The sequence below is a fragment of the Parabacteroides sp. genome (assembly GCF_977054455.1).
In genome coordinates this window covers 1-57,671 of sequence record NZ_CDRTCT010000020.1, presented here as the reverse complement: position 1 = coordinate 57,671, position 57,671 = coordinate 1, and the positions used below count along the sequence as shown (strand labels likewise).

Below are 57,671 nucleotides of genomic sequence, written 5' to 3'. Positions count from 1 at the left end.
TACAGCCTGATGCCGGTAGAAAGGATCGCTTGTACTGTGACTTCGTTCAATAGATGCGTGTCGATTCGTTGCATCTTGTCCTTTATATTAATATTTTCTCCAAACCATCTTGTTCACAACTCCCGTGTAGCTCTGGATCAGCTTGACGACCTTCACCGAGACATTCTCGTCCACGTAGTTGGGAACGGGGAGTCCCAGAGCACCGTCCCGATTCATCTCGACCGCCACATCCACCGCCTGCAACACCTGTTCGGTCGTAATACCGGCCAGGATGAAGTTGCCTTTGTCCAATGCCTCCGGACGTTCCGTACTGGTGCGGATACATACGGCAGGAATAGGATTGCCGACGGAAAGGAAGAAACTGCTTTCCTCCGGAAGCGTGCCCGAATCGGAAACAACGGCAAAAGCATTCATCTGAAGATGGTTGTAATCATGGAAACCCAGCGGTTGATGTTGTATTACACGCGGATCGAATTTGAAACCACGCTGTTCGATGAACTTCTTAGAACGGGGATGACAAGAATAAAGAATCGGCATGTCGTACTTCTCTGCCATAGCATTTACCGCATTCATCAGGTTGAAGAAATTGGTTTCCGTATCGATATTCTCTTCACGATGGGCGGAAAGCAGAATATACTTGCCTTTCTCCAATCCCAAACGTTCGAGGATGTCGCTTGCCTCGATCTGCTTCAGGTTTTCGTGCAACACCTCCGCCATCGGCGAACCGACCACATAGGTACGTTCTCTCGGCGTTCCGGCGGCATTCAGATACCGGCGTGCATGTTCGGAATAACACATGTTGACATCGGCCGTCACATCCACGATACGGCGGTTCGTCTCCTCCGGCAGACATTCGTCGAAGCAACGGTTACCGGCTTCCATATGGAAAATAGGGATATGCAGGCGCTTCGCTCCGATCACCGAAAGGCAGGAGTTCGTATCACCCAACACCAGGACGGCATCGGGCTTCACCTCGACCATCAATCGGTACGACTTGGCGATGATATTGCCGATCGTTTCCCCTAAGTCCTTGCCTACCGCATCCAGATAATAGTTCGGAGCACGAAGGCCCAGATCGTCAAAAAACACCTGGTTCAATGTATAATCGTAGTTCTGCCCGGTATGCACCAGGATCTGATCGAAATATCGATCGCAACGCTTTATCACGGCAGCCAACCGGATGATTTCCGGACGCGTACCGATGATGGTCATTAATTTTAGTTTGCTCATGATTTCCTGTTTTTACACTTCTTCAAAATAAGTATCCGGACGGTTCGGATCGAACGGTTCGTTGGCCCACATGAAGGTCACCAGGTCTTCGGTGTCCGAAAGGTTGATGATGTTGTGGGTGTACCCGGGGATCATTTCCACCACTTCGATCTTGCCTCCACTGACCTCGAAGTCGATCACCTCGTCCGTCCCGATCTTACGCAACCGGATCAGGCCGTGACCGCTCACCACCACAAACTTTTCATTCTTGGTGTGATGCCAATGCTGTCCCTTGGTGACGCCCGGCTTGGAGATGTTCACCGAGAACTGGCCCCTGTCCGGCGTACGGATGATCTCCGTGAAGCTACCCCGGTCGTCCGTCTTCATCTGTACCGGATAGATGAACTTCTCTTTCGGTAAATAAGACAGATAGGTCGAATAGAGCTTCTTCGTGAAAGGATCGCCCAAATCGGGAACCGTCAGGTTACCCGGCATCTCCTTGAAAGAATAAAGCAGATCGACAATCCCGCCCAGCGTTATCGTATGGACCACCGGAACGGCACAATGGTTCCCCTCGCGGTGTTCTTCACCCGACAAGGCGGCGATCAGCTCGTCCACCACGTCGTCCACATAGACCAGGTTCATCACCACCTTAGGATCATTCACTTGGATAGGCAGACCGTTCGCGATATTGTTGCAGAATGTCGCCACCGCACTGTTATAGTTCGGGCGGCACCATTTCCCGAACACATTCGGAAAACGATAGACCAGGACTTTCGCCCCCGTCTCTTCGGCATACTCGAACAGAAGGTTCTCTCCCGCCCGCTTCGACTCGCCATACGGATTATCCAGCGCAGCCTGCGTAGACGACGAGATCATCACCGGACAAGTATTGCCGTGTTTCTTCAACGTATCCAACAAGAGGGAAGCGAAACCGAAATTCCCCTTCATGAACTCCGACTGGTCTTTCGGGCGGTTCACCCCGGCCAGGTTAAAGACAAAATCGGCATTCTTACAATAGACATCCAATTCTGCCGGGTCACTGTCCACATCATATTCGAAGACCTTCAATCCAGTCCCAGAAACAGGATAATTGCGTGCCTTTCCCGACTGGATATTATGAAGTTGGGATACAAGATTTCGACCGATGAAGCCTTTTGCACCGGTTACTAATATGTTCATTTCTTTTAAATTTGAAGTTTGAAGTTTTGAGGTTTGGTACGAAGTCGATTTTTATTCGCTTCTGATTTCTCTCGGTTTTGCCCGTTCGATCAATCCGAGATCTTCCTTAATAAAACGTAGGCGGAGTAATAGTTTTTTCATTCCTTCGACATCCAGACGAGTCGTGTTATGACTATGATAGTCCTCGATCTTGGACAGGCATTCGCTTCCTTCGGTAAAGTACTTGTCGTAGTTCAGGTCGCGCGTATCGCAAGGGATGCGGTAATAGTCGCCCATATCGATCGCTTTCGCCATCTCCTCACGTGTCACAAGGGTTTCAAACAATTTCTCTCCATGACGCGTTCCGATCACCTTCACCTCCGTATCCAGATACTTCAGATCGATCTGCGCGTATGTCTCTTTCAACGCCTGTGCCAAGACGGACAGAGTGGCTGCCGGCGCTTTCTGCACGAACAGGTCACCGTTATGTCCATGCGTGAACGCATAGACCACCAGGTCGACCGCATCATCCAGCGTCATCATGAAACGCGTCATCTCCGGGTCGGTAATCGTGATCGGTTTACCCTGTTCCATCTGTTCCACCCAGAGAGGGATCACGGAACCCCGGCTCGCCATCACATTGCCGTAGCGCGTGCAGCAGATCGTCGTCTGCGCCCCTTCGCCCAGCTCACGTCCTTTAGCGATCGCCACCTTTTCCATCAACGCCTTGGAGATCCCCATCGCATTGATCGGATAAGCGGCTTTATCCGTAGAAAGGACCACCACCTTCTTCACGCCATGCTCGATCGCGGAAAGCAGCACGTTCTCCGTCCCTTCCACATTCGTACGGGTCGCTTCCATCGGAAAGAACTCGCAACTGGGAACCTGTTTCAAGGCCGCAGCCGAGAACACATAGTCCACACCCCGCATCGCCACATCCACCGATGTCTTATTACGCACATTCCCTATATAGAACTTCACTTTGGGATTCTGCAACTGATGACGCATATCATCCTGTTTTTTCTCATCACGGCTAAAGATCCGGATCTCCTTAATATCGGAATCCAAAAAACGCCGAAGCACAGCGTTACCGAAGGAACCGGTGCCTCCGGTGATCAGGAGGGTTTTGTCTTTGAATACTGACATAATGTATATGTATTATATATAGTTAATAATCTACCGAAAATATGTTTCAGACAGGTAGTCCCATTTATTACTTAAAGTTTTTAACAGATGAATTTATCTCATCTTGAAGAATATCTAAGAAAAATATTATTTCGAGAATAATCGACTTTATCAGTGAATATCCAAGTTGACTTACACGTCTACAATGAAATGATTCCTCAACACGAATTCGGCAACCTGTCAAAGAATCTATTAAGTTATCACTTCTTGACACTAGTCTCGCTCACATTCTCGTTATTAGCATTGGTCACCACCTTAAAAATAGTCATGAAGAATATCTTAAGATCAAGACTAAAATTCATATGCTGAGCATACCACACATTTAATTCGATGCGCTCTGGCCAAGGTACCTCCTTTCGTCCATTCACTTGTGCCCATCCGGTCACACCTGGAAGCACATCAAACATATGCTTTTGATGTTCATCATACTGATCATATGACCAAGGATGATAAGTTAATGCAGGACGAGGCCCTATCAATGCCATATCCCCCCTAAGAATATTAATTAATTGAGGAAGCTCATCAATCGAAGTAGCACGAATAATTTTCCCCACACGGGTTACACGATTATCTCCTTTATAAGAATAAACTCCTGTTCCTCGCTTTTCTGCCCCAACACACATCGAACGGAATTTCCAAATTTTAAACGGGATACCATCTTTACCCAAACGTTCCTGCTTGAAAATTACTGGTCCTTTAGAGTCTAACTTAATAATGATAGCAACAATAATCAGTGGTATGAATAAAATAATCAATGCTACCAATGCAATCATAAAATCAAAGAATCTCTTAAAATACTTGTACATTATTTTTCAGTTTTGTAATTTTCTACTTTTGCTTTAACATAAATTCTTTTAAATGATCATACATCACTTGAAACATACGAATATTATTTTTATTACTTACAAAAGAATTATGAGGAGAAATAGCCACATTATCAAACTCCCACAATGAAGATTTTTCAGACAAAGGTTCTTCTTCAAATACATCCAAAGCAACAAACAAATCTTTTCGCTGAGCTAATACATCACACATTGCCTGCTCATCAATTAATCCACCACGAGCAATGTTAATCAAAATTGCCCCCTCTTTCATCGATATCAAAACATCTCGAGAAATCAACCCTTTCGTAGAAGGTAGTAATGGAGCCGTGACAACAATAACATCAAAACTATTCACATGCTGTACAAATGTACTGATCAATTTCATTTGATTAAAATAAGGAGTAGCATTCGTATGAATATCAAATCCTACTGTATAAGCGTCCATCGCACTGAAACGTTTAGCTACTTCTTGCCCCACATTACCAGCACCAATAACTGCCACTCTAATTCCTGAAATTTCACGCAATCCCCTATGTTTAGTCCACCTATGTGCAGCCTGTTCTTGTTTAAAAAACCACCCCTGCTTATATTGTTCTAAAACTCTAAACAATGCCCATTCCGCCATAGGCGTGCTATACACCCTTCGAGCATTATAAAGTTCAATACTGCGATTCTTTATTTTATCTAGAGGAACGCGATCAAAACCTGCACTTGTCAGCTGAATAAACTTCACCCGAGTAAACAAGTCTATATCATGACTCAAAAAGAGTCCATTACAAACTATAGCATCAATTTCAGATGCAGGTAAAAGCAATTTTTCTTTTTCCTGCTGCATGAAATAAATAGAGAATCCTAAGGATCGTAATGTTTCCATCTGATCCTTAGTGTATTTAAAACATCCTGTAAGCAATAAGTTCATAATAATGTTAGAAAGGAAGTTTCATATTCAGAGTGAAGATGATATTCAAAAGTCGCGCCCTTGTTACCGTCTCCTTCATATTTACCACACGTATACTCATATCACAAAGTTCCTTATTCAAATACTTCTTCATATCCAAATGATGTTCATCACTAATATTCAGCCTCCCCCAACATCTCCACGCCCCACCTATTACAGAGTAAATCAGCAGGTAAATAATCTTTGCTTACCAACCAAGCCCCTCTAAAATGCATAGTTTGCAAGTCTTTACAACTATCCAAGTTCTCTTTCAACACCACTCCATCTAAATATTATATTACTTTAACAAATTCTTCTATAATTTTATTCGTTACAATACGATTATTGTCAAAATAGTCATCAGATTGATGCTGGCATTCTATTTCCAACATTCTAATATCTTGGATACCCTTTCTGAAAATAGTACGAATTTCACCTAAATCACCAATCTTATCAACATTACAGAAACTCCTGCTTACGATTACCATCTGGCTACCTAATCGATAATGTTCCTTTAATATCATTCGTCCAGGAATTACTCCCCCATCCAATGATGCTACTCCCCCGAAACCAAACATAATCCCTTTTGACTTAATCACTCTTGCCCATTTGTCTACAGAGCCATCGTACAACAACTGAAACATAAACTTCATCCTCATAGCCAAATGCATATCATTGAGTCCTATATGAATCATATCAATTCCTGATATCTCGACAATCTTTTCCAATAAATAGGCAGCCTCAGGTGTTTCAACTAATAAACAAGTTTTAGCCCTATTATCCACATATTTAATAAAAACTTCAACTTCTTCTATTGTCTTAAAATAGGGCAACATAATAATATCAGCGCCTACTTTTATTACCGCATCTATTTCCTCTTTACTTGAAAGATAATTAGAATAAACTTCATGAATAGGATTTACACGTACAAGAACCTTTGCATTACGAACTGCTGCTTTAACAATTGCCACATCTTCTACGGTATGGTGGTTCTGTACAGTATCCAAACCTCCTTGCCGACAGTCTTTTCCTATAAATTCCATATCCACAAATATCCAATCTACACCCGCCTCTTCTGCAATCTGTGCAATCTCTGGGTATTTCGTAATGTACATCAATTTCAGCATAATAAACAACTATTTCAAATTCAATAGATCCACACGATTTTCCATATATTTCTGAATGAATATTTTCTGATCAAAACGTTTTTCTACCCACTGCCGTCCCTGCAGTCCTATTTTTTTTGCTTCCATTGGATTGCTCAAAAGTTTCAAGATATATTCTGTCAACAAATCAACATCTTTAACAGGAACCGAATAACCACTAACACCCTCTTCCATTGCACTTGAAGGCCCCGGATACCTAGTTACAATTACAGGTACCCCCATCGCAGAAGCTTCTACAACTCCCATTCCAAAACCTTCCCGATAGCTTGGAAGTACATAAACATCCATTGCAGAAGCATATTTCTCTACATGACTCACTCTGTCCGTCTTAATGATATCATCACAAGATTCAAAATACTCCAGCATCTCAGCATCCATTGTTTCTTTCTTCTCTATAGGACCAACAAATAAAAGTTTAGCTTTGGGGAATTCCTTCTTTACATTCTGAAAAGCCTTGAACAACTCATGGCAACCTTTTTCTCTACCTAAACGTCCAACAAACCCCACCACAGGGACCCCTTCAGGTATGCCATACTGCTGTTTGATTTCACGTGCATAAACATCTTTCTTCGAAATATCATATGCCTCCAAATTAAGTCCCTTAGCACTTCCATTCCATATAACACAGCTCTTATCCTTATCATACAGCCCATTATCACGGCAAAAATTCAAATTTCCTTTACTGTCCGGTTGCACATGAGTAGATAATCGACATACCATACGCTCAATATTTTCAAACACCAAACGTTTTATTCCATCCATGGTGACATAAACCATCCCCCACTGGCAATATAAACGTACAGAAACTCTTGCCATCCAAGAAGCCACAGCTCCATACATACTGGCATTAGGAGTAGAATATTGAACAAGATCAAACTTCTCTTTTTTGAAAAACTTGTATAAAGTCCAAATACTCTTTAATGAACCTATGGCATTAATGCCACGAGGAAAACCAATACAATAGGTGCGTACAAAAGGAAAATGCTCTTTTAATCCTTGTTCAAATTCATTATCCATATTACAGACAATGGTTACATCTATTCCTCGTTTATTATACTCGTTCAAAAAAGGAAGGATCCAATTATTAATAGAGGACCACAATGTAGTACAAATACATACTTTTTTATCCATAAATTTTTAATTAATGGTTCTTTTCATAGCTTCTTCAAAAGGGACCACCACATAATTCATTTCCTCTATATTAGAAAGCCTTGTATCATACTCTACTCCTCCATACGCTTTCTGTATAAGAGGGAAGAAACGACCTAAATAAACAACAAAAGCTAACAATCGACTTATCCTCAGTTTCTTTCCAAGTCCTTTAGCTATTGCATTCATAATATCTAATGCAGAAACAGCTTTCTCATCCTGTGGCATAAATATGCCATGACATTTTTGCTCAATAGCTAATCGAATAAACTCACACAAATTATCAATATACAACATACTCTGTTTCACCTGTGTATAAGCAGCAGGAATTACTGGTAATTTTTTTACCACTTTTACAAAACCAAAAATGTACCCTCCCTTACAACCTTTACCATATACATTGGGAGGACGAACAACAATCACATCAAAATAGTCATCTTGTAATTTCAACAAACCGACTTCAGCCGCCTGTTTACTTTTTCCATAAAGCCCTATTGGATCTACAAGTGTATCTGCTGTAATCACATTTTTAGACAAACGCTTAGAGATACCAAATACAGCCATCGTACTGAGAAAAACGAATGTCTTACGTTTAGAATGACTTCTTTTAAATAGTTTTGCTATCTCTATAGGCATATCTGTATTCACCCGTTTATACAATGCCACATCATTACAATCTGGACGATGTACAATACCAGCAACCTGTATAACAACATCATATTCAGAATAGTCAAAAGAGTACCAATCTTCTGTTAAGACATCTAATTGAAAGACCTCATGTCCTCTTGCACTTAACCATTTATCTATATGATTTCCGATATAGCTGTTTTTACCTATGATACATATATTCATATCACAATTTTTTAATCTTCTCTATACTCTCAAAATCTTGAATCAAATCCCTTGTAATATTTTTCTGAAAGTGATATTTACGTCCCACTTCGAAAGCTTTATGTTGATAATCAATCAATAACAGTGGATTATCTAATATATTTCTTAATACATGAGCAACTTCTGATAAATCATTTATGCATATAGCACACCCATTTCTCCGAAGATAAGCACCTCCAGCCTGTTTCTCATCACAGATAGCCATGACTGCACAGCCACTGTCCATACAGTCAATAATCTTTGTTGAGAAAGACATTCGAACGATATGACGATTAGTAACATCAAAAGCTTCTACATGCAATGCAACATCACTATGATGATAGATTTCCATCAATTCAACCATTGAAACAGCCTTATGAACCCTGGAGCTGACACCATCATTAATGGCTTGTTGCATCTTATCATTTAATAGGTTATTCGTATAGATATCTAATACCATCTTAACTCCATCGACGTTAATAGCACGTATTGCATCGGCCAATACTTTTAATGTTTTCCAACGATCCAAGTAAATACCACCAGCATACACCAAACGAATGGGAGAATTCACCGTTTTTTTTAAATATTGAGACTCAAACTGTCCATTTTTTCTAAGTATCTTCATATTAGCCCCAAAATCTCTCTCACATTGCTCTTTCTGCTCATTGGTCATTGTATAAACAAGCGAATAATGCTTAAAAGTAGTGCGAGTTCTTCTTCTCAAGAAAAAATGATTCATCCAAAAAACAGGTGAAAATTTAAACTGTTTATTCGTATAAAAATCATCGGAAATATAGGATATAACAGGAGCCTTCAACTTTTCATGAACCAGTATTGTTAATTTCTGCATGTAATGATTTCCATAACAAGGAGCAAAAATAACATCCGGATTAAACTCCTTTGCATAAAATATTATCTCACTTTCATCCCACTTACCTAATTGCCAAACAAGTTCACGAACTATCCGTTTCAAATCACCTCCTATCCAACTAGCCATTTTACGATAACTCTCATTTATAGCCACCGTAGCAATTGGAACATGATTATAAATTACCTTTCGTCCCACTTTCGTACGATGCAGAATATTGTTTACCATCATCCTATCACTCATCTGATAATAATTTCTGCAAATAGCATTGTTGGGTTCCTGTTCATTGCAATATATCTGAGCAAACTCTGAACCAGAAAAATGAGAAAACATATTAGTAAGAACATTACCTCCATTTTGCTCGTCTCGCCAAGCTTCTTTTGAAATAATAAGTATTTTCATTTTTTCCAATTATATTGATACAGATAATATAACCTCAATACTTTCGTAGTCAGCGCAAATCCTAAAAACTTAATCCGTGAAACAAGTTTTACATACGGATACCAATTATAGACTAACAGCCACCAAAAAGACTTGACCTTATGCGCCATCATTTGTTGCTCTTTTTTAGGTAAGCGCATATAATTTGCCATTAATAACACATACTGGTTAGCCAAAAAATGAAACAAAGGAACCGAAGAACGCTGAATAGCATATCGACCAATGATCTCAACGATACTTTGTATATTATTTATTCCTACATTTGCTGTTATGGATGTTGGAACCTGCTGGCGATACACATAGAACGCTTCTTCCAAAACTTCTATACATAACTTTTTCTTTAGCAATTTACAGCACCATTCAATATCTTCACTATATTGCCCCTTTACAAAACGTTGATGATCTTGCTCAATAATAGTTCTACGGAGTACCTTATCGCATGCACAAGCTACAAAAATATTACTTTGCATATATTCCTGTAAAACTTGTACATGTGATAATGTTAATTGTATTTTATCACATTTTTTAGGAATGCGCTCATCACTAAAACATTTTTTTTGCATAAAAAACTTTTTCATGCCTATAATAATCAAATCAGCATCAGTATCCTTGATTTTCAAATTAATTTTCTCAAGAGCCAATACATCATCCCACCAATCATCAGAATCCAAAAACAAAACATATTCTCCTTGAGCTATATCCAATCCCGCATTACGGGCATCACTAAGACCTCCATTCAATTTATGGATTACCTTCACCCTTATATCCCTGCTCGCATATTCATCACAAATAACAGGACAGTTATCTGGACTACCATCATCAACAAGAATTAATTCAAAATCTTTATAGGACTGATTCAAGACACTATTAATACATTGTCGAAGGTATAACTCAACTTTATAAATTGGGATAATGATACTAAATTTCATCTGTAAGTTTCGTAAAGTATAAAAAATGATAGACCTTTCAATAAATCAATTATTGTTTCCAGAAAGTCATATTCTTAAACAATTTCATATATTTCTGAATCTGAATATCAAAATTAAACTCAGTGGTAGCACGATTAACGCATTTTTGAAAATATGCTTGCTTTCCCACGGCCTGTATCTTTTCGATAGCAGCAACAATCTGATTTACATCATTGTTTTCAAATGACATTCCACACTCTTTACCTGCGATCTCAGGATTGGCTGTCGCATTATTTGCTAATATTGGAATACCACAGGAGAGAGCTTCTGCCGACACCTTACCGAAGGTTTCCTGAACAGAACATACTAGCAATACATCTGCCATAGAGTAATACTGAGCCAACTCTGTTACATTTGAAGTTACACCCACGGAAATCACATTATCAGGTACGCTCCCCGTATAAGCCATAGATCCTACTAAAACAAAGAATACATCAGGGAGACGTTTGGCTACCTCAAAAATTTTAAATAGTCCTTTTCCTTTGCACCACCCTTGAGCTACACTTACTACAATAAAGTGATCTTTCAAATTAAATTTTTTGCGAATAGCAGAAGCATCATGTGGAAAAAAACTCTTCAAATCTATCCAATTATATATATAATCAATATACTTCGCATTGACAAACATAGGACTCTGCCTTGCTTCATCTGCGACCCATTTTGACACACCGATTACCGACAAACGTGGAATAGCTCGAAACAGTTCCATCTTCTTCTTAAAATTAGATGATGAATTATCCCAAAACCAACTCTTATTATAGCTGTTAAGAGCTGGACAATGATGACAGAAAGTCTTCCATTTATCACAATTGTCTGCAGTATAATAACAACAATGTCCCGTGAAAGTCCATACGTCATGAAGTACGACGATAGTAGCAATATCCTTATCTGCAATATATTTCAAAAGAGAAGGATAGTGGAGATAATTAGCATGAAGATTACGCAAGATAATTATGTCTGGCTTGATTTCATCCAATCTGATTAGGAGTTTCTTCGTAGATTTCTTGGAATATAATCCTTGACCGTCTGTAAAATGAGATAGAAGTGAATGTATCTTATAGTCTCTATTATTTCCTATCTTATTGACATTATTCTCTGGTATACTCTTGTTTGTACAAAATACATGAGATTCTATACCCTGGGAACATAAATACTCATGCATCTCCATGGTCGTACGCCCTGTACTGCTATACTCATATACTGCATTTATTTGAACGACTTTCATATCTATATAAGTTTGAATACTTTACTTATAAAAACGAGGATTAATTGTTTCTCAGAGTCAGTCATTGCCAAAGTATAGTTAATAAGTCCATAACACACGCAAAACATTCCCCCCTTAATAATAAATCCTATCCATCCTGCAACCGATAAAAAATTTTCAATAGCCAAACCTACAATAAGACAGATAAATAAAGGAATTGCTTGTTTTACAAAAGATTCCTTAAAAAATACGAAAACATTAATATTTAAATATCGATACAGTATTACATCCATTCCTATTGTACGTAAAATATACGCCAAAAACACAGAAATCCCAATACCTATTGCACCAAATGGTTTTGCCAACATCAAGCTAAACACTAAAGAGATGATTGCCATACAGACAAACACCCTTGCAAGAGGTTTTACTTTGTTCTTTACATGAATAGCTTGAAGTCCTATTTCTTGTGGCAATTGAAATAATGAAGGTACAATAATTAATATAGCACATATATAACTCCCTGTAAAACTATCCCCAACCCACAAATCTATAAAACTACGTCCAAAACAAACAACTCCTAAAACAACCAAACCTATAACATATATCTGAAGACGAGCAACTCGTACCATCAAAGGCAACACATCACCGTCTCCTTGATACATAATTTTAGATATTTTAGGAAGAAAAACACCATTCATTGCATTAGCAACTGTGTAAGTATAACCTTCTAATGTAATTGCAATTCCAAGAATTGCAATCGAAGTAGATCCAGATAACGCACCCAATATAGAGGGAGCAATACTAAATACACATCTTTGCGCTAATGAGATAATCGTCACCCACCCTGAATAACCAACTATTTCTTTAAACTCTACTTGATTGAAATACTTCCAATCTACGCTCTGATTAGTATATTTTTTGACACAAAAAAGCTTTAAGACTATAGTTACGATACCAGAAACAGCATTTACTGCAACCAAGGCATAAAGTCCTAATCCGATAATAAGACATACAGACATCGCTCCCACAATAATTAACTTGTGAAACACATCACATAGCTTCAATTGAATAACTTTTTCATACGCCATCAATATACCATTGAGAGGAATAAATGGAAAAGAAAATATGCTATATAACGACGTTATACAATATACAACCTTAAACTTCTCAATTTCGTCAGGTGTTAGTTCTTGGTAAATTTGAGGTATAAAGAAAAATATAGCCAAAAGGATAGCCAGTAAAAGGATATCCAAAACAATATATAAACGATATACCAAACCATAACATTGATTTGCTTTCTCCAATCGCCCCTCTGCTACATACTTTGCAATAAATCTAGTTACAGCCGCACTGAGACCGAAGTCGAAAACGAAAAGTGATATAACAGACAGAGATAAAGTATACAAACCGAAATTTTCTCTACCGATTGAATGAATCATCCATGGAGTATATAACAATCCCGTTAATATATTAATACCTATAGCTACATAGGATATCAATATACCCCATTTAAGTTGTTTTGAACTAGACATTATCTAATTTCGAAATCTTAAAATTTTTGCTGGAGTTCCTGCAACTATAGCATAAGGAGGGACTTCCTTATTAACTACAGAATTTGCAGCTATTACAGCATGTGAACCTATTTTTACTCCCTTCAGAACAGTACATTGAGCTCCAATCCATACATCTTCCCCTATTTCTATAGATTCAGACTGTAAAGGCTGCTTCTGCATCAACTCGCCATAAGCAGTTCCATGATTAGTGTCAATGATATAACATTGAGCTGCAATCTGCGTATTGGAACCAATAATAACACCTTTTGAAGAATGTATTATTGTACCATATCCAATCTGTACATTATTTCCAATTACAATATTTTCTCCCGAGAAATATACATCAGGCCAAAGGGATACACTTTCTCCAACAGATATATTTTTACTATATAAATGTATCTTACCACGTAAATTCACCCCCCCATATTACTAAATACCTGTTTATCAGCAATATAAAACCTATACATTCTTCTATCAATGGCTAATGCATAGTGATATAACTTTGCTATAAATTTTTGGATTATTTTCTTAAGCATAAAATTATTTCTTTTAATTGTTTCTCAAATGAACTATCAAGTTCAACAATTCTCCGAATAGCTAGCTTTCTATCTAATATTGGACAATTAAGTATTGCATCAGCAATAGCTCGTGGTGTATCATCCGAATAAAAAGATAAAAGATCAGAAACCTTAGAAACTTCTAATACTATAATCTTTGTGGATACCACAGTAAGTCCATATGAAAGATAATTTATTACTTTAGAAGGAAAACTCGTATCTGAGTATTTAAGCTCTCCTGAAACCTGTGTAGAAAGACCAATAGAACAATTAGCAAGAAGATCATCATAGTCAATTCCACTCAAGCACCCTTCATAGATAATCTCACATTTACTGATAGTCTTTATCTTCTCTATTAAATAAGTTATGTAATTGATATCTTCTGGTTTACCAAAACCTGCAATATGCACACAATAATTTTCGGGAAGATACTGGCAAGAGTTAACGGCCATCTCTGCACCCCGTTTTATACGATCAAAGATTCCGGCATATACCACATGTACCTTATTATCAAAGTATTTTCGGCTAACATAATCATTGACCAAATAGGAACCATATGACACACATGAGGGCTTATCTGAGTTCAGATGAAGTACGGAAGAGATTACATCATTTACAAGAATATAAGCGTCTGCCCGTTTGATTGACTTTATCTCTGTGTCAATCATGCTTTGAGGATGATTTCCTGCTAATGTGTACAGTTCCTCTACTTGCAATATTATCTTCGGTGTTGACCGAAATAATCTCAAAAATCGAATGGCATGACGAAAATATCTCTCATGATAAAAGACTACGATGTCATTCTTGGGAACTTTAATTAGATAAAGAGCCATTTGCAGAATATTAAACCAACGCTCTATCATTCGCAGATATTTACTTGATGAGCCAAATGTAAAACAGTACTCGATATCTATATTATCATTCATTTTTTGAATGCACCTATAATAGAAACCGTTCCATTCCCGACCTCCACTTGCAAATGATACAATTTTCGTATTATCTATACGTGAAAGTACATCTACAATATACTTCGCTTTTTTTAGGCCAGCAGGAGAATAGGCCAACTTTCTGCCGAGCTTATTCTCACCCCATATTGACATATAATGTATCATATTAAAGCCTTAAGAAGATTTTCTTTCATTTGTGGATACAGTTCAAACATCTGATTAACAGTATCATCATTTCCAGTTTTAAGACAATTTATCTGCGCTAAATGAGTCATTTGAGAATTACTTACTGTAGTATATGTTTTTGCCATAATATCTGTCGGTGCGACACGAATTCCGAAAGCTTTAGCTGTAAAAGTTATCCACAAATCATCTGCTGTAAATGCAAACTTTTTGATTTTCTCCTCATCAAATGTTTGTATAGGCATTATTCCATAAGGATACAAGCACCCACTTCCTGTCATTATCGAATACCTAAAAATATCAGGCATTTTATGTCCGTTTGATGCTCTTTGCCATACATTATACGAAGCTAAAGAATCACCACTTTCATTCAATTTAAGTATCTTTACTTCGTTGCAGACTATACAATCTGGATACAAATTGTGTGTTTCCAATGCACGCTTAATCGTATCAGGATGATAGATTATGTCATCATCAAACGTAATTACCAACTCGTAAGGTCTTTGCTCTAGAAGTATGTAGAAATATTTTTTGTGTGATCTCAAGTCATCACAAAAACGAAACTCTACTCCAATTTTCTCCAACAACTGATATGCATTAGGTAACTTCTTATCAGGAAATTGAGACGAAGCCAACCATAAAACCACCCTATTAGGTTTAACAGATTGCAACAAAATAGACTTGATGGCATAGAAACATTCATTGATACGACCAGGATATGAGGTAAGTGAACAAACTACATTAATTCCCTCACATTGTTCTAACCTACAATCTGAAACATCAACATATTTAATAAGCAAATTCTCAAGCAAACAAATAACAACATATCGATAATGATCAAATCCTCTAATTAATTTGAAACGTGACCTTTTTGTATGCTTTATAGATTCAAGTAAACTTAACAATTTCTTATACATGCTAGCGGAATATTTTTTTTATGATTTTGGTAAAATCACCATGAGTTAACCTCCATAAAAGAATCTTGGTTTTCACATACAAATGATTAATATATGTATCTCTTCCTAAAAGACGCATTCTTTGGCGTTGGTACTCTGCATCCTCAAAAACATAATGTGGATGTTTTATTGGAAACTTCAAATCATAAGATTGTTGATATGTAATTTGTCTCAATGATGGAAGAATTTTCTCCAAATTTGTATTACTATGCGTACTATTTTGTACACCAATTCCAATATTCTGAACAAGATTTTTAGTAGGAATAATCACCAATTGATTATTCAATACAGAAGCAAAAGACCAAATAGTTTCCCAATGAGGTTTACCACTTTCACGATGTGATTGACACACCTTGACATAAACGTCATCTTTTGATTTTTCTAGTGCCACAAACTTACGTATGGAGTATTCATCATCAAGAAAAGTGTATTGCTCATCCCATAAATCAGCAACCCTCTTCCATGTAGCAAATCCTGGTCCAGAACCTGCTTTTGAAAAAAGGTAGTCATAAGGAGAAGCATAGTCAGCAATATTACACATACCACATATACGATTCACACGAATATCATTTTTATAACGTTCGAGGAGTTCTTGGCAGAAAGGATAAAAACTCTGTGATGGAACGCAATCATCTTCCAAAATAATACACTCATCAACAATAGAAAATGCCCATTTATGACTATAAAATGTAGAAGGATCACATCCCCAGTTTTGTGTTTGGTAATTCTTATAAACTTCACAATCCCAATCGATATTCTCTACAATCTTACGGCAACGCTCTATACATTCTATATCGTCAAGACGACCTTCACGCGCACCATCTTGCCATAATAGGAGTCGTCGAGGTCGAGCCAAACGAACAGATTCAAAAGTTTTTTCTAAAACATCGTCCCTAACAAAAAATATGATTAAAACATTTACATCATTTTTCCACGGTTTAATCTCACCATTCATACTACTTATAACTTTTAATTAGATTAAATAACAGTGGTACTATCAAAAATATTATCCAACAAGCTTCAGATGTCTCAGATGGATTGAAAAAAGAAAAACTAAAAAAATATAATACAAGAGCTACATACTGTTTTCCATTGCTTGCGTAGTCTTTAAATATGGGTTTCAAAATTGCCCAATATGTTCTATAATATGAAATAAGTCCAATAAGACCTGTAGCACACGCAACACCTAACATTGTAGAATGAGAAGCTCCGTATATTGTTGCATTGGCAATATTTTCAGTAACATCAGATCCCCAAATTGGACTTCTTAAAAATAATTTAAAAGCGTCTATTTGAAATTTACTGCGCTGACCTGAAGCTTCAGTTACATCTCCACCACCAAACATAGATTTATTAAAGCGTATTAGTTTGTAGCCTATAGTTGTCCCCTCATATAGATCTGCTACAAATTGAAGTAACATGGGAGTCAAAAACAACAGAACAATACCTAAAATTATCAACTGCTGTTTATTTTGTTGTCCATACTCAGAATAATATAAAGAAAGAATCGAACAAAACGCAGTTAACAACAACAATGTAGTAAACTGAGCATTTAAGACAAAATATAAGAAGAATCCAAGTAATAGATAGGTTATTAGCCTCAGGCTCTTTCTTTGAAGTTTATTAACAATAAGTGTGATCAATAACACAACAACGGCTCCAGATCCATAAGCAATACCAAAACCTCCAATATTTGCAAGAGCATAACTAATCCTAAGTTCATCGTCCATTATACTAACAGCAGTCAAGCTACGCATAATATTCGATGAATATGCAAAAGCACCTATTGTGTTATACATGATATATAACAGCATTAACATAGTAATAATAGCAATAACAGCTATTTCTTTTTTATTACCTCGACTAATTATATCCTTACATAAAATTCCAGGAAACAACATACACCATGTTATTAATAATGGATGTAAAAAGCCCAACTTAAAGTTTCCCGATTTAGCAACAAAAAAAGAAATCAACATATAAGGTAATAAATTTAATACTATCGTCTTTATTGGAATGAAACTTTCCAACTTAAATATAAAGACTGTATAGAATATAAGTAATATGACAGCCAACGTTGTATAGTCGAAACCTATTCTAACAGCAGGTAATATATAAATGGCCGACAAAACAGAAACAGAAAATATATAAAAAAATGAATTTAAGCTTGATTGTTGCATGTTTATATGATAATTTATTAGGCTTTACGATAGGTTAAATCCGTTTTCTTAACCAATTGATGTTATTTTTTACTATATTCGTAGACTCCTGCAATACAATTACATGGGGCAGATTTTGTCACAACTGAATTATTTGCAATAACACTATTTGATTCTATGGTAACTCTTTTATTTATTGTCACTCCACGAGTAATCCAAGCATGATCACCTATCAACACTTTCTTTGTTGGATTTATGCGTTCGCTTGAATCCAGCTTAATAAAGAGTCTGTAATCACAACATGGATACCTTGCGAGAACATACAATCCTCTCCAATAAAAATTTTACTACCACTTTTTGCAACGGCAAGGAATGCTTCCCCAATAGTAGATCCCACACCAATATAAATTCCGCAATCATGATCTTCAAACCATATTTGTCCTTTGTTAAATACAACACCCTTATCAATAATCAGTCGATGATTATTACCTTGAATCATAACATAGACTTCTTTTGACCTCTTTCCTCTTGACAATTAGATTATCTGTACAATATCATAATTAAAAAAGCCTATATAAAAAAATTGATTCTCTTAATATTATTATCACCACACTTATTTTATAATATAAACGTTTTACACGAGTAGTAATAACTTTTATAATTCTATTCATACCAATAATTTGATTATTTACAAAGTATTAATCTCTCTGAAAAATATCTCTTGTATATACTTTTTCTTTTACATCGTCCAAACAATTATCATAACGGTTAGCAATGATAGCCGTACATAACAATTTAAATTTATCCAAATCATTAACAACTTTACTGCCAAAAAAAGTAGTATAATTATCAAGGGCCGGTTCATATATAATCACTTTGGCTCCTTTAGCCTTAATTCGTTTCATTATCCCTTGAATAGAAGACTGACGAAAATTATCACTATTTGATTTCATCGTCAACCGATAAACTCCTATTACCACTTCTTTTTCAAACTCTTGATGGTAACCATTTACTGAACTATAATTATAATAGCCTGCTTTACGCAACACTTGGTCGGCAATAAAATCCTTTCGTGTCCGATTGCTCTCGACAATCGCGCTCATCATGTTTTGAGGAATGTCTTGGTAGTTGGCTAACAACTGCTTCGTATCTTTCGGCAGACAATAGCCACCATATCCAAAACTCGGATTGTTGTAGTGCGTACCGATACGGGGATCTAAGCCTACACCTTGAATGATGGCTTGTGAATCCAAACCTTTCACCTCTGCATATGTATCCAATTCATTGAAATAGCTAACGCGCAGGGCGAGGTAAGTATTGGCAAAAAGCTTTACCGCTTCTGCCTCTTTCATTCCCATAAAAAGTATGGGGATATCTTCTTTGATAGCTCCTTCTTCTAAAAGAGAGGCGAATGTATGGGCGGCCTTTTCCAGTGCAGGGATATCGGCAATAGCTTTGATCGCTTCGTTTTCTTCTCCAAATTGATCGTTGCTAATTATTTTGGGATAGCCCACAATTATACGACTTGGATAAAGATTGTCATAGAGTGCTTTGCTTTCACGAAGAAATTCCGGTGAAAACAGCAGGTTGAATTTCTTAACTCCTTTACGTGCATACTTGACATACAGGCTACGGCAATAACCTACCGGAATGGTGGATTTAATCACCATGACTGCATTGGGATTGACACTTAACACTAGGTCGATCACATCTTCGATATGATGCGTATCAAAATAGTTCTTGACCGGATCGTAATTGGTAGGGGCAGCTATCACCACGAATTCGGCATCTTGATAGGCTTTTGCACCATCAAGTGTAGCAATTAAATTCAACGGCTTTTCTGCCAAATATTTCTCAATATATTCATCTTGGATTGGTGACTGTTTACGATTCAGCATATCCACTTTCTCAGGAATAACATCGACTGCTGTCACTTGATGATGTTGTGCCAAAAGAGTCGCTATACTAAGACCGACATAACCTGTTCCTGCTACTGCAATTTTCATTATAAAATAGATTTAATTTATTATTCCTTTCCAAACCACCATATTATGGTCGCTATAAGATGTTTCCGGAGAATAGCATGCACGACCTTTCAACGATTCCGAATAGAAAACGTAATCAATCCGCCAGAGTTTGTATAACTGACGGAAGGTATATTGGTAGCCACTTCCACAATCACGGAAACCATCTGTCAGGCCTTTCCGTAACCGATGACTGGAATTCTTATAATACAGAGCTTTTACCGAATGGATCGGATAACGGCTGTAGATCGTAGTCGGTAAATGGTCCGTACGCCGGCTGATATATTTATACAATACATAATCGAATGCTTGCCAGATACTGTCCCAATGGTAATACCCGTCGCCGGGGGCTTCTTGGAAGCAAATGATATCGGGTTGTAGCTGCTTGATATAAGCGGCGGCTTCGTTCATTGTGTACTTTCTGTTCCAATAGAAATGGCTGGCGTTGTAGGTGACTACGGTCAGAGGGGTTCCTCCTTGCTCAGTTACAGCCGGCTTATGTCAATACAGATTCCATCGGCGTAATAGCCTCCGGCCAAACAGATGATAGACAATACCGCAAAAAATAGAAGCAGGGTATTATTCAACGTTACCAAATCGTATATTCAAAATATTTTCCTTCATTAAGGATAGCGTTTCTAACAAAAGAGGTAAATCTCCTTTCATTGTTGAAAAAACAATATCGACATCAATTTTAAAGTAATGATGTGCTATCACATCCCTCAATTTCATAATCTCTCTCCAGGGAATAGAAGGATATAAAGGAAATAATTTCCCTTCGGAAAGTTTATCTATCATTTTTACACTTTCACCGATAAAAATCAATTTCATACAAACCCCATCCAAGACAAACATATCATCCGGATTCAATAAAAAATCATTGCCATTCTTTATATGAAGAGTATGAACCTGTATAACATGGATTGAATCGATCATCATATCTATCAACTCTAAAATCCGTTCAGGATTCTTTCCGTTATACATAAATCAAATCCTTTTTTATAGACTTTTCCATACGGGTTCCTGCAATGGATTCGCGTTTACGAAACAAATCTACAGAACAGCCTAAGAGTTTTTCAAGCTCAGACTTTAAACGACATAATGTAAACAAGCTCATATTAGAACTCTCATAATAAATATCAATATCGCTATCTGCCTTTTGTTCATGACGCGCTACAGATCCGAACAAACCCAGATTGCTAATCTGATATTTACGAAACAAATATTCTTTTTTGTCTCTCAGTATACTTAAATATTCCTCCGTAGTTCTCATATTCCCTATTGTTTTCCACAAAGATAGAAATTTTATTCTTTGTCCAATACTTCATATACCGAAATCATGATTCATAGCCATACAAATTCAATCTCGGTTGAATATGCCGCTCTCTGCATTGGGTAACACCTGGTTGTTTCCTCCGGCTATATTGATGATGGTCTTGACACTTTGTCCCGGCTTGATCTTTTTTATGGCAGGATGGTAACGTTCCGGCAACAGGTCGCGAAGCAATTCACGTATGGCATGGATGTTCAGATTCGCACTTCCGTTGACAAAATCCTGCGCTTTAGCAATCTGGTCTGTGTATATGGCATCCAGATTCTCCGAGACTTGTTCGACGATGTTTTGCGCATTGGACTCCGTCTGCTCTTTGATGACCGCCAGAAGATCTTCCAGGGTCATCTCATTCAGCAACTCGCTTAATTTTTTCTTTTGCATGGATTGCAAGTCCAAACGAGACGCTGATGACTCAACACAATCCTTTTCTTCTTCAATTTCATTATTTTTGCGAGAAAGCAAAAATGCTGCAATAGTAGTGGCTATTAGCGGTTCTGCAAACAAAAAAGGGAACATGATTACCTATCTATTATTTTATTTCACCTAATACATATTTACGAATGGCAATGCGGAGATTCTCCACTCCACATTCGAATGCCAACAGAGGTTTGATAGCCGTGATGAACTCCTTGCCTTTGACCAGATCCCGGCTTTTGATGCAGTCGCCCAACACATCGTTATACAGATCGGCAAGTACTGTTTTGCACAACGTGACGGAATCACTGCACGATTTGATCCGCAGCACATAATTGCGCCTTTCGACCTTGTCATGGATATATGGAGCGAGGACCTTGTCTTCTTCACAATCGGTCTGCTCGTAGATGTTTTGTATGGCCGTGGTTGCATTAGGCAACACTTGCACGTTTCCACCGCTTATATTAAAAGTACAATCTGAATGTTCCATATTCTTTTGTTTTTTATCGGATGTTTACCACTGATTCATCACCGGTTTATCACTGTTGCCCACTTAACGGGACGGCAATACTTTTGCCTGCATAAGGTTTTATAACGGATACTTGTATCCCAAACCTGATTATTCACACTTAAAAATTTTCAAGCCATGTACGAAACAACATTCCGAATCCGCCCTTACTCCAAACGCGAGTTGGCAAGTCTCTATTTCCCTGAAACGCCAACCGTCGATTCTGCCGTCTCTAACCTCCGCTTGTGGATGAAGCGAAACGGAGAAGTGTTGGAGAGACTTCGCGAGACGGGCTACCGCACGCATAGTAAAATATTCACGCCACGACAGGTACGCATATTGGTGGAGATTTTTGGCGAACCGTAAACGAAAAAGACGCAACAGAAGCGAATAACCCGACTTCCGGCTGCCTCCCGACGGTCTACCTTCGCTTCCGTAAGTCAGATGCTTTTGTAAGATGTAGCATCTTATGGCAATAGGATGATACATCTTGCATGGATAAGATGACACATCTTCCGCGTAAAGATCATACATCTTCATTTGACTCGATCGCAGAGGTAACATTTTATTAACAACTTATTTTTTAAGCGTATGATTAACTACAGTATTGTAATGAGGATGAATCCTCAAAAAAAAGATGACCCTAAAAAGGCGTATGCCTGCGCGCAAAGCAGCAGGACAATGAACATCAACCAGTTCGCAGAACATATCGCCACTCACGGATGTGTCTACAGCCGTGCGGATATTGCGGCGATCCTGACTATGGCGGTAGACTGCATGCGGGAGAATCTCTTGAACGGGGTACTCATCAAACTGGGAGACCTCGGAGATTTTTCGGCTGCTATCCGAAGTACCGGCGCTGAGAGTGCGGCTGAGTTCAAGACGGACACGCACATCGTGGCTGTAACGGTGAATTGGACTCCCGGCGAACGCTTCAGTAACTTGTTGGCCGACGCTACGTTCAATGCGGTTCCATCGCGCAAGGTCGCCCGCCTGGTATTGAAAGCAATCAAGTCCGGTGATGCTTCGGTAGACTTGACCACACCGGATGGCGGGGAGGAAGAAAGACCCGGCGAACTCTGATGAGACTTTATTTTTAATGACTAATTTCAAAATCCGAACTAAAATGAATCCTTCAAAAAAAATGACTTTTCCTATCCTGGTCGGCGGTGAAGAGGTATGTGACGAACGTACCTTGCTGACCAAAGTGGAAAGCGGATTGATGATGAGCGGGGCAGACGCGGTCCGCTTCATCGTCATCCACTGCTCCGCCACCCGTTGTGACCGTGACTATCCGGTGGAACAAATGCTGCGCGACCATAAGGCACGCGGATTCCGTACCATCGGTTACCACTTCTACATCCGCCGGAGCGGCAGCCTGACCCGACACCGGAAGTTGCTGGAGGTGGGTGCCCATATACGTGGACTGAACCGTTGCAGTATCGGCATCTGTTACGAAGGAGGACTGGATGAGAACGGCATTCCTGCCGACACCCGTACTCCGGAGCAGAAAGCCCGGCTGGAAGAACTCTTGTGGAAACTCCACAAAGTTTTTCCCAAAGCGCTGATCACAGGCCATAGCGAACTGCCCGGCATCGGGAATGCGTGCCCGTGCTGCCCGTGTGATGAATATCGCAACTTGTTCCATTAAACTAAAAATGATTCCGGGGAATGTGCCTGCCGCCAGGATGCCTTGCATCCTATCCGGCAGGTTCTTCGGGATTTTATGAGAAAGCCCTAATTTAAATGCTTACCGATTTTACTGCCAAATTTTCTTTATATCTTTCCCTATTTTTTCCATTTCAGGATAATTATAAAGCAGTTGAGATCGAAGAATTGGTTCAAAATCCGAATGCCTCTCATAAATTGCTTTATGATGTTTCTTTTCGCATTTCTTCTTTTCTTCACGTATGTGATAATTCACAATTTCTTTCCCCAACGAGACAATGATATTATATAAATTATGTCCGCGTGCATAAAGATAAGCTGTGTCTTTATGTAATCCTGCTTCTTTATACAAAGAGGCTTCTGCCTCCTGGGTAAAATCGGGAAATAAGGCTTTCAATTCAGACAACTTCTTATTTAATGTCTGATGAAGGCTATCCAATAAAGTTTTACCATTGTCTTCCACGCTTTGTTTCACTTTCGTCTGAGTTCCTAATAGTTGATGAAATTCATCTTTGAGAAAAACATGCTTTTTCGTACGCATATCGTACAAAAGATAAAGGAATAAAGGATAAACGATTTCGCCATATTGCCTTAGAAATTCCGAAACAGAGAATAAATCATCCACCTTATCATCGTTACAAGCCAAACGTAAAGCCTTTTGAAGATTCTTCGCGTAACAGTAATGATTTTCAAACGAGTAGGTATAAGTCTGCAATACAAAATGAGCAACATCCACATCGGCTTCCTTCAGCAAATACCGATAATCACTGTCTATTGCAATCAGAAATTGTTTATCCAAATGTTTTTTGTATTTCAAACATTGTTGGCATCCGCTTCCTGTTTCCCGTGAACCAAACCTGAAATAGAATGAACTATCAGCTTTATAATGTTTTAAAACAGCAGCCCAAAAACATTCATCACCTTTATCTTCCAAATAAACGACCGCCAAATGTCCATTTACCGATAACGATGCCTTATAGCGTTTCGCTTCTAACTTATAAAACTCTGATTCTTCCTGACTCATTTTTCTCGCATTATATTTCCCATAAATACTAACTTATCTCCCCAGCCATCTGCAAAGATATTTGGAGAATGTGTTGTCAGGAAAATTTGGCAATTAGGATTAATAGCAAGCAAATTTTCAATCAGTTTATCCTGCCATGCCATGTGCAAAGATATCTCCGGCTCATCCAATAACAGAACAGAAGATCTTTGCTTCATCAGAAAAACAGTAAACAGAAGGATCAACATCTGCTTTTCTCCGGAGGAGAGTTGTTCGAGGGTCAATACCGTTGTCTTTTTGTCAAAGACTATTTCATTCCGCTCATTGATCCGAATTGTTTTCCCTGTCGTTGAAAACAATTCATTGATTATACTAAATAAATCATCTATACGGGATTGACTGACATTATCCAAATCCGGATTTGTCATCGACAAGCGATAATCCGTAAAAGAGTAAACTTCTTTCTGTCTTTGATATAATAATGTATCCAACTGTTGTGTCAACTGGGATTGCGCACTTTTCTTTGATGATGGTATATCGAACGTATTCACATAATGTACCTCGAATGATGTACCTATAATCTGAGGTTTGGCTTTTTCTTCAAAGACCACATTGCCAGAGGTAGTTTGTAAAGTTACTTTTTCTATTCCTTTAATCGCTTTCGCATCACCGGACAATAGGAGTTGGAGTATTTTTAACAGCGTACTTTTACCTGATCCGTTATTACCGACCAAAATATTCACCTTAGGATCAACTGATTTCCAACAGATATCCGCAACTCCATTCCAAAGTCCCTTTATGTCGATTTGCTGTATTACCATCTAAGTTATTTTCTTACAAAGATAGGGATTTTATTCTTTATCAAGCGCTTCATATATCGAATTCTTGCTCTTGAACTCTGGTACGATTCTTTTCATCATCCGGACGGTACCCATTTTGTCTACTCTGACTGCGAGGTCGATCAAGGGGTTCATGACCGTACAGATGTCTTCGTAATCGTATTCCCGGACTTGGGCGCGGTAGATCTTTTCGTTTTCCGTAGGTAATGTATTTTCTTTCGTTGCCAAAAGTTCTTCGTACAGTTTTTCGCCCGGACGAAGGCCGGTATATTTGATCTCGATATCCTCGTCGGGGATAAAACCTGCCAGTTCAATCATGCGCCGTGCCAGATCGGTAATCTTCACAGGGGTCCCCATATCGAACACGAAGATTTCATTACCTTTCCCCATAAAGGCGGCTTCTAAAACCAAGCGGCAAGCTTCGGGGATCGTCATGAAGTAGCGGATGATGTCGGGATGAGTGACAGTCAGAGGGCCACCCTTAGACAACTGCTCGCGGAAACGGGGTATGACGGAGCCGTTGCTTCCTAACACATTGCCGAACCGGGTGGTGATAAAGCGTGTCTTGCCGGGATGCTTGCTTTTGCTGATGGCGATGCTCAGGCTTTGTACATACATTTCAGCCAAACGCTTGGAGGCTCCCATGACATTGGTCGGATTGACGGCTTTATCGGTCGAGACCATGATGAATTTTTCTACTGCATATTTAACTGCCATATCGGCCATGTTACGCGTACCGTAAACATTCGTATGGACAGCTTCGCACGGGTTCTCTTCCATCAAGGGCACATGTTTATAAGCGGCTGCATGAAACACGATATGAGGGCAGAAACGCCGGTAGATGCTTTCGACGCGGTGGATCATACGGATGTCTCCCATGACAGGAGTAAATTCGACATCGGGGAATTTTTCTTCCAGTTCCAGCCGGATGTTGTGCATCGGGGTTTCGGCACTATCGAACAAGATCAATTGCTTCAGGTCGAAATGGCAGAGCTGGCGACAAAGTTCGCTGCCGATGGAACCGGCGGCACCGGTGACCAAAACGGTTTTGCCTTTCAGGGAATTGGCGATCTCCGTCATGTTAATACGGATTTCTTCACGTCCCAACAAGTCTTCGATACGGACTTCAGGAAGGGTGCGCAACTGTATTTTACCTCCACGAAGTTCATCTATGGAGGGTAACAGCAACATGCGGACCTTCTTTTTCTCGCAGAAACGGACAAGGTGTTCGCTTTCCTCTTTTACAGCCTTATAATCGGTAAAAAGAATGGCCTTGATGTTATAGCGGTTCACCAAACGGTTGAATTCTGCCTGGTCAGATACAAAATAGACTTTATAGATTCCTATGCGCATGGAGATTTTCGGCCCGAAACAGAGAAAACCTTCAACTTGATAGGATGAGTTTTCACATAAAAACGAATCGTTCAAGAATGCCGGAGAAGATTTTTCATGCCCGAAAATCAAAAGTTTATCCTTGCTGTGGGAAGTCATGCTGCTCACCATAAAAGTATAGGTTGTGATCAAGAAGACACGGAAAATTGTCAGGATAAAGAAGGTGAGAAAGAAATCGATCACACTCCCCAACAGGAAACTACGGAAGGAAAAGGCATCGGTCACCAGGAAAAGGACAGGCAGAATGATCGTTACTTTCAGGGAAGAGGCCATAGCAATACGTCCTGTCTCGGTGAAAGCGGAGTGACGGATGATTCCTTTATAGGTCTGACAAATAAAGAAGCTGATAATGCTACAAAACGACGAGACTAAAAAAACTTGGAATATAACCAAGTTGGAATAATCATGATCTAAAATGTAACTGATTAAAGCCAGAGAAGTGATGGTCGAAAACACGGAAAGAAACAGATCAATCAAGAGAATAACCCAACGATTGATATATTTTCCTCGCGTCAGACTTAATACTAAACAACTGATTTTCATATGATTAAAAAATTAATTACCCCATACAAAAGTTCGTCAGTCCCAATGGGCAACGTACATCGAATAATCTTGGTTACAAAATCTCAAAATAAAATATCACCGATTACTGTGATATCATATGCTTGAAGCATATGATAAAAGGTATTAATACCTTTTTGCGATGAATAATATTTTACTATCATCTTGTCCTTAACTATACTATTTCTAAATAATGCAAACACTGCTTACTTTTTTTAGCCGTATAACAATGAAAGATACTCGATCTTGATTTTTCCTTTGTTAACGACTAATCACAAAGCATTGATTTGCAGATATTTATCATATAACCTATTCCATACGGAAACTCGTCAGTCCCAGAAGCAGGAAAAACGTAACAATCTGATTATATGAATATTAAGCATCATCAAAATGACTAAAAAAACGTACGTTTTTTTTAGTCATTTTATTTATGAAATATTGTTAATACTTGATTATCAGGGAGTATCAGATCTATTCATTGATACATCTGATTGACAGGAAAATAAAAAACAAATAAGAATATTTGAAATTCAAAGATTTTAAGTATATTTGCTCCCTCAAAATGACTAAAAAAAACGTACGTTTTTTTTAGTCATTTTATATTTACGGAGCTTAGTAGAGATTGATAGTTTTAATCTCTTTTTCAGAAAAATGGAGGAAGGAAGAGCTAAATAAAAAAAGGGCATATCAAATTAATGACATACCCTTCTTCAGATTCAAAACAAAGACGGTCTATTCTATTGTGCTAATCGTAGAAATCATACCAAACTTTTCGTTGTCGTTCAGGCTCCAGATAACTTCGCCTTTATCGTTGATTTCGAATACCTGAGGACTATTGGCCTCTACGGCATTCTTGTCATGTCCCTGCCAGTTGCAGACGTACAGGCCGCCATCCTTTGCAGGAAGTAGGCCGGCGACGAAGAACAGCCGGGCACCTTTGATATCGTTCTCACCGTAACGACGGGCTACTTCGCCATTGTCGAGGTTCACTTCCATCAGGGAGTGGCCGTCGCCACAGGCTACCCAGTGGTTCCCGTTAGCCAACGCCAATGTTGTGAAGGGCGTTCCTTCGAGACGGGTGATCTTCACGACTTCGCCCGCCGGAGAGATCTCGCGTACGTCGGAAGTGGCAAAAAGGGGCATTAGGTAGTTACCGCGTCCGTTCTTGTTCAACTGGCGGAACTGAGCGTGCGGATGTTCGATGCCTGTCTCATATTCGGTACGCGACAGGATATCTCCCTTCGGGCTCACTTCCATGATGACAGCCGGATGACCCACCCAGCCTAACAGATAGTTACCGTCGGGCAATACGCGGGCTGTCTGCATCTCACAAGTATCGGGAGCGGCAATATTCCAAATCTCCTGATGGTTGCGATCGATCAACTTCGCACCTCTGGCATAGGCAAAGAGGATGTTCCCGTCGGGAGTGGCAACGGCAGAGTTGCATTCCCAGCCCTTTTCGAGGGGATGCTCCCACTCTACTTGTTTGGTGTTCTTATCGATGATCACGATCTTGTTCCAACCGGAACCGCCCAACAGCAATTTTTCTGTTTTCTTCTCGCAGGAAGTAGCGGTCACTAACAGCAATGCGGAACAGAGATAGGTAAATAATTTACGCATGACTTCTTATTTTGACAAATCCTTGAACATTTCAAAGCCTTGTTCCGGTGTCAGACCTTCGTGTACGACAGCGTGTACAGCCTGGATCATAGCAGCCGGATTTTCGCTCTGGAACACGTTACGTCCCATATCGACACCGGCAGCTCCATCGTTAACGGCGTTGTAGCAGAGTTCGAGCGCTTCCTTCTCAGGCAGTTTCTTACCTCCGGCGATCACTACGGGAACCGGACAAGCGGCAGCAACCTTTTCGAAACCGTCGCAGTAGTAAGTCTTCACGATAGAAGCACCGTTTTCGGCGCATACGCGTGAAGCCAATGCGAAATAGCGGGAGTCGCGTGCCATCTGTTTGCCGACAGCCGTCACACCCATGACGGGGATGCCGTAGCGGTTACCCATATCGACAGCTTCCACCAAGTTAGCAGCCGTGATGGCTTCCTGTTCGCCGTCGCCGGCCGAAAACATGACTGCCATAGCAGAAGCATTGCAACGGATCGCATCTTCCACATCGATCAGGACGTTACGGTTCAGCTCCGTCAGGATCGTAGAACCGGCATCCGAACGGAGGCAGACGGGTTTGTTGATGTTGGCAGGAATGGAAGTCTGCAAGATACCGCGCGTACACATGATACAGTCGGCATACTGCACGAGGGGAACGATGTTCAGGTCGATACGTTCCAAACCTGAAGTCGGCCCCATGATGAACCCGTGGTCGAATGCCAACATGACGGCACGGCCTGTTTTCGGGTTGAAGATACGGGAAAGACGGTCTTTCATACCCCAGGGGTAGTTAGACGCACCTTTTACATGAAAATTGTCAAATTGAGAAGTCTGTCCGAAACCGAAATTGTTCGCTTCTCTGAACCCATCCATATCTGGCATAGCTTTTTTCCTTTCTTGATGCTTAATTTTTAATTCTTAATTTTTAATTTTTAATTTCTCAAAGCGCTTGTGCAAACGATTCGAACATGCAACTCCAGGAGGTGGCTCCGCTATCGGCATAACCGATGGAGCGTTCTCCATAGTTACGGGCACGGCCGAAATTGGCTTTCATTTCCACGGTCGAAGCGGCACCGGCAAGTGCGGCTTTTGCTCCGGCTTCAAGGATTTCCTTGATGTCGTCCGAAGGACATGCCTGGATGGCCTCTACGGCCGGGATCAGGGCGTCCATCATGGTCTTGTCGCCTTTCTGGGCTTTCGTCTGTTTCTGCACATTGGCAAGACCGCCGGCAAACATGGCTTTCACTCCGGCCGCATCCAATTCCGTTCCGGAAGCATGGTCGCTCATTCCTAAGAAGAAAGCACCCAACAGCGTACTGGTGGAACCGCTTACCTGCAACATGACGTCAAAGCCCATATCGTTCAGCATGGCTTTGAACTCCGTTCCTTTCTGAGCCGTAGTGACGATGGCGGACATGGCTGTCACGATTGCCTGACCGTGATCGCCGTCACCGATAACCGCATCCAGCTTAGAAAATTCGTCTTCGCGTTCTTTGATATTCTTCAAAGCGTTGTCGAGCATCGCCTTGAAGTTCTCGATCGTCAGTTGTTTCATATCCCGTTTATTTACCGATTGTTGTCCAGTAAGGTGCATCCGCACGTTTGTTCTTCAGATAGTCGATGTGATCTTCGTCGAGGATAGCCATGATCATCTGGAAACCGGCCTGTTCCTGTACGGTCAGGATTTCCTGGATACGGCTTACGACAACCTGGAGGCCACGGGCTTCCAGCTCTTTGTAGGCTTTACGGAAGATGATATTCAGCTCCATGTGGGTAGTCGCTCCTACGCCGTTGATGATAAGCATCATCTTGTCGCCTGCTTTCGGTTTGAGCTGCTGGCAAAGCAGGTCTACCATCTCGGCAGCGGTATCGTCGGCAGATACAAGCGGTTTCTGTCCGCCACCGCCTTCACCATGCTGGCCCATACCGATCTCCATGATGCCCTGGGGCAGGTCGGTGATCGTACCGCCGTTCTGCGGATGCGTACAAGAACGCATGGCAACGGCCAAGGTAGCGACGTTCCGGTTATAGCGTTCGGCGATCTCAACCAGTTCATCCAGTGTCTTGCCTTCTTCAGCTGCGGCACCCAAAATCTTATACAAAGGCACGCAACCGGCCAGACCGCGGCGATCTTCGGTATTAGCGCCGATACCGGCACTGATATCATCGTGAGTCAGTACTTGTTTTACCTTGATGCCTACGCGTTCTGCCAACTGGCAAGCCATGTTCGCACTCATCACGTCGCCGGAGTGGTTCAGGACAACTAACAGGATACCGGCTTCACGTTTCATCAACTGCAAAGCCTGGAACAGGCGCTGTGCACCGGGAGCGGCAAAGATGTCGCCCACAACAGAACAGTCGAGCATACCTTCGCCTACGAATCCGCTTAATGCAGGTTCATGGCCGGAACCGCCCAATGTGACGATAGCGACTTTGTCTTCACTCTTCGGATTAGCACGTACAACGATGTTTTCGCCACCTAATTTCACCTGGTCCGGGTATGCCAATACATAACCTTCCAACAATTCGGGTGTTATCTGTTCAGGATCATTTATAAATTTTGTCTTGATGTCTGACATGGTATTTTCCTCCTTCATTTGAGTTATTAATGTTGTTATTTGATTTCCATGATTTCGATGGCGATACCTTCTTCTTCGATAAAAGCGATCGTCAGGTGTTCGTCGCATACGGCCGGGCCGAAGATTACTTTCTTGCCTTTCAGTTCTTCTTCCAAAGAAGGAACAGTGTAAGCGATGTGTCCCTGTTTCTGTACCAGTTCGGGCAGACAACTGCCTTCTTCGAATTTCAGGAATTCGATGCGGTTCGGGCTTTTGCTATAGTCTGTCAACCATACACTCAGGCCTTCATTAAACATAGCCCCTTCTACTTGTTCTGTCGTTACGATACCGACGTGATTAAATGTTCTCATGACTAATTAAATTTTTAAGTGTTCGTACTATTTTTATTCGTTATCAGTTCTCTCCAATTCAAAACATATATGTTTTACACCTCCGTCTTCCATCTCCTGTACGAAAGGACAGCCAGGACAACGACTCCCCCTAAGGCGATATAAAGATAGGTGAATATTCCATGCACATTATCATTTTGACCGTATGAATGCATTCCGCTCAGGAAATAATTGACGCCGAAGAAAGTCATCAGCACGGAGGCGAATGCGATCACGGATGCCAGGTTGAACAGCCAGAGGTTATTCCAACGTTTCACTAAATGGAGATGAGTCACTACGGCATAGACAACCATCGTGATCAGCGCCCAAGTCTCCTTCGGGTCCCAGCCCCAATAACGGCCCCAAGACTCATTCGCCCAGACAGCACCGAGGAAAGTGCCGACGGTCATCAGGGCAAGCCCCACCCACAGCGCCATCTCACCCACAATGCTCAATTCGGTGATGCGGGCTTTCAATATCCCTTTGTTCTTCTTTCCGGCGACGGACATCATCACCATATCGGTCAACCCGATCAGGCAACCGATGCCGAAAAAGCCGTAAGCGGCGACAATGACCGCCACATGGAACATCAGCCACGGCGATTTCAGGACCGGTACGAGCGGATTGATCTCCGGATCCATCCAGTTCAGACCGGACACGAAGAGGATGATACCGCCGAACAGGGTAGCCAGCGCAAAGGTGATCGTACTGCGACGTGCGAACAACAACCCGCCAAGAACAGTCGCCCACCCCACGTAGACCATCGTCTCGTAGGAGTTGCTCCAGGGAGCATAGCCGCCGATATACCAGCGCATCCCCATACCGAACATATGATAATGGAAAACGACCAGTACGCCGGCTCCTAACAGCCATACGGCAACCTTCATCCAACGGCTCCGGCGGAACAGCATCGCGAAAGAAAGGACCAACAACAGTCCACCCAAGACCAGATACCCGATCTTGCAATAGCGGAAGACATCCATCTTGTTATATTTCAGTTCGGCCTGCATACGCTTCGGGCTGATATCGAGCGTCTTGTTCTTGGCTTGCTGGTAGGTGTCGATCATGCCGACCACTTCATCGGCTTTCGCCCAATCGCCGCTCTTCAATCCTTCCTGCACTTCGCCTAAATACCAGTCGAGAATGCGGGAGACGAACATGGAGTCTTTACCGCTAAAGGCAGAAAGATCGTCACCGGGGGCATACCACTTATGATTCGGATCATCTTCTTTCGGGAAGAGGTTCAGCATTTGGTGGTTGACCAACTGGTGGAAGATGTTCAACTGCTCGTCCAGTTTCATCAAATCCTTGTCGAAGCGGGTCCGCCGGGCAGGCATCTTGTTATAGGCTTCTTCCAGCTTTTCCTGCAATTTATAATTGCCGTTGCTGTCGAATACCTGAATATAGGCACATTCACCGTCGGTCAGGTCATAGTAGGCGGCCAGTTCGGGATTGGACAGGGCGATGAAAGGAACACGCATCCACATATCCGGCATAGCTAAAAGGCTCAACAGGAACTGGTCGGAATTCAACTGACCGATCTTGTCCGACTTATGGAGCTTACGGAGAATCTCCGAAGAGAAAGTGTTGACCGGCATCATACGGCCGCTACCGGACTGGAGCGGGAGGGCGCCGAAGCGAGCGGCATGTTCCGGGCTCACCGCATATTTCTGCACGGCATCGAGCATCGGGGAAGTCTTCCCGCCGGCATGTACGGACAGGGAAACAGCAAGGAGCACAAGCAACATGACCGTTACATGGGCCGCCTTACGCAGTTCTTTCAGGCGACGGCTCTGGCGCATGAAGCGGGAGTCCTTACCGACCAGACAAAGGATCAGGCCGATGACCAGCAACAGATATCCGGTATAGGTGATGTTCCGTCCCGCCACATCGCGGTTGACGGAAAGGATGGTTCCGTGTTCGTCCTGGTCGTATGAAGCCTGGAAGAAACGGTAGCCTTTTACATCCAATACGTTATTCATAAAGATTCGCTCTTCGCGGTCCTTCCCGTCCACATGGACGATCACTTCGCTCTCGTAGGAAGAAGGGCTGGCGGAACCGGGATAGCGGGTCAAGGTGAATTTCTTCAGTTCAACGGAAAAAGGCAGGGTATGAAAAGTCGTGTTATCGGAAGTGCGGACAGCAATCTGGTTGCTTGTCTCCCCTTCACGCAGATGCAGGATTCCTTCTTCGCCGAAAAGAAAAGAGGTCAGGGCGCCGAGAAGGATGACGATAAAGGCGAAATGCGTCAGGATCAATCCCCATTTGCCACGTTTCAGGTATTGGTGTTTGATCGTAGCCGCGATAAAATTGACGACTAAAAGGAATTGGAGCAGGAAAAACAAGGGGGAATAATAAACCATTGCTTTGGCTGCTGCTGTACCGTGATACTTTTCGATGAAAGTGGCAACGGCCAGGCCAAAGGCATAAATCAGTAACAAGACGATCGTCGTTACAAAGGAGGAGAAAAATCTTTCGAGATTTGTTTTCATTTACTTTTTTATTAGAGTTCACAGATGCGGCAAATGTACGCAGATTAATCGTTTGATGAAATAACCGGCGGCAATCTGCCACATCCGTGCTCTCTATAGGTTCATAGATATAATCTATTTGCTTATCAATCTTCAATGATCATACGGAAGCCGACATTGAACACACGCTGGTACGGATAGTAAGCCTTACGCGTATGGGAAGCCGCATACTTCGGACGGTCGATATAAGAACCGCCGCGGGCCACCTTGTATTCGGATGTCTCTTTCGTCTTTTCATTATACGGGTACGATACATAGTCGGAACGGGTCCATTCGGCTACGTTTCCGTGCATGCTGTACAGACCGAACGGATTGGCTTCGTATGCCTTGCCGCCGACCTGAACCAGGTTACCGTCGTCCACGCTCTCTTCTTTCGGAAGGAAAGTATAGTATTTGTACCACGGGTTGGTCTTCGCCATCGGCTGCGGGTCGACACCGTAAACGGCAAGCAGCAAGGTAGTCTTGTCTGCCAGGTTGTCCTTCTTGCCGAAGTCCGTGTGCATGTCGCCATACCAGAAATCCTGGTCGCTACCGGCACGGCAAGCCCATTCCCACTGAGCTTCGGTCGGAAGCGTGATCTTGAGACCGGTCTTTTCACTTATTTTCCGGCAGAATTCCATCGCATCGTTGTAGCTGACACGGATGACAGGCTGTTCCGGTTTATTGGCCGGATACCCCTGGTTCACGTGGTCTTTCCACTGCTGGTCGACGAAACGGCTGTCATGATCCGGGAAGACAACGTTGAACTGTTCGTTCGTCGTTTCCAACTCGGCCATCCAGAAGGCTTTGTCGATCTTCACCTTGGCAGTAGGATAAGCATCCGGTTCGCCACGGTAGCTACCCATCACGAATTCACCGGCCGGAATACGGACGAAGTTGACTTTCACGCCCGGAGCGATCTCGACCACCTTACGGGTTTCCTTCTCCTTGGCCAGCATTTCCTTGATCCGGTCGGAACCGAACGGCCAACCTTTCACCTTCACGTTCTTTTCTTTCACGGCAGCCGCCTTTTCAGGCATTACCGGGGTGATCGGGCCTTGCTTCTTCAGGTAGTCGGCATAGTCGGCGATCTCCTTCTTCCAGTCGACACCGGCTCCGTTTGCATATTTATCGGTCAATTCCTTACGACGCTTGATCTGGTCGAATCCTTTATAAGGAAGTTCAGTCAATACGTTCGCATTGAAATACCCTTTGTCGGGAGCGTTATAGTCGATCCAATTGTAAAGCGTCTTCCATTCCTTATCGGTCAGTTTCACGTTGTGATGACCTTTCTTCAGCAAGCGAACCAATTCACTCGTGTTAGGATGATATTCATACGGTTGCAAAACGACCATATCGCCTTCGCCGCCCTGACGATGCACATACGGATGCAGGTTCAGATAGGACGTGCCGTAGCCCAAGTTGTCTTTCGTTCCGCCACGCAAATCGAAAGCCTTTCCTTCACCGTTATGACAGGCGATACATGCGCGATCCAGGATCGGCTGCACTTCCAGGTCGAACGTGAAAGAACGCGTGCCGCCTTCCGGCAAAGTCAAGACTGACGGAGCTTTCTGCGAAGCGATCACACGTTTCGGAATCGCAATCTGGTTCTGGTCTTCGTGGCAACCGATACAAGAAACCACTTCGCCCGGCTGACCGGTCACCCAGCTTCGCATCCACTGGATGGCGACACCATCCTTATCCAACGGCTGGATAGAGATCGGCGTATTGGCAGGCGCCTTGAAGATCACGGAACCGTCTTCTTCGACCGGAACCGTACCCAACATACGTTTAATATCCCAACCGGACTGGATTCCGTGCCAGTTATGATCGGAACGAGTCTTTACATACGCATATTCGTAAGCATGCAGGCGCAGAGACTTGACCGTACCGCGAGGAATCCCCCTCAGACCCTCTCCTTCGTAGATGTCCTGGATAAAGAAGGTCGCTTCCTTTTCATTCAGTTTCACACGGTCGGGAATGGACGGAGGCGTCTTCGTCTTGCGCACCAGGATCGGGCTGATATAACCTTCACCCTCTGCCTGCATCAGGCAAGTCACGTTGTCGTAAACATCCACCAGATAAAGTCCCCACAAAGCTTGCGGGTCCAACTTGGCTGCCACCAGGAAGTATTTGTCGTTCAGCGGAGTCGGTTTGATGAACTGCGGCCAAACGCCGTTTACCAGCTGGTCTTTGATTTCTTCCTTGACCGGACGGTTGCGGTGAGGGATTTCCTGTACCATACCGGCTGTGCTCTTACGCCCCTTGGTCGGGTCGAAGATAATCATACGGCCGGAACGCGCCACACCGTGGTGACCGGAGATGATACCGACGAACGCCGAACCGTGGCCGGGCAACGGCTGCACGTCGAACGTACTGTTCGGGAACATCGCGCCGCTACCGTAGAGGGCTTTGTTTTCCGTTCCGTCCGGGTTCATGTGCATCACGATACGGGAATAGTAGTGGGTCAGGTCGGTGTATTCCCAACGGGTGTACATCACGCGACCGTTATTCATGATGACCGGGTTCCAGTTGGCATCCTGGTCGAATGTCAGGCGGCGCATGCTCTTGTCTTTCGGATTGTACAGCACCATGTTACCTACCGCATCGCTACCGTTCACACAAGGAACTCCCTGATAGCCGATGTTGGAGATAGCGATCACGCGTCCGTCGGGCAGGTAAGTACCATCGTAGAACTCCAGATCCGGCTCGTCGTTTTCCACAAGCGGCTTGAAACCTGTTCCATCCAAGTTCACTTCATAGATGTTCCAACGCTTGTCGTCCTGTGTCTGTGTGAACATCACGCGGTCCCCGTTCCAGTGCAGCTTCAGGTCGGCGATGGAAGAACCGTTTGCCGGTTTGTAGACCCGGCGCATCTGCACATCGCCACGCAGGTTGGAGAGTTCGACGATCTCGGCATCGAAACCGGAACGGCCGGCAGACTCCTGGTTACTCCAGTTATTGGCCTGCGTACCCAAGGAAGGAGACATGATGAAGTGGGCATCCGAACCGACCTTGAAACGAGCCGCCACGATCTTGTCGGCATCCAGCAACGGGTTTGCCAGCAAGATGGCACGTTTGTATTCCAATGCCTTTTTAGCATCTGCCATCGCCTGTGCGTCCTTGGAATAGATACCGTTGAAACCTTTCTTTTCCAAACGGATCAGTTCGTTCAGCATCGGTTCGTATTTGGCGGCATCATACCCCTTCTGCTTCTTCATATCGGCAAAAGCGAGTTTGACAGCCTCGACATTCAGCCAGTCCAGTTCCCTCTGAAGAGAAGCCAGATCTTGGATTTCCTTGATCAGCTCAAGATACTTACGCACCTGTATTTCGAAATTCTTTTCACCGGCAATCTCTCCTGCCAGCTTGGAATAATAAGAACCGTCTTTCAAAGAAGCGATCGCCTTATCCAACGCCTGTTTTTCCACTGAAGCGTCCGGTGTGACCAACCAAGTGTCAAAACCGCCTAAGACAGGATCCATCAGGCCGATCTCGTTCGGGAATCCGGCATTCAGTTCTTCCGCAATCTTGCTCGGCAAGACATTCACCGCCTCGAAGTAAACACTACCCCCGCTCGACGAGTCGTCGATTCCGACCTCTGCTTCAAAACGGACATATTTGTTGTCGATCGGATAGACAAGCGTTCCGTTCGCATGGCAGAACACGCCGTGCTTATATTCCTTTCCGTTGATCACGATCTCATGGTCGTATGCATTCGTGTTCATCTTGGGTTTTGCCCAACCGGCCACGCCATATTCATAGGGGACTTCGTCCAACCATACGGCCGTACCATCCGCTTTGATCAAGCGGGCGTTCGCCCAAACAGCCTGGTCATAGTCCGTACCGTCCGTACCACCGGAAGTGATCAGAACCAGCTTATCCACGCCTTTCAAGTCAACGACAAATGATTCCGCCTTCGCTTTATGCTTCATCCAAGTCGAGGTGATCGGCATCCCGGCTTTCTTCAGCTTCGCCAGCACCTCCGTCTTTGCCTTAACAGAAGCATCAATCCACGTTTCCACCTTCTTCTGCTTGGGCCCGGCAGACACCATGACAGAAGAAGACAGAAGGAGTGATACTAATAAATAGTATTTGTTCATGTAATAAATTATAAGGTATTATACTTATTATAACGCAGCTTTCGTGTTGGTGAAGCGCAAGCCGTCATTATCGTGGTAGCATGCCCATTCATCAACAATAGCGCCTTCAGGACCAGCCATCATAAAGTGGAATGTTTCCAGTTTTTTCAGGCGAAGAACGTCACCTACATTCTGTACGACGAAGTTTTTGCTCTTGATCGCACCGTGAGTAGCAGGAATAGCAGGAGCATTCGGAGTTTCGTCACCTACTTCAGAGAAGTTGTAAACCCATCCCTTTTCAACCATCCAAGACTCATGTTTGGCCGGGAATTTGGTCTTTACATGTGCGTGTTCGGGGATCATCTGTCCCGGAAGCAGGTAGATCGCGTGAGCGAAGTAGCCGTATTCAGGATCGTTGATCCAGAAAATACCGCCCATACCTACGTTTTCAAAATCGCCCAGACCGAAATCAGTCACCCACATGTCCTTAGCCATCAGTTCGGTGAAAGGAACACCGTAGAAAGCGAACATGTCTTTCATTGCTTCCATAGCAACATCCTGTTGGAACTTGCCGTCTTTGTAGAAGTCGGCATTTGTGTACTTCTTTGAATACTTCATTTCTTTATTATTTTTACAGTTAGCATTGTTGTTACATTCATTCTTGCAGTCGCTTCCGCACTGTTCGGTGCATTGTCCTTCGCCTGCCGCTGCGCAACAGGTTGCTTCGCCAGTAGATGTTTTGCCGGTACATGCTGCCATAGAAAGCAGAAGAGCTCCCATAGCGGCCGATTTCATAAGATTCTTTTTCATTTTTTCTCTTGTTTATTTAGTTAGTAATAGTTGTTCCTTATCTATTCCCTGCCGAAGAAACTTGCGTTTCCATAGGGAGAAACTTCTGTTTCCATACGAAGAAACGATTGTTTCATGCCCATGAAACGTTTATTCGATGGCAATCCCTTCTATTTCGATCAATAACTCATCCCGGCAAACGTCCGCCCACATATAAGATATGGGAATATTCAAGTTATATCCTTCCAACAGCCGGCAAGCCTCTTCATAGAAGGATTTCTCTTTCAGGTAGACACGCAGCATTTTCAGTTTCGCCTTACCGATCAGTTGATCGATATTTTCCATCGTGATATGGAGCTGGCGTCCGAGACCGACTCCTACCAGGCTTTCTTCCCCGCGGATAGCAGCCGTACCGGAAATGTAAACGATCCGCCGGTCATCGAAAGTCATGCTCTTGGCCCGTTCGAACTTAGGTGTCGCTTTCTTCTGCTGGGCAGCTTCGAGGACCTGGTCCGAATAAGCATGGGCGGCAATCTGCAACTTATTGTCAATCGGGGTGGCGTAGCACTCGGGACGGGCAAATACGGCCGCATCCAAGTCGACCAGTATACCTCCCAAGTTGGCCCCGATACCGGTAGCAGCCGGATAGCCATTGTTCCAGTCCGTCTTTCCGTAGAAATCGGCACGGGCGTTGTTGAACATCTGGTAATGTTGGTCCGGCCCGTCGAAGCGGGTGATCTGCTCGATGTAGTTCCACTGGCGGATGATGCTGTTTACGGGGAACCCTTCGCGGCGCATCACCTCTCCCATCATGTGGAATACTTCGGCGGACTGTTGCTGGATACCGAAGTTGATCACATCTCCGTGGAAACCTCCGGCAAAGAGGAAACGGCCGTCGGCATTTTCCAGTACGACATACGGGAAACCTGCGTAATGGCGGAAGGTGACATGATCGCCTTCATCCGCTTTGTAGCTATGGACCTCCAGGATCAACCCTGCATTCAGAGGAGGCTGGGAAACGTAGCTCAGTACCGGCTCATGATTGCCGTAGAACTTACGGATCTTCTCGCGCAACATGATGCGGCGGGAGACGTATTGCCCGTTGTCGTTCGGCATACCGAAGAATGCCAGGCGGAGAATCTGTTCGTCCTGGGGCAACTGTGCCAGCAGGGCGTCTACCATCTCGCCAAAGGCAGCCAGCCCGGTCATATAGATATTGTAATGTATTTTATCGCAATAATTCATAAAGAGTTCACATATTCGGTTAATGCTTCGATATCTTTCTCTGAGACCTTTTTCTCGATGCCGTGCTTATGGACACTGAACACCTCTTTCATGGTAGCGGCACGCCCGTCGAACAAATAAGGAGCCGTACGCCACACCTCACGCAAAGTCGGAGTATCCCAACCTTTTTCGAACTCTATATCTTCACCGATACGGTGGTATTTCATATCCGTATAGTAGACACCGCTATGGCATTCGCCGCACTTCAGCTTTTCGAACACCTTCTGCCCTTCCTTGGCCAAATCGGACAGCTCGCCGTTCACCAGATAAGGGCTGGGCACGGGACGAAGCGATTTCATGTAGGCATCCACACACACGGCGTCTTCTTCGGAAACATCATAAAACTGGATGAAGTTAAAGCCGGCCCGCACAGCCCGTTCCGCATGTTCACGGATACCGGAAATCATGTTGGGAGGAGTCACATGGCTAAAGAGCATGCTCTTGCAGTTCTTGGAGTTGCCGACGCCGTCGTTCATCAAATCCCAGTTCATGCCGTCCGTACGACCGTCTCCCGGATGGCAACCGTTACAACTCTGCCAGTTCTGGAAGCAGTGCGAAGCATCGTTAAAGTAGCGTTCGCCCTTGTTTTCAGCCGTTTCCTCGCGTCCGGGATTCAGCTCGACCGCCGTGACTTCGTTCGTATTGATATCCATTATGTTCAAGACATCGGCAAAGTAAGTCGGGATAATCAGCTTGTCGCCGTTCAGGATCATATTGCGAGGACCGTTCCCCTCCAGCGGGATACGTTCGCGAAGGCCGTACAAGAAAGTCAGATCGTAGTCCAGCACCTCCTTATTGGGATAGTTCAGGAATTTCTCCAACATCGCCTTATGGTCGATCACGCTGACCTCGTGCGTTCCCGAATGGGAGATGAAGACAGACTCGTCGTTGCAGGCAATGCTCCAGATACCGGCCGCACCCCGCTCGGGCTCGTCCACGACAATGGCTCCTAAGAACTCCTGCTTGTCGACATCGATCACGCTGAAAGCACTCGTGTTCATCCATCCCTGCTGCAATTGGGAAGTCGGAACGGTGAAACGCCCTAAGTTGTGCGATACATATATATACTTGCCGTCGGGAGTGATACAGATTCCCCGGAGGGCGTTGCTTCCGTTCGCCAGTTGGATGTCCTTCACCTTCGTAAAGCCATCCATTTCGATGACGGAGACACAGGCGGCCACGTAATCGAGATCAGCCCGCTGTGAAGGGAGGAAGTTCGTGACGAACATATATTTGCCGTCCTTGCTGAACACGGCGGACTTCGGTTCGCGCAATACTTTCACCGTACGCATCACCTTACGGGCCGCCGGATCGATTTCGGAGATCGTGGTCTGGAACTGGTTACATACATATATATGCTTCTTGTCCGGACCGAACATCGGATGGCATGCTCCCAAACCGGTCGGAATGGAAGCCTCCACTCTGCCCGATTCGAGCGACAGGATCTGTAAATGGCCTGTCGTTCCGAATGTCGTCACATACGCCTTGTCGCCCTCTACGAGAATACCCGTCGGCGCTTCGTCCATCGGGAAAGAGCGCAGCAATGTCTTGCCATCAGGCGAAAAAACATCCACCCGCTTTACCCCTTTATCCGTCATCAACAACTCACCTTTGGCATTCGTCACGACATCTGTCGGGAAGAACGGTGGGTTGCCTGCTGAAGCAAAGGAGATGCAACAGCAGGCAAAACAAGCCACTAGTGAGTTTTTAAACATGTATTTTCGTGTGTTCATGGTATATTATATTTTTTTTGCTTTACTATATCCCAACTCAAGCGAAATCGCCTGGGCCACTTTCCTTATACAGTCAGCCGAAACCCGTACGACCTCTTTCGACAGCCGATCCTTCGGGCCTGAGATCCAGATTGCCCCGCAAGGATAACCCGTATAATTAAAGATAGGCGCCCCGATGCAAATCACACCGTTCAACTCTTCCTCGTTATCCATGGCATAGCCCAATTTCCGGACCTTCTCAAGTTCCTCCAGATAAGCGTCACGCGTGGTAATAGTCCGGGCGTTGTAGCGTGTAAATTCCATATAAGACAAATACCGGTCCCGGACCGTATTCGGCAGATAAGCCATGATCGCCTTTCCCGGAGCCGAGCAATGCAAATCGAAAGGTTTCCCCGGCGAGAGGATAAAACGGAACGTATGATGCCCCTGTGCCTGCTCGATAAAGATTCCTTTCCGGTCCCCCAGCACGCCGAAGCATGCCGTCTCTTTCACCTGATCGCGCAAATCACGCAAACGAGGCAAAACCGTTTCCAGCAAATTGTGTTCGTTCAGTGATCTGAATCCCAAAGTTAGCAATTTACGGGATAACTTGTACCGCTTTGTATCTTCATTATAGATCAAATAATCCAGACGGACCAACGTATTTAAAATACGGTAGGCCGTGGTCTGCGAAATATCAAGGGTTGACTTGATATCCTGAAGCGTCTCACCCTGGGTGTGAAGCGACAAGTACTCAAGTACAGCGATCCCTTTTTCGAGATTCGGCACCTTGTAGTTCTCTTCTGCTTTTTCCATATTTGAAATAACGCTTTCCATATTTGAAATATTGTTTCAGATTTGAATCAAATATAAAGGAGAGCGCAGAAATGCAAGCAGGATGTTTGTAAAAATTAGTTAAGTATGTCGTATAACACAAAACAATAGACAATCGTCAATTTTTCCTGTAGCTGATTACGGCCAATAGGTTAAAGAACACGGCGAACAGACAAACCGCCATGAAGTGCCCGGTGAGGTCAACCAAAGTACTGCCTTTCAAATAAACCATCCGCATCACTTCGACCAAATAGCGGAGCGGGTTGAAACGCGTCAGTTCCTGCGCCCAGACCGGCATACTGCTGATCGGTGTGAACATACCGCTCAGGAGGACAAAAATAATCATAAAAAAGAAAGCCGTGAACATCGCCTGCTGCTGGGTGGACGAGACGGACGAGATCGCCAGGCCGAAGCCGGTAAACGCCATCAGGTAGACTGCCGCAAACAGATAGATGATCCCCATATTGCCTACCGGCAGCAGCCCGTAGACCAACCAGGCGATACAGGCGCCTATCGTGAGCAGGAAAAGACCGATAATCCAGAACGGTATCAGCTTGGAGAGCAGAAACAGGGCTTTCGGGACAGGCGTCACGTTGATCTGTTCGATCGTCCCTTTCTCCTTTTCGCTCACGATGTTCAGGGCGGATAGGAAACCGCCGATGAGCGTCAGCAGGAAAGCCATGATGCCGGGAACCATATAGTTCTTATAATTCAGATGCGGATTGAACAGGTTCGTGGCACGGATTCCGCCCCCTGCGGCCGATACGGACGAGAGGACATTCTCCTCCTGATTGAAATCCCGGATGATGGACGCGAGGTATGAGCTGCCGATTCCTCCCTTCGTCCCGTTCACGGCATCGGCGGCGATCAGGAGCTCGGCCGTTCCCTCCCGTCCCAGCCGTTCTTCGAAACGGGACGGGATCTCGAGGATGATATCGGCGGCATTGCTTTCGATGGAAACCAAAGCCTCGTCGTAGCGGGGCGAAACATCCGCCAGACGGAAATAGCCGGAGGAAAGGACCTTGTCTGTCAATTGGCGGGAAAGGACAGAATGGTCGTTATCCACGATACTCAGGTTGATATTCCGCATCTCGAAATTGGCGGCAAAAGGGAGGACCACCAGTTGTATGACCGGCAACAGGAAGATGATACGGGGCAGGAACCGGTCCCGCCTGATCTGTTTGAACTCCTTCTCCAATAAATATTTCAGCATCCTCATCATAATCGTATTTTAAAACGTTTCACACTTAACCCTACCAGCACGACTGCCATCAATGTCAACACGCCTATTTCCTGCAGGACGGAACCGAAGCCCAAGCCTTTTATCATGATATCTTTCACGGCGATGATATACCATTTGGCCGGCACGATATTGGAAATGACTTGCAGGATCTCCGGCATATTCTCGATCGGGAACACCATCCCGCTAAGCAACATGACAGGCAGCATCAGGACAACGGCGCTGATCAGCATGGCGGCCTGCTGGGTGTCGGCGATCGTCGAGATCAGCAATCCCAGGCACAACGCCACCAATGCGTAGAGGACGGAAACGCCCACTAACAGCGACAGGCTGCCATTGATCGGCACATCCAGCAGGAAGTACGACAAAGCCAGGATAGTGGCTATATTCACCAGGCTCAGCAACAGATAGGGAGTCGCTTTTGCCAGAATGATATAGACCGGTTTCATCGGAGAGACGAGAAGCACTTCCATCGTCCCGATCTCTTTCTCCTTCACGATCCCGACGGAGGTCATCATGGCGCAGATGAGAATCAGGATCAGCCCCATGACACCGGGCACGAAGTTATAGGCGCCCTTCATTTGAGGATTGTAGAGCAACTTGATTACCGGCGTAATCGAGTTGCCGGTTGAAAGCGGCTTCGCGTTGCTATTTTCACTTTCCACTATTATCTGCGTGGCATACGCGGATAGCTGGGTGGCTTCGTTCGGATCGGTAGCGTCAACCAATAGCTGAATGCCACTTTCACCTTTCATCTTTCCACTTTCAACGGCTATTCCGGCAGGGATGACGATCACCATCCGGACTTTCCCCTGGCGGAAAAGGGACCGGCCTTCTTCTTCGCTATCGATCATTTTGTAGATGCTGAAATACTCGCTGGCGGCAAAGTGCGAAATCATCTTCTGCGTCACCTCGTCCCGGCTCTGGTCCAGGATCGCGACAGGCGCACGTTTGATCTCCGTCGTGATCGCATAACCGAAGAGGATGATCAGGATCACAGGCATCAAGAGCAGGATCATCATCGTCCGCTTATCGCGGAAGATGTGGATAAATTCTTTCTTAACAAAAGCAGTAAAAGAACTTTTCATGCTTATTTCTTAATTTTCAATTCTCAATTCTCTTCGCTCTCCGTGCCAACGCATGGAAGACTTCGTTCATATTACCGGCCCCGAAAGACGATTTGAGGGCGGAAGGGCTGTCGAGGGCTTCGATCTTTCCATCTACCATGATGGAGACACGGTTGCAATACTCCGCCTCGTCCATATAGTGGGTGGTGACAAAGACCGTAATGCCCCGTTCGGCAGCCTGGTAGATCAGTTCCCAGAACTGGCGGCGGGTGACGGGATCGACCCCTCCGGTCGGTTCGTCCAGGAAAACAATCCGGGGCTCGTGGATAATGGCGACGGAGAAGGCCAACTTTTGCTTCCAGCCCAACGGCAAGGCGTCAACCAAGGTGTTCCGTTCGTTCTCCAGGTCAAGCACCCGGAGCAACTCGTCCGTCTTCGCTTTCAGCTGCTTTTCGGAAAGGCCGTAGATGCCGCCGTACAACCGGATATTCTCCCAGACCTTCAGGTCGCCGTAGAGGGAGAACTTCTGGCTCATGTAACCGATATGCCGTTTGATCCGTTCCGTTTCCTTATAGATCTCGAAACCGGCGACCATTCCCGTCCCGGAAGTCGGCGACGAAAGGCCGCACAACATGCGCATGGCCGTCGTCTTGCCTGCCCCGTTCGCTCCCAGGAAGCCGAAAATCTCCCCCTCGCCTACCGTGAAGCTGATATGGTCGACGGCGGTAAAGGTTCCGAAGCGTTTCGTCAGTTTATCTGTTTCTATTACGTTCATAATTCTTTCTGTTTAAAAAATAGCCGTCCCAACTCGGGACGGTCCTTTTCATACCTACAAAGCCATAAAACAGTCCTCGATACCGGGTTTTATCGGTTCGATTCCGATATCCGCATGTCCTTTTGCCGTCAGGAAAGCCTGCAAATCCCTGCGAAAGGCAGCTTCCCCCTCTTTCTCCACCACATCCTTCCGAATGGAGAAATGATGCGCGTCCCCGAAAGAGAAGCAGGAGTCCGCATCCGGATATGTCCTGAGATCGAGCAACAGCTTATACATCGAAGCCGACCGGATGGCATACAAATGCTTATCGAACGTAAGGCGGATGCCTTCCGGCGTATCGACCGACAGGCAACGCCCGCCACGCATCAGCGCGACACGGTCGCAACGGGAAGCCTCGTCCATATAAGGCGTCGAAACCAGGATCGTAATCCCTTGCCTCTTCAGCCGGTCCAGCATATCCCAAAACTCCACACGCGAAACCGGATCGACCCCTGTCGTCGGCTCGTCCAGGAAAAGGACATCGGGCCGATGGATCAGCGCACAGCTCAACGCTAACTTCTGCTTCATTCCACCGGAGAGCTTCCCGGCTTTACGTGTCTTGAAAGGCTCTATCTGGACATATATATCCCGGATCAGGTCGTAGTTTTCACGGACAGTCGTATTGAACACGGTAGCAAAGAAATTCAGGTTCTCTTCCACCGTCAGGTCCTGATAAAGGGAAAAGCGTCCCGGCATATACCCGACACGCCACCGGATTTCCTTATAATCGCGCACGACATCCAGCCCGCAAACCGATGCCGTACCGCTATCCGCCAACAGCAAGGTAGTCAGTATCCTGAACAGCGACGTCTTACCCGCCCCGTCCGGCCCGATCAGCCCGAAAAGTTCCCCTTCGCCGATATGCAACGAGATATCCTGCAAAGCCTGAACCTCCCCGTATGCCTTATTTATGTGTCGAATATCTATCTCTCTCATATAATTGTCAATTGTCAATTAAATATCACTTCCCCATATTGTCCGATCTTCAAGTAACCGTCGTTCTTGACGGCGATCTTGACGGCATAGACCAAGTTGGCGCGTTCGTCTTTGGTCTGGATTCCTTTCGGGGTAAACTCCGACTTTTCGGAAATCCAGGTGACCGTACCGGGATATTCCCTTTGTTCCTTTTCTCCGAAATCTGCAAAGACACGAACCTGCTGTCCGAGTTTCAACTGCGTCAGTTGTTCAGCGGTAGGATAAGCGCGGAGATACAACAGATCGGTGTCGGCTATCTTGTAAAGCGGCTTGCCGGCAGTCGTGACTTCACCCGGTTCGGCATATTTCACGAGGACAGTGCCGGACTGCGGGTTGACGATGCGGCTCTTCTGCAACTGGTCGTCCAGCTGCATGATCTGGTAGACGATACTTTCCGCTTCGGCATCCGCCCCTCCTGTCGTTTTATGCAAGGTCGAATATTGGGCATCCAGTTGTTTTTGCAACACCTTGATGTTATTGACGATATCATCGACCTGTTTCTGGTTGCCGGCTTTTGCCTTCACCAGGTTCTCCATACGCTGCTGTTCGCTCCGGGCGACGGCAATCTGCTGTTCGAGAGAAGCGATCTGTTTACGGATATCCGGTTTGCGGATGTCCACGCTACGGAGGCCCGCTTCGAGCTGCTTTTTCCGGAAATAAAGCTGCGTACTGTCCACATAGCCCAACACGGATCCGGCTTCGAGGCGGTCACCTTCCTGCAGGTTCAATTCCATAATCTTCCCGTTCGCCTCCGAAGAGACGATTATTTCGGTGGATTCGAATGCTCCGGTGGCATCGAAGTCATTGTTATTGCTGCTGCAAGCAGACAAAGCCAGAACAAAACTGAATAAAAGAATCTGTTTCATATTGATCGTGTTTAATCTTCATTTGTTTACATCGTTTGTCGTGTACATATAATTATAGATCGATTGCAACTGTTGTATCCGGTGTGCGGCTGCCGCTTGGCGGGCCTGGTCTTCGGAGTTGATTTCGCGGATAAGGTCGGTGACGGAGATCACGCCGTTCGCCAGCTTGATTTCGGCTGCCTTCTTGATGCTGGTGCGGAGGCGGATGATCTCGTCATCGGCTTTCATCAGGTCGGTCATCTTTCGGATCTCCGTGTTCTGCTGTGTCAGTTGGAGACGCGTGTTGAAGAGGAATGTCTCCCGCTGCACCTCTACTGCCTGGCGGTTCGTGGCAATCTTCCGGCGATCGTTCTTCAAGGTATATAGTTTACCCATGTTCCAGCTCAGGCGGACACCGGCGACATAGAACGGATTGAAACTGTCTTCCAACATATTCAACCCCGGCCGGCCGTAACCGCCCTGGAAGAAAGCACCGACATGCGGCATCAGGCCGGCAGTCAACTGCCTGTTCTGCAGTTCGAGCAACTCGCTTTTGGCATCCAACGCACGAAGCTCCGGCCGGTCGATCACAGGCGACAACGAAGGTGTCCCCGGCAACGAAGGAACTTCCAGCACGAACGTCCCGGCATCCGGACGGCCGATGAAGGCTGCCAGCATCTTGCCGTAAGCCGAACGGGCGGCCTTCAACTCGATCTCCTTCTGGCGGGCGTTCAACAATTCGACTTCCATGCTTTCGCGGTCGGACTGGTTGGCAACGCCATTCTCCATCATGGCCGAGATACGGTCGATATTGAGTTGCAACTCTTTCTGGAGCAAACCATTCTGGCGGATCAGCTCCTCCTGCAGGAGACAACCGAAATAAAGCTGGTTCACCCGGTCGTTCAAGGTATAAAGGTCACTGTTCAGCTGTTCCCGGTCGGCCGTCGCCTGCGCCTTCGTCAACCGGCGGGTGGAACGGATCGCACCACCGTCCCAGATCGTCTGGTTCACTTCAGCCACCACCTGGTACTGATCCTTGCTGAGTGTCGGGATCTCGATTCCGGGAATGGTTGCCGACAGCTTGTCGGCGTCGAACGGCAACTTCGTCACATCGCTCTGGTACGTTGCCTTTGCGTTGACCGAGAGCTGCGGCATCCAGCCTTTGGCGGCATTGGAGAGGTTGTACTGTTCGGTCTGTCCGATCAGCCCGTACTGGCGTATCTGCGGATAGTTGGCATGCGCCCATTCGTAGCACTCGTCCAGCGTAACACGCTCCTGCGCTCCCGTTCCTTCCGCCATAAGGGGAAAGACGAGCAACAGGGCGATCTGTTTCCAGCTATACGGAAATGTCTGTTTCATATAGACCCTCCTTTCATTCTTTTACAGTTTGCAGCTCGTCCGGCGTCAGTAACCGGAGCATGACATCCGTGATAAAGGCCTTTCGCTCCTGTAGGAAGTCCTCGAACTTTCGGGGATCGCCTTCGAAGAAGACACTCGTGAGCGGATTCCTCACCAATACCGGGAAAACGACCAAGCTCAACAACGTGGAAGCCACATAGACAAAGGGGAGTTTCTTTAGCAACCCTTTGTCCATTTCTTCCTGCATCTGTTTCTGCAAACGCAAAAGCGGTTCGAGGCGTATGGGATCACGCAGAATCGCGCGATAGAGATGCTCCGGGTCCCGATTGAATTCATTCACCACAAATATCGGGAACAAAGGATTCGCCCGGATCATGGCCATATACTGGTCCACAATCCTCGGAATCTTATCCAAACAAGCAGCCGGCTCATTCACGATCATTTCGATATTGGGCAGCAATGCCCCTATCAGCTGTCCGAAGATAGCATCGAAAAGCATCTCCTTCGTACGGAAATAATAGTGCATGGCCGTACGGCTGATCCCGACCTCGGTAGCGATATCGCCCATCTTGGTCGCCTCATACCCTTTCCTGACAAACACCCGTTTAGCCGCTTCGATAATCCGGCTTTCCATGTCTTGAAGTTCTTCTGTATTCATCGTTGTAATGTTATTAAATATTTCATCTTATATGTCTGACACATGTGTCAAAAGTAGTATAAAAAAACAGGAGCGCAATAGCTACGCTCCTGTTTTTAATATCTTTTAGCGATTAATCGCTTCTTACTTATCTATTGTACGGGCCGGAACCCCCTCGAAAGTCATTTTAACAGGATTTATGAATCCGTTCTCATCGAAAGTCATCCGGTCGATACAAGTCACCCGGTGGTCGCGGGTATTGTCGTTCAGCGGACGGCGATGGTAGACGATGTAGTAGTCTTCCGAGTTCGGCACGTGCAATACGGAATGATGTCCGGCCCCCCGCGCTATCGTCGAATCCTGCTGGAGAATGGTGGCGACACGGTCAAACGGTCCGAAAGGCGAATCGGCAATCGCGTAGGCAACGCAATAATCGGGACCGGTCCAACCTCCTTCGCTCCACATGAAATAGTACTTTCCGTTCTTCTTGAACATGAACGGGCCTTCCACATATTTATCCGGTGTCACCTCCTTGTAAACCGTCCCGTCTTCAAAGGGGACCAACCCGGTAAAGTCGTCGTTCAGGCGAACGACATTGCAATGTCCCCATCCTCCGTAATACATATAGTAGCGGCCGTCGTCGTCACGGAATACGAACTGGTCGATCGGCTGCGCCCCGTTCACGATCTCGTTGATAAGCGGTTTGCCTAACAGATCCTTGTAAGGACCTTGCGGACGGTCGCTGACGGCAACCCCGATGCCTCCTACTTCACCTTCATGCACATCGTTGGCTCCGAAGAAGAAATAATATTTGCCGTCCTTATGGATGATAGACGGCGCCCACATGGCTTTCTTCGCCCATTTCACGGCGGAGGTATCGAGGACGGACGAATGCTTCGTCCAGTTCACCAGATCCTTGGACGAAAAACAATCGAAATAGGTCTGCCTCTCATACGCGTCGCTCCAAGTCGGGAATATCCAATAAGTATCGCCGTAAATGATCCCTTCCGGATCGGCGTACCATCCTTCGAGCACGGGGTTGCCGCCGGCCGCTACTTCATCAGTAGCCGCCTTTTGTTGCTTCGGCTGTCCGCAAGCCGCTAAAGCAGCGGCACATAACAGCATGTATAAACATTTTTTCATTGTACGATTTTTTACCTTTATGATCTTTTTACTTCTGTTCCATATTCTTAGCCAACCCTCCTTCGGATGTTTCCTTATAGAGGCTCGGCAGGTCGTTTCCGGTCTGGCGCATCACTTCGACTACCTGGTCGAAACTTACCCGGTGCTTGCCATCGGAGAAATTAGAGAAGGTGTTCGCATCCAGCGCACGGGCTGCCGCAAAGGCATTACGTTCGATACAGGGAATCTGGACCAGACCGCAAACCGGGTCGCAAGTCAGTCCCAGGTGATGCTCCAGCCCCATCTCGGCCGCATACTCGATCTGGGCGGGCGTCCCCCCGAACAACTGGCTGGCCGCCGCTGCCGCCATCGCACAAGCCACGCCGACCTCTCCCTGACATCCTACCTCGGCTCCGGAAACGGAAGCATTCGTACGCACCACATTGCCGAACAACCCGGCAGTCGCCAACGCACGCAAAATGCGGGAGTCACGGAAATCGCGGGATTCTTTCAGGTGATAGAGCACAGCCGGCATGACACCGCACGAACCGCAGGTCGGGGCCGTCACGATCTTGCCTCCGCAGGCGTTCTCCTCGGAAACGGCCAAAGCATACGCATAGACCATCCCGCGGCTTTTGATGCTGCTGCCGTAGCCTTTGGCACGGATCATATAGTCGGATGCCTTACGCCGGATCCCCAGGCCTCCGGGCAGAATGCCTTCGGCTTCGAGCCCGTTGCGGACCGCCTGTTGCATCACTTCCCATACTTCGGCCAGATAGTCCCATATCTGCGGGCCTTCACACTGTTCGACATATTCCCAATAGGAATGGCCGGTCTTTTCGCACCAGGCCTGTATGCCCTTGATGGTATTCATTTCGTAGACCTGGCCCTGCGTCAGCTCGTTGTAAGATTCGTTTGCCAGCGTTCCGCCCCCGATACTGTAAATCGTCCAGTTATCCAGCTCCTCTCCGCTTTCGTCAAACGACTGGAACAGGATGCCGTTCGGGTGGAAAGGCAGGAACACTTTCGGTTCCCAGATGATGTTGGTCTTGGCCACCGGGGTCAACACTTCGAGAATTGCCGCATCCGTCATGTGGCCTTTGCCTGTAGCCGCCAGGCTACCATAGAGGGTTACATTAAACCGCACAGCCCCCTGATTGCGTTCCAGAAACATCCGGGCGGCACGCATCGGCCCCATCGTGTGGCTACTGGACGGCCCGTGACCGATCCGGTATATTTGCTTGATTGATTCCATTTACTTATACTTTTAAAAATATATTCCGCTTATAAAGCAGCCACAAAATTACATAAATTATCAATGCATTCGACGCTGCAATCAAGACCGGATAATAATTTCCCGTATATTGTTCGAGACCATGAAAAAGAGATATCCCTATACATCTGAAACTAATCACGTTAGCCAACATGTAAGCCACTATCGAATTCATGCCGTAGACTTTCAGCCAAGTCAGGTTCTTCCGATGTCCCTTATAATCGATCCAATAATAGAACACGCCCATCAGCAGAAAACAGTAACCGCTGCTGACCAGCACCATCGAACTCGTCCATATCTTCTTGATCACCGGAAGCTGCAATCCCCACAGCCAGCCCAGGGCAACCATTGCCACGCCGATCCCCAGCAGCCATTGCCATTTGCGCTTCCGGTCCATCGCACTTTTCAGGATCTGTCCGGCAAAAAGTCCGGTCAGCACCGTCACCCCGAAGTTCAGGCTACTTAATATCCAGGTATAACGGTATGATTTGGCAAACACGACCTGCCCGTTCTCGACCACGGCAGCATCCCGGAACCGTCCCAACACGGTACGGTCCACCCATTCGGCCAGGTTTCCGTCGGGCGTGTAGTTGCCACCTCCATAACCGTCGACCGTAATGAACTGCATCGCGCCCCAATAGGCCAGCAAGAGAGCGACTGCCGTCCCGATCTGTACGGAGAGCCGCACATGCAGGAACAGCAGGGCCGCGATCAGGTAGCCCACCGCAATCGCCTGCAACGTGTTCGAATAAAGATAAATCCGGTCCGGATCCAATCCTAACAGATTTCCCTGGCACATCATCCCGAAAATCCAGAGCAATATGACGCGTTTGATGATACGGCGGTACACCGCCCATTTATCCGGCATCGCCTTATAGCGGGAAAGGGCGAACGGCATCGACACGCCCGCCATGAACATGAAAAGCGGCATCACCAGGTCCCACGAAGAGAAACCTTCCCACTGCACATGCGAGAAGCCCCACAGAAAGTCATTATACCACGACGCGTCTATCGCACGTCCGAGAGGATGCAGAATCCCTTCCAGCGCCACCAGGCAAAACAAATCGAAGCCACGCAACACGTCGAGCGACTCCAGGCGTTTATAAGCTGAGTTCATGAAATGTATGATTTGTTAAACTTTTAAGAAAATCCGTTGACGATACAGGAAGTACAGGAATCCCCAACAAACGGCAATGTAACCGATCGATACGACCAACGGTTGAACGGTCTCCGGCATCAGCCCGGCAAGCCCACCGAACAAAGCGTCGGAAGTGAAAGAGAAATTGACGAACTCCTGGGCCAGATAGATCGTGATAGAGTTCACGCCGATCACCTTAAAGAACAGCGTCCATTTACGAAACTCCAACACGTCGACAACATAAAAGAACAGAGCAAACATCCACACGGAGTAAGCCCCGACAACACAGACAAACGAACTCGTCCACAGGTTCTTATTGATCGGAAAGAAAAGGCTCCAAAGCAAACCGACAACCAACAGGACAGCCCCGGCAACAACCAGTCCGCCCACTTTCTTCTTATCCGTCAGCCCTTCCCGCCTCATCTTGATGAACTCACCCGTAAACATACCTAACAGTGCGGTCGCAATCGCAGGCACAGTCGACAGAATCCCTTCGGGATCATGTACCGTCAAGTGCAGGCGTCCGGGCAACAGCAAACGGTCCACATAGCCGACCAGCGAGCCTTCCATCGTAAACACCCCCATCCCGTTGCCGTCCGGCGCCGGGACAAAAGCCAACAACAGCCAGTATCCGACCAGGATAGCCGCCGTAATCCAGACGCGCGTAACCGTCCGCGTATTGACAAAGATCAACGCCCCGAACATCCATGCCAGACCGATGCGCCCCAACACGCTGGCGTAGCGCTGATGTTCAAAATCGAAATTCAGCAGTCCGTTGTAGACAAAGCCCAGAACCACCAACGTCAGCCCGCGGCGGATAATCTTCTTATAGATATCGGCATCCGTCTTTCCCTGCTCCCGCTGCTTCTCCAATGAGAACGGAAACGAGATACCGGCAATAAACAGAAACAACGGGAAGATCGTGTCGTGATGCGTCAGCCCGTCCCACTTCACATGGTGCATCTGGTCGCCTATCGCCTGAAAAAAAGGATTCGGGAACAACGTCGCCAACGCAACGAAAAGAGAAGCTCCTCCCATAATAAAGAACATATCAAAACCCCTCAGGGCATCCAGCGATAGCAGCCGCCGGGACTGTTTTTGTTTTTCCATCAGACTAATGCTTTCAATTGTTCAACATGGTATTGTTTTTATTACACTTCCACAAAAGTACATACAGAATTAACCGAAAACAAATATTCGGGAATAAAAGAGTCTGGCTGTTCTATTTTTTCCGGAACAATGGTTACAATGACTTAACTCAAAAAATGTCCGAACAGGACGTGCAAGATAGGCAAATTTCACTTTACCCTTCTCTTCACCTCAGAATTGGAAGTACTCCTTTCCTGCAAGTGTTTCACCTTGCTATTGCCGAAGTTATAGGAACAGCGCAGGCCGACTTGAAAGGCTTCTCCACCCGTGTATTTACTGGTTGACAAATAGTCATTGGTGATAACTATCTTTCTTGAAGTTTCAATTTTTCCATCATTCAGAAAAGCCATTCCTCCATAATAAAGCGCAACAGAAAAATCATTTATATTGACACTCAATTCTGTTCTGAATGATAAATTGTGCGGATAGGTTGCATAGGCTGTACGCTGCTTGGAGTAATAGCTTCCCATTAAATTAAAACGGATGTTTTGCTTTGGGAATAGCAGAAAGCTGTTATAAAGATTTACGTTTGCCGAATGATAGTGATAGCTCAATAACCCCACCTCCGATTTCCCCTTCATGGAGTTCCAAGCATAATTGGCTGAAATATTGGCTGATCCTCTTCCGTTTAAGTAATTGAGGTTGGTGTTATATCCGGCTCCTATGTAATGGAATTTGCCTACATTTTCAGGTTTGTTTTCTATAACTCCTCCATCGACAGAATGCTGAATCACATTTTGCATATCGTTTGTAAATTCGTGTTGCAGACTGAAAAAGTGTCGGTTGTTGAAACTATAATTGATGTTTTCGTAAAAAAACTTCGTCGGTTGCAAATAGGGATTTCCTTTGGAATATTCCGTCGGAGAGATGCGTACGATGAATGGGTTTAGAAGATCGAAAGAAGGGCGATCCAATGAATAGGATGCCGAATATCCGATGGAATGTTTTCGTGCGATCTGATAGTTCAGGTTCATCTGTGGCAACACTCTGAAAAAGTTCGTTTTGAAAGAGAAGTTTTGCCGATGTTCTTTCCCCTCGTATCTTGTGTACTCAAAACGTGTACCAAAAGAGGTGTAAAGTTTGCCCCAGTTTTTTGACAAGTCGAAGAAGAGAGTCGGAGTAAACTCGTCGACATCAAAATCGCAGCTTTGTTCGGGGTCTAACGTAAAGCGGTCATTATCCCATCCCAAATACTCATTACTGGTCCGAATGGCCGAATAATAAGCATCTGCTCCGAAATCGTAGGCAAATTCTTTCCCGAATTTTCCTCCATATTCAATTCTTGCCGAATAAATAGTAGAGTTTTGAGGTACGATTTGCCATTCTTTCAAATAGAGCGAGAGGATATTCCTTTGTTGGTCTACATGATTCATTTCATTGATCACGTTTTGTTTGTTCGCGTCATACAAATAATCCACATCAGCCGTCAGATAATTATCCCGATCTTTCGGACGGTATTGGTAATTAATGTTAGCTGTGATATTCTTCCCTTTCCGGATATGATCGGAAAGGGTGGTAATGAATTGGTCTGTATGCCGATAGTGCGTCAAGTCGTTCATTCCGCCATCATCGTCTTTCAGTGATCCGAAAATATTGACACCTAAACTCTTTGTCTCTGAGAATTGGTAAACTCCCATGAAGTTCATCTGATAAGTATGCGCTTTCGATTTTTCCAATCCTGCACGGTTGATGGCATACCCTTCTTTCAAGTAGTAAGTTTCGTCTTCCACTTCTTTGTAATTCCTGTAATTTCCTGCGGAAACACTGAACACATTGCTCCATTTGCTTTTCGCATAATCCAATGTAAGACTTCCCGTTTCCTTGAAGTCATGGGTCTTCCATACTTGTCCATTGAGGAATCCTTTCAGACCTTCATCTTCTCTTTGCTTCAATTTAATAGACAGAACGCTATTTGCTCCTTTATACTTGGCGTCAGGAGTACGGATGACATTTATCGTTTCTATATTATCGGCAGGCAAAGCCTTTAAATAGACAGCTAATGCTTCTCCTGAAAGATTCAGCTTCCTGTCATTTACATAAACGACAGGAGTACTACGCCCCACAACCGTGATCATCTCATTTTGCACAGTTAGCATCGGGACCATTTTCAAGGCTTCGAAGGCATCATTATTCTTTAAGGGATTGTCGTTCATGTTGTAGACAAGTCCGGTAGGAGTTGTAACGATAGTTCGTCTTTT

At 44.7% G+C, this 57,671-nt stretch carries 54 protein-coding genes; 3 read left to right on the top strand and 51 right to left on the bottom strand.

From position 1 onward, the window contains the following. Positions 1 to 87: 87 nt before the first annotated feature. The 25 genes from wecB to ACW6QF_RS11340 all read right to left on the bottom strand — a co-directional run bounded on the left by wecB (position 88) and on the right by ACW6QF_RS11340 (position 22,598). Positions 88 to 1,230: a non-hydrolyzing UDP-N-acetylglucosamine 2-epimerase gene (gene wecB, locus ACW6QF_RS11460; RefSeq protein WP_456087924.1), complete on the bottom strand. Its 1,143-nt coding sequence runs from the start codon at positions 1,228 to 1,230 to the stop codon at positions 88 to 90. A 12-nt stretch (positions 1,231 to 1,242) separates the two neighbouring features. Continuing rightward, the gene (locus ACW6QF_RS11455; RefSeq protein ID WP_456087923.1) at positions 1,243 to 2,391 is read right to left on the bottom strand and encodes a capsular polysaccharide biosynthesis protein CapF; all 1,149 of its coding nucleotides are present in this window, start codon (positions 2,389 to 2,391) and stop codon (positions 1,243 to 1,245) included. A 51-nt stretch (positions 2,392 to 2,442) separates the two neighbouring features. Next, positions 2,443 to 3,516 (bottom strand): polysaccharide biosynthesis protein, encoded by a 1,074-nt coding sequence (locus tag ACW6QF_RS11450; protein WP_456087922.1) that lies wholly within the window; start codon positions 3,514 to 3,516, stop codon positions 2,443 to 2,445. Between the two features lie 239 nt (positions 3,517 to 3,755). After that, positions 3,756 to 4,361: a sugar transferase gene (locus ACW6QF_RS11445; RefSeq protein WP_122204529.1), complete on the bottom strand. Its 606-nt coding sequence runs from the start codon at positions 4,359 to 4,361 to the stop codon at positions 3,756 to 3,758. A gap of 22 nt (positions 4,362 to 4,383) precedes the next feature. Continuing rightward, a complete protein-coding gene (locus ACW6QF_RS11440) occupies positions 4,384 to 5,253 on the bottom strand; it encodes an NAD(P)-dependent oxidoreductase (protein WP_456087921.1) in 870 nt (289 codons plus the stop codon). Positions 5,254 to 5,609: 356 nt separating this feature from the next. Beyond that, the gene (locus tag ACW6QF_RS11435) at positions 5,610 to 6,443 is read right to left on the bottom strand and encodes an aldolase/citrate lyase family protein (protein WP_298554477.1); all 834 of its coding nucleotides are present in this window, start codon (positions 6,441 to 6,443) and stop codon (positions 5,610 to 5,612) included. 9 nt (positions 6,444 to 6,452) lie between these two features. Next, complete coding sequence (locus ACW6QF_RS11430) at positions 6,453 to 7,613, bottom strand: glycosyltransferase family 4 protein (protein WP_298554480.1); 1,161 nt, start codon at positions 7,611 to 7,613, stop codon at positions 6,453 to 6,455. Between the two features lie 6 nt (positions 7,614 to 7,619). After that, positions 7,620 to 8,483 (bottom strand): NAD-dependent epimerase/dehydratase family protein, encoded by an 864-nt coding sequence (locus tag ACW6QF_RS11425; protein ID WP_122204524.1) that lies wholly within the window; start codon positions 8,481 to 8,483, stop codon positions 7,620 to 7,622. A gap of 1 nt (position 8,484) precedes the next feature. Continuing rightward, complete coding sequence (locus tag ACW6QF_RS11420; protein WP_456087920.1) at positions 8,485 to 9,771, bottom strand: hypothetical protein; 1,287 nt, start codon at positions 9,769 to 9,771, stop codon at positions 8,485 to 8,487. Further along, positions 9,768 to 10,739, bottom strand: coding sequence for a glycosyltransferase family 2 protein (locus ACW6QF_RS11415; RefSeq protein WP_298554487.1), 972 nt, complete (start codon positions 10,737 to 10,739; stop codon positions 9,768 to 9,770). Before ACW6QF_RS11415 ends, ACW6QF_RS11420 begins: the two co-directional genes overlap by 4 nt. A gap of 49 nt (positions 10,740 to 10,788) precedes the next feature. Further along, positions 10,789 to 12,003, bottom strand: coding sequence for a glycosyltransferase (locus ACW6QF_RS11410; RefSeq protein ID WP_298554489.1), 1,215 nt, complete (start codon positions 12,001 to 12,003; stop codon positions 10,789 to 10,791). A gap of 2 nt (positions 12,004 to 12,005) precedes the next feature. After that, positions 12,006 to 13,514, bottom strand: coding sequence for an oligosaccharide flippase family protein (locus ACW6QF_RS11405; protein ID WP_298554492.1), 1,509 nt, complete (start codon positions 13,512 to 13,514; stop codon positions 12,006 to 12,008). Between the two features lie 3 nt (positions 13,515 to 13,517). Then, the gene (locus ACW6QF_RS11400) at positions 13,518 to 13,952 is read right to left on the bottom strand and encodes an acyltransferase (RefSeq protein WP_298554495.1); all 435 of its coding nucleotides are present in this window, start codon (positions 13,950 to 13,952) and stop codon (positions 13,518 to 13,520) included. Between the two features lie 103 nt (positions 13,953 to 14,055). Beyond that, positions 14,056 to 15,192, bottom strand: a complete 1,137-nt coding sequence (locus tag ACW6QF_RS11395) for a glycosyltransferase family protein (protein ID WP_298554498.1) — start codon at positions 15,190 to 15,192, stop codon at positions 14,056 to 14,058. Between the two features lie 8 nt (positions 15,193 to 15,200). Then, entirely contained in the window at positions 15,201 to 16,139 is a 939-nt protein-coding gene (locus ACW6QF_RS11390; RefSeq protein WP_456087919.1) for a hypothetical protein, read from the bottom strand. 1 nt (position 16,140) lies between these two features. Then, complete coding sequence (locus tag ACW6QF_RS11385; protein WP_456087918.1) at positions 16,141 to 17,133, bottom strand: hemolysin activation protein; 993 nt, start codon at positions 17,131 to 17,133, stop codon at positions 16,141 to 16,143. Between the two features lies 1 nt (position 17,134). Then, positions 17,135 to 18,358 carry a hypothetical protein gene (locus tag ACW6QF_RS11380; protein WP_456087917.1) on the bottom strand — a complete coding sequence of 408 codons (1,224 nt, stop codon included), beginning with the start codon at positions 18,356 to 18,358 and terminating at the stop codon, positions 17,135 to 17,137. Between the two features lie 62 nt (positions 18,359 to 18,420). Then, positions 18,421 to 18,576: a hypothetical protein gene (locus ACW6QF_RS11375; protein WP_456087916.1), complete on the bottom strand. Its 156-nt coding sequence runs from the start codon at positions 18,574 to 18,576 to the stop codon at positions 18,421 to 18,423. 14 nt (positions 18,577 to 18,590) lie between these two features. Continuing rightward, on the bottom strand, positions 18,591 to 18,836 hold the full coding sequence (locus ACW6QF_RS11370) for a hypothetical protein (protein WP_456087915.1): 246 nt from the start codon (positions 18,834 to 18,836) through the stop codon (positions 18,591 to 18,593). A 199-nt stretch (positions 18,837 to 19,035) separates the two neighbouring features. Further along, positions 19,036 to 20,343: a nucleotide sugar dehydrogenase gene (locus ACW6QF_RS11365; protein ID WP_456087914.1), complete on the bottom strand. Its 1,308-nt coding sequence runs from the start codon at positions 20,341 to 20,343 to the stop codon at positions 19,036 to 19,038. A 12-nt stretch (positions 20,344 to 20,355) separates the two neighbouring features. After that, entirely contained in the window at positions 20,356 to 20,772 is a 417-nt protein-coding gene (locus ACW6QF_RS11360; protein ID WP_456087913.1) for an endonuclease/exonuclease/phosphatase family protein, read from the bottom strand. A 168-nt stretch (positions 20,773 to 20,940) separates the two neighbouring features. After that, positions 20,941 to 21,345 (bottom strand): HepT-like ribonuclease domain-containing protein, encoded by a 405-nt coding sequence (locus ACW6QF_RS11355; RefSeq protein ID WP_456087912.1) that lies wholly within the window; start codon positions 21,343 to 21,345, stop codon positions 20,941 to 20,943. Beyond that, on the bottom strand, positions 21,338 to 21,634 hold the full coding sequence (locus ACW6QF_RS11350) for a nucleotidyltransferase family protein (protein WP_456087911.1): 297 nt from the start codon (positions 21,632 to 21,634) through the stop codon (positions 21,338 to 21,340). Before ACW6QF_RS11350 ends, ACW6QF_RS11355 begins: the two co-directional genes overlap by 8 nt. A gap of 87 nt (positions 21,635 to 21,721) precedes the next feature. Then, positions 21,722 to 22,075: a hypothetical protein gene (locus tag ACW6QF_RS11345; RefSeq protein ID WP_298554523.1), complete on the bottom strand. Its 354-nt coding sequence runs from the start codon at positions 22,073 to 22,075 to the stop codon at positions 21,722 to 21,724. Positions 22,076 to 22,223: 148 nt separating this feature from the next. Next, entirely contained in the window at positions 22,224 to 22,598 is a 375-nt protein-coding gene (locus ACW6QF_RS11340) for a hypothetical protein (RefSeq protein WP_456087910.1), read from the bottom strand. Between the two features lie 156 nt (positions 22,599 to 22,754). Between ACW6QF_RS11340 and ACW6QF_RS11335 the strand changes: the two genes are divergently transcribed. From ACW6QF_RS11335 to ACW6QF_RS11325, 3 genes are all read left to right on the top strand, one after another. After that, entirely contained in the window at positions 22,755 to 22,982 is a 228-nt protein-coding gene (locus tag ACW6QF_RS11335) for a DUF4248 domain-containing protein (protein WP_298554528.1), read from the top strand. A gap of 225 nt (positions 22,983 to 23,207) precedes the next feature. Then, positions 23,208 to 23,699, top strand: coding sequence for an HU family DNA-binding protein (locus ACW6QF_RS11330; RefSeq protein WP_298554532.1), 492 nt, complete (start codon positions 23,208 to 23,210; stop codon positions 23,697 to 23,699). Between the two features lie 61 nt (positions 23,700 to 23,760). Further along, positions 23,761 to 24,267: an N-acetylmuramoyl-L-alanine amidase gene (locus ACW6QF_RS11325; protein ID WP_456087909.1), complete on the top strand. Its 507-nt coding sequence runs from the start codon at positions 23,761 to 23,763 to the stop codon at positions 24,265 to 24,267. Positions 24,268 to 24,375: 108 nt separating this feature from the next. Here the strand turns inward: ACW6QF_RS11325 and ACW6QF_RS11320 are convergent, their stop codons facing one another. From ACW6QF_RS11320 to ACW6QF_RS11195, 26 genes are all read right to left on the bottom strand, one after another. After that, a complete protein-coding gene (locus ACW6QF_RS11320; protein ID WP_456087908.1) occupies positions 24,376 to 25,308 on the bottom strand; it encodes a DUF4435 domain-containing protein in 933 nt (310 codons plus the stop codon). Further along, positions 25,305 to 26,108, bottom strand: coding sequence for an AAA family ATPase (locus tag ACW6QF_RS11315; protein WP_456087907.1), 804 nt, complete (start codon positions 26,106 to 26,108; stop codon positions 25,305 to 25,307). The genes ACW6QF_RS11320 and ACW6QF_RS11315 overlap by 4 nt, the downstream gene beginning before the upstream one ends. A 30-nt stretch (positions 26,109 to 26,138) precedes the next feature. Continuing rightward, complete coding sequence (locus ACW6QF_RS11310) at positions 26,139 to 28,061, bottom strand: UDP-N-acetylglucosamine 4,6-dehydratase family protein (RefSeq protein ID WP_298554545.1); 1,923 nt, start codon at positions 28,059 to 28,061, stop codon at positions 26,139 to 26,141. Between the two features lie 750 nt (positions 28,062 to 28,811). After that, positions 28,812 to 29,699 (bottom strand): beta-propeller domain-containing protein, encoded by an 888-nt coding sequence (locus tag ACW6QF_RS11305; RefSeq protein ID WP_298554548.1) that lies wholly within the window; start codon positions 29,697 to 29,699, stop codon positions 28,812 to 28,814. 6 nt (positions 29,700 to 29,705) lie between these two features. Next, positions 29,706 to 30,578, bottom strand: coding sequence for a 3-hydroxy-5-phosphonooxypentane-2,4-dione thiolase (lsrF, locus tag ACW6QF_RS11300; protein WP_456087906.1), 873 nt, complete (start codon positions 30,576 to 30,578; stop codon positions 29,706 to 29,708). A 58-nt stretch (positions 30,579 to 30,636) separates the two neighbouring features. Next, entirely contained in the window at positions 30,637 to 31,251 is a 615-nt protein-coding gene (locus tag ACW6QF_RS11295; RefSeq protein ID WP_298554553.1) for a DAK2 domain-containing protein, read from the bottom strand. A gap of 7 nt (positions 31,252 to 31,258) precedes the next feature. After that, positions 31,259 to 32,275: a dihydroxyacetone kinase subunit DhaK gene (locus ACW6QF_RS11290; RefSeq protein WP_298554631.1), complete on the bottom strand. Its 1,017-nt coding sequence runs from the start codon at positions 32,273 to 32,275 to the stop codon at positions 31,259 to 31,261. Positions 32,276 to 32,310: 35 nt separating this feature from the next. Then, on the bottom strand, positions 32,311 to 32,625 hold the full coding sequence (locus tag ACW6QF_RS11285; protein WP_008148365.1) for a hypothetical protein: 315 nt from the start codon (positions 32,623 to 32,625) through the stop codon (positions 32,311 to 32,313). A gap of 74 nt (positions 32,626 to 32,699) precedes the next feature. After that, positions 32,700 to 35,135, bottom strand: a complete 2,436-nt coding sequence (gene ccsA, locus ACW6QF_RS11280) for a cytochrome c biogenesis protein CcsA (protein WP_456087905.1) — start codon at positions 35,133 to 35,135, stop codon at positions 32,700 to 32,702. Between the two features lie 125 nt (positions 35,136 to 35,260). Continuing rightward, entirely contained in the window at positions 35,261 to 39,256 is a 3,996-nt protein-coding gene (locus tag ACW6QF_RS11275) for an SUMF1/EgtB/PvdO family nonheme iron enzyme (RefSeq protein ID WP_456087904.1), read from the bottom strand. A gap of 27 nt (positions 39,257 to 39,283) precedes the next feature. Then, positions 39,284 to 40,045 (bottom strand): cupin domain-containing protein, encoded by a 762-nt coding sequence (locus ACW6QF_RS11270; protein WP_298554565.1) that lies wholly within the window; start codon positions 40,043 to 40,045, stop codon positions 39,284 to 39,286. 129 nt (positions 40,046 to 40,174) lie between these two features. Then, entirely contained in the window at positions 40,175 to 41,269 is a 1,095-nt protein-coding gene (locus ACW6QF_RS11265; RefSeq protein ID WP_456087903.1) for a chorismate transformation enzyme, FkbO/Hyg5 family, read from the bottom strand. Continuing rightward, entirely contained in the window at positions 41,266 to 43,041 is a 1,776-nt protein-coding gene (locus ACW6QF_RS11260; RefSeq protein ID WP_456087902.1) for a YVTN family beta-propeller repeat-containing protein, read from the bottom strand. Before ACW6QF_RS11260 ends, ACW6QF_RS11265 begins: the two co-directional genes overlap by 4 nt. Before the next feature lie 6 nt (positions 43,042 to 43,047). Then, entirely contained in the window at positions 43,048 to 43,857 is an 810-nt protein-coding gene (locus ACW6QF_RS11255) for an IclR family transcriptional regulator (protein ID WP_298554574.1), read from the bottom strand. A gap of 115 nt (positions 43,858 to 43,972) precedes the next feature. Then, positions 43,973 to 45,067 carry an ABC transporter permease gene (locus ACW6QF_RS11250; protein WP_456087954.1) on the bottom strand — a complete coding sequence of 365 codons (1,095 nt, stop codon included), beginning with the start codon at positions 45,065 to 45,067 and terminating at the stop codon, positions 43,973 to 43,975. Positions 45,068 to 45,072: 5 nt separating this feature from the next. Beyond that, positions 45,073 to 46,182 carry an ABC transporter permease gene (locus ACW6QF_RS11245; protein WP_456087901.1) on the bottom strand — a complete coding sequence of 370 codons (1,110 nt, stop codon included), beginning with the start codon at positions 46,180 to 46,182 and terminating at the stop codon, positions 45,073 to 45,075. Positions 46,183 to 46,198: 16 nt separating this feature from the next. After that, on the bottom strand, positions 46,199 to 46,936 hold the full coding sequence (locus ACW6QF_RS11240) for an ABC transporter ATP-binding protein (RefSeq protein WP_456087900.1): 738 nt from the start codon (positions 46,934 to 46,936) through the stop codon (positions 46,199 to 46,201). Between the two features lie 54 nt (positions 46,937 to 46,990). After that, entirely contained in the window at positions 46,991 to 47,911 is a 921-nt protein-coding gene (locus ACW6QF_RS11235; RefSeq protein WP_456087899.1) for an ABC transporter ATP-binding protein, read from the bottom strand. A 14-nt stretch (positions 47,912 to 47,925) separates the two neighbouring features. Then, positions 47,926 to 48,816, bottom strand: coding sequence for an HlyD family secretion protein (locus ACW6QF_RS11230; protein ID WP_456087898.1), 891 nt, complete (start codon positions 48,814 to 48,816; stop codon positions 47,926 to 47,928). Between the two features lie 18 nt (positions 48,817 to 48,834). Next, positions 48,835 to 50,154, bottom strand: a complete 1,320-nt coding sequence (locus tag ACW6QF_RS11225) for a TolC family protein (protein ID WP_456087897.1) — start codon at positions 50,152 to 50,154, stop codon at positions 48,835 to 48,837. 13 nt (positions 50,155 to 50,167) lie between these two features. Further along, positions 50,168 to 50,812: a TetR/AcrR family transcriptional regulator gene (locus ACW6QF_RS11220; protein ID WP_456087896.1), complete on the bottom strand. Its 645-nt coding sequence runs from the start codon at positions 50,810 to 50,812 to the stop codon at positions 50,168 to 50,170. A 123-nt stretch (positions 50,813 to 50,935) separates the two neighbouring features. Continuing rightward, on the bottom strand, positions 50,936 to 51,934 hold the full coding sequence (locus ACW6QF_RS11215; protein ID WP_298554593.1) for a glycoside hydrolase family 43 protein: 999 nt from the start codon (positions 51,932 to 51,934) through the stop codon (positions 50,936 to 50,938). A 28-nt stretch (positions 51,935 to 51,962) separates the two neighbouring features. Beyond that, a complete protein-coding gene (locus ACW6QF_RS11210; protein ID WP_456087895.1) occupies positions 51,963 to 53,168 on the bottom strand; it encodes an L-serine ammonia-lyase in 1,206 nt (401 codons plus the stop codon). Positions 53,169 to 53,172: 4 nt separating this feature from the next. Beyond that, complete coding sequence (locus ACW6QF_RS11205; RefSeq protein ID WP_456087894.1) at positions 53,173 to 54,303, bottom strand: acyltransferase family protein; 1,131 nt, start codon at positions 54,301 to 54,303, stop codon at positions 53,173 to 53,175. A gap of 15 nt (positions 54,304 to 54,318) precedes the next feature. Then, a complete protein-coding gene (locus ACW6QF_RS11200) occupies positions 54,319 to 55,434 on the bottom strand; it encodes an acyltransferase family protein (RefSeq protein ID WP_456087893.1) in 1,116 nt (371 codons plus the stop codon). A gap of 188 nt (positions 55,435 to 55,622) precedes the next feature. Further along, a partial coding sequence (locus tag ACW6QF_RS11195) for an outer membrane beta-barrel family protein (protein ID WP_456087892.1) occupies positions 55,623 to 57,671 on the bottom strand: 2,049 nt, incomplete at its 5' end.

Excerpts from the sequence above, each read along its gene's own strand:
- wecB (WP_456087924.1), bottom strand. The coding sequence starts at position 1,230 with ATGAGCAAACTAAAATTAATGACCATCATCGGTACGCGTCCGGAAATC.
- ACW6QF_RS11455 (WP_456087923.1), bottom strand. The coding sequence starts at position 2,391 with ATGAACATATTAGTAACCGGTGCAAAAGGCTTCATCGGTCGAAATCTT.
- ACW6QF_RS11450 (WP_456087922.1), bottom strand. The coding sequence starts at position 3,516 with ATGTCAGTATTCAAAGACAAAACCCTCCTGATCACCGGAGGCACCGGT.
- ACW6QF_RS11445 (WP_122204529.1), bottom strand. The coding sequence starts at position 4,361 with ATGTACAAGTATTTTAAGAGATTCTTTGATTTTATGATTGCATTGGTA.
- ACW6QF_RS11440 (WP_456087921.1), bottom strand. The coding sequence starts at position 5,253 with ATGGAAACATTACGATCCTTAGGATTCTCTATTTATTTCATGCAGCAG.
- ACW6QF_RS11435 (WP_298554477.1), bottom strand. The coding sequence starts at position 6,443 with ATGCTGAAATTGATGTACATTACGAAATACCCAGAGATTGCACAGATT.
- ACW6QF_RS11430 (WP_298554480.1), bottom strand. The coding sequence starts at position 7,613 with ATGGATAAAAAAGTATGTATTTGTACTACATTGTGGTCCTCTATTAAT.
- ACW6QF_RS11425 (WP_122204524.1), bottom strand. The coding sequence starts at position 8,483 with ATGAATATATGTATCATAGGTAAAAACAGCTATATCGGAAATCATATA.
- ACW6QF_RS11420 (WP_456087920.1), bottom strand. The coding sequence starts at position 9,771 with ATGAAAATACTTATTATTTCAAAAGAAGCTTGGCGAGACGAGCAAAAT.
- ACW6QF_RS11415 (WP_298554487.1), bottom strand. The coding sequence starts at position 10,739 with ATGAAATTTAGTATCATTATCCCAATTTATAAAGTTGAGTTATACCTT.
- ACW6QF_RS11410 (WP_298554489.1), bottom strand. The coding sequence starts at position 12,003 with ATGAAAGTCGTTCAAATAAATGCAGTATATGAGTATAGCAGTACAGGG.
- ACW6QF_RS11405 (WP_298554492.1), bottom strand. The coding sequence starts at position 13,514 with ATGTCTAGTTCAAAACAACTTAAATGGGGTATATTGATATCCTATGTA.
- ACW6QF_RS11395 (WP_298554498.1), bottom strand. The coding sequence starts at position 15,192 with ATGTCAATATGGGGTGAGAATAAGCTCGGCAGAAAGTTGGCCTATTCT.
- ACW6QF_RS11390 (WP_456087919.1), bottom strand. The coding sequence starts at position 16,139 with ATGTATAAGAAATTGTTAAGTTTACTTGAATCTATAAAGCATACAAAA.
- ACW6QF_RS11385 (WP_456087918.1), bottom strand. The coding sequence starts at position 17,133 with ATGAATGGTGAGATTAAACCGTGGAAAAATGATGTAAATGTTTTAATC.
- ACW6QF_RS11380 (WP_456087917.1), bottom strand. The coding sequence starts at position 18,358 with ATGCAACAATCAAGCTTAAATTCATTTTTTTATATATTTTCTGTTTCT.
- ACW6QF_RS11370 (WP_456087915.1), bottom strand. The coding sequence starts at position 18,836 with ATGATTCAAGGTAATAATCATCGACTGATTATTGATAAGGGTGTTGTA.
- ACW6QF_RS11365 (WP_456087914.1), bottom strand. The coding sequence starts at position 20,343 with ATGAAAATTGCAGTAGCAGGAACAGGTTATGTCGGTCTTAGTATAGCG.
- ACW6QF_RS11360 (WP_456087913.1), bottom strand. The coding sequence starts at position 20,772 with ATGAACGAAGCCGCCGCTTATATCAAGCAGCTACAACCCGATATCATT.
- ACW6QF_RS11355 (WP_456087912.1), bottom strand. The coding sequence starts at position 21,345 with ATGTATAACGGAAAGAATCCTGAACGGATTTTAGAGTTGATAGATATG.
- ACW6QF_RS11350 (WP_456087911.1), bottom strand. The coding sequence starts at position 21,634 with ATGAGAACTACGGAGGAATATTTAAGTATACTGAGAGACAAAAAAGAA.
- ACW6QF_RS11345 (WP_298554523.1), bottom strand. The coding sequence starts at position 22,075 with ATGCAAAAGAAAAAATTAAGCGAGTTGCTGAATGAGATGACCCTGGAA.
- ACW6QF_RS11340 (WP_456087910.1), bottom strand. The coding sequence starts at position 22,598 with ATGGAACATTCAGATTGTACTTTTAATATAAGCGGTGGAAACGTGCAA.
- ACW6QF_RS11335 (WP_298554528.1), top strand. The coding sequence starts at position 22,755 with ATGTACGAAACAACATTCCGAATCCGCCCTTACTCCAAACGCGAGTTG.
- ACW6QF_RS11330 (WP_298554532.1), top strand. The coding sequence starts at position 23,208 with ATGATTAACTACAGTATTGTAATGAGGATGAATCCTCAAAAAAAAGAT.
- ACW6QF_RS11325 (WP_456087909.1), top strand. The coding sequence starts at position 23,761 with ATGACTTTTCCTATCCTGGTCGGCGGTGAAGAGGTATGTGACGAACGT.
- ACW6QF_RS11320 (WP_456087908.1), bottom strand. The coding sequence starts at position 25,308 with ATGAGTCAGGAAGAATCAGAGTTTTATAAGTTAGAAGCGAAACGCTAT.
- ACW6QF_RS11315 (WP_456087907.1), bottom strand. The coding sequence starts at position 26,108 with ATGGTAATACAGCAAATCGACATAAAGGGACTTTGGAATGGAGTTGCG.
- ACW6QF_RS11310 (WP_298554545.1), bottom strand. The coding sequence starts at position 28,061 with ATGAAAATCAGTTGTTTAGTATTAAGTCTGACGCGAGGAAAATATATC.
- ACW6QF_RS11305 (WP_298554548.1), bottom strand. The coding sequence starts at position 29,699 with ATGCGTAAATTATTTACCTATCTCTGTTCCGCATTGCTGTTAGTGACC.
- lsrF (WP_456087906.1), bottom strand. The coding sequence starts at position 30,578 with ATGCCAGATATGGATGGGTTCAGAGAAGCGAACAATTTCGGTTTCGGA.
- ACW6QF_RS11295 (WP_298554553.1), bottom strand. The coding sequence starts at position 31,251 with ATGAAACAACTGACGATCGAGAACTTCAAGGCGATGCTCGACAACGCT.
- ACW6QF_RS11290 (WP_298554631.1), bottom strand. The coding sequence starts at position 32,275 with ATGTCAGACATCAAGACAAAATTTATAAATGATCCTGAACAGATAACA.
- ACW6QF_RS11285 (WP_008148365.1), bottom strand. The coding sequence starts at position 32,625 with ATGAGAACATTTAATCACGTCGGTATCGTAACGACAGAACAAGTAGAA.
- ccsA (WP_456087905.1), bottom strand. The coding sequence starts at position 35,135 with ATGAAAACAAATCTCGAAAGATTTTTCTCCTCCTTTGTAACGACGATC.
- ACW6QF_RS11275 (WP_456087904.1), bottom strand. The coding sequence starts at position 39,256 with ATGAACAAATACTATTTATTAGTATCACTCCTTCTGTCTTCTTCTGTC.
- ACW6QF_RS11270 (WP_298554565.1), bottom strand. The coding sequence starts at position 40,045 with ATGAAAAAGAATCTTATGAAATCGGCCGCTATGGGAGCTCTTCTGCTT.
- ACW6QF_RS11265 (WP_456087903.1), bottom strand. The coding sequence starts at position 41,269 with ATGAATTATTGCGATAAAATACATTACAATATCTATATGACCGGGCTG.
- ACW6QF_RS11260 (WP_456087902.1), bottom strand. The coding sequence starts at position 43,041 with ATGAACACACGAAAATACATGTTTAAAAACTCACTAGTGGCTTGTTTT.
- ACW6QF_RS11255 (WP_298554574.1), bottom strand. The coding sequence starts at position 43,857 with ATGGAAAGCGTTATTTCAAATATGGAAAAAGCAGAAGAGAACTACAAG.
- ACW6QF_RS11250 (WP_456087954.1), bottom strand. The coding sequence starts at position 45,067 with ATGCTGAAATATTTATTGGAGAAGGAGTTCAAACAGATCAGGCGGGAC.
- ACW6QF_RS11245 (WP_456087901.1), bottom strand. The coding sequence starts at position 46,182 with ATGAAAAGTTCTTTTACTGCTTTTGTTAAGAAAGAATTTATCCACATC.
- ACW6QF_RS11240 (WP_456087900.1), bottom strand. The coding sequence starts at position 46,936 with ATGAACGTAATAGAAACAGATAAACTGACGAAACGCTTCGGAACCTTT.
- ACW6QF_RS11235 (WP_456087899.1), bottom strand. The coding sequence starts at position 47,911 with ATGAGAGAGATAGATATTCGACACATAAATAAGGCATACGGGGAGGTT.
- ACW6QF_RS11230 (WP_456087898.1), bottom strand. The coding sequence starts at position 48,816 with ATGAAACAGATTCTTTTATTCAGTTTTGTTCTGGCTTTGTCTGCTTGC.
- ACW6QF_RS11225 (WP_456087897.1), bottom strand. The coding sequence starts at position 50,154 with ATGAAACAGACATTTCCGTATAGCTGGAAACAGATCGCCCTGTTGCTC.
- ACW6QF_RS11220 (WP_456087896.1), bottom strand. The coding sequence starts at position 50,812 with ATGAATACAGAAGAACTTCAAGACATGGAAAGCCGGATTATCGAAGCG.
- ACW6QF_RS11215 (WP_298554593.1), bottom strand. The coding sequence starts at position 51,934 with ATGAAAAAATGTTTATACATGCTGTTATGTGCCGCTGCTTTAGCGGCT.
- ACW6QF_RS11210 (WP_456087895.1), bottom strand. The coding sequence starts at position 53,168 with ATGGAATCAATCAAGCAAATATACCGGATCGGTCACGGGCCGTCCAGT.
- ACW6QF_RS11205 (WP_456087894.1), bottom strand. The coding sequence starts at position 54,303 with ATGAACTCAGCTTATAAACGCCTGGAGTCGCTCGACGTGTTGCGTGGC.
- ACW6QF_RS11200 (WP_456087893.1), bottom strand. The coding sequence starts at position 55,434 with ATGGAAAAACAAAAACAGTCCCGGCGGCTGCTATCGCTGGATGCCCTG.